Genomic DNA, 56,089 nt, shown 5'->3' on the forward strand with positions numbered 1-56,089 from the left:
AATCTCGTATAATCTTGATCTTTTCTTCTACACCTAACTTTTGCTTCCTTGGCATGACAATGCTCCCTCCATGATTGACAGTGTTTTATTTCACTGTCTCTCATAGAGGGAGCATATCAGATATCGTGTCCGCCCCTTTTCCCACATTACGGATGATATTTTTTCCAATAGAACACCAGCGACATGATCCCCGGTATGCCGATGTACAGCAACACGGCGCCAGCAGATGCCTTTCCAATGCTCTCAACGTCCGGAAATGTCCAGACCGCCGCCAAATATAGCAGCGTAATGGGCAACGCAATCACACCGATGATTTTATGGGCCAGATTCCACGTCTCCTCATCGCTCACTGTCCAGGGCAGACGCAGCCCAGTATGCTTCTGATAGGGCAACCGGGGCGATAGCGCACCAAAAAAGAGCAGCAAACAGGCCACAATACCCACTGCCAGCCAGCTCTCCTGTCGCTCGGTCAGCGTGAATACCCCCGCCTGTATGAAACCGCAACTCACCACCAACACCACCAAAAGAGCAGCGTCGAAAATGGTCACCACTTTCAATGCCTTCATCTGGGAGGCGGAAACAGTACTTTGCGAAAACAAAGAAAGATTCCGGTATAAAATCAGCAACGCTACACCCATGCAAACGCCCACCAAGAGCAACGACACCACAGCATTGCGTACCAGAATCATGACCATTAGGGCAGCAAAGGATGCAGCCAGGATTTGGCCCCTCTTTTTCCCCGCCAGTTCATTTTTTTGCAGCTGTTGGTTGCGCTGGGCCAACTCTTCATTGACACGGGCCAGTTCCTCCGCCAAATCCACATACTCCTCCTCCGGTGCAATGTCCAGCAAGGTACTTACCGGCACACCCAGCACCTTGGAAATCCCAATGAGAACCTCAGCGTCCGGTACTGAGACATTGTTTTCCCATTTAGATAAGGTCTGACGGACCACGTGGAGCATGGAAGCCAGTTGTTCTTGGGTGTACCCCTTCTCTTTCCGGTATTTTTTGATGTTATCGCCTAACATAGCAGCATCACCTTCCTTGCCCAAATTGTAGAAAATCCAACCCAACAAGTAAAGCAACGGCTTTTAACATGGGGGATTTGGCGGCATGAAGAAGAAAGGCACGCCTTTTTGCGTGCCCTTCCTCTTTCCTTGTATGTTAATCCCGGTGCAGCACCACAGTTTTTCCACCATGGGTTCTGGACTCCTCTGCGGCCAAAGCCATCAAGTGGCTATCCACCGAAGCAGCAATATCCGTCAAGGCCTCCCCCGTCTGGCCGGAGAACAGTGCAAAGGCTGCCTGCATCAGGCCACCATCTCCGCCACCGTGGCCACCGTTTGCTTTCACGCTGCGGCAGTCGATGTGTTCCACCGGCTTGCCAAAGGGACGATACACGATCTCGCGGCGGAGCATGTCCGCCTCGATCTCGCCCAAAGTGCCCATTAGGCGGATGGTGCGGCGATTTTCCCGAGTAAAGGCCGTCATAGTAAAGGTAGCTGTGACGTCGTTTTCAAACTCCATGGCCACCACCTGGTGATCCACCACATCGTTGTCACAGTGGTAGACACACCGGCCGTAGGGGCCTGTTTTCAACGCCTGGTAAATCCCCTCTTCCGTGGCGGTACCGTTGCACAGAACCGTCACCGGCCAATCGTGGGCATCCTTGCGAAAACCTGTGGTCTCGTGGTCCAGGTAAATGTACTCTGCGTCATAGGGACAGTTATCTTTATGGGGGCATCCATCCAAGCAGCGCAAAGGGGCTCCCTTCGGGGCGTTTTCCGGCTTAAATTCACTCAAATGTCCAAAGCTGGACAAGGCACGACAAGGAGCGTCGGCCAGCCAGCGCAAAATGTCCATGTCATGGCAGCTCTTGGCCAAAATCATGGGGCTGGTCTCCTCGCTGCTGCGCCAATTTCCACGCACAAAGCTGTGGGCCTGGTGCCAATAAGCCACATGCTCCACCGCATCGATGGTCTGGAGCTTTCCGATGGCCCCGTCGGTGAGCATCTGCTTCAAGGTGCTGTAAAAGGGCGTATACCGCAGCACATGGCACACCACCACATGGCGTCCGGTTTCCACCGCCTTGTCCCGCAGGGCAATGCACTCATCCCAGTTGGGTGAAATGGGCTTTTCCAAGATCAGGTCGTATCCCAACTCCAGCGCCTGCAACGCCTGGGGTACGTGGTCCCGGTCTTGGGTGGAAATAATCAAGACATCGGCCAGCTTGCCAGCCTGGAACAGTTTCTCTGCACTGTCAAACACCCGCTCGGGTGCCACCCCAAAGGTTTCCACCGCCGCCTGTCGCCGCTCAGGCAGCAAATCCGCCACGGCAACCAACTTCATTTGATCCGGACAAGTCTGCGCATAGGCGGAATAGGCCTCCATCCCTCGGTTGCCAAATCCGCACACTGCAAATGTCATGGGTTGTTTCATGTATATCCCCCTTGCGCTGATGGTATCCATACCAAGATTTTCATCCATACAGTTTAGCACGCTACCGTCCGTGGGTCAATACGACGGTCCGCACATAAAAACTCCCCGGTTGCAACGCAACCGGGGAGTTCGCAAAATCACTTGTTGGTCAGCACGTCGATCATTTCAGGCACAACCTGGAACAGGTCGCCGCAGATGCCGTAGTCGGCCACCTCAAAAATGGGGGCAGAGCTGTTGGAGTTGACGGCGATGATGCACTCGGAGTCCTCCATGCCAGCCTTGTGCTGGATGGCACCGGAGATACCCAGAGCAATGTACAGACTAGGACGCACGGTCTTGCCGGTCTGTCCCACCTGCTGGTCGGCTCCCACCCAGCCAGCGTCCACAGCGGCACGGGAAGCGCCAACCACACCGCCCAGGGCATCGGCCATCTTCTGAGCCAGATCCAGGCCCACCTGGGGGTCCTTGCTGATGCCGTAGCCCACGGCCACGATCACCTCAGCGCCGATGAGGTCCACAGTGTCCTTGGCCTCCTTGACCACTTCCAGTACCTTGGTGCGCAGATCGCTGTCGCACAGAGACACGGGATACAGCTCGGTCTTGCAAGCATCGGCCTTGGCCTGGTCAAACTCAGCGCACTTCATCACGCCGGGACGCACGGTGGACATCTGGGGACGGAAGCGGGGGCAGATGATGGTGGCCATCAGGTGGCCGCAAAAGGCGGGACGGGTCATCTTCAGGCCCTTGTCCTCCATGTCCCACTTCATGCCGTCCACGTCCAAGGTGGAGGTGGACTTGAGGAACTCCTTGTACTTAGCGGTATCCACCACCAGGCTGGTGCAGTCGGCAGTCAGGCCGGTGTGCAGACGGGCGGCACAGCGGGGACCCAGGTCACGGCCAATGTTGGTGGCGCCGATGAGGAAGATCTCGGGCTTCTTGTCCATGACGATGTCACAGATGACCTTGGTGTAGGCATCGGTGGTGTAATCCTTCAAAGCGGGGTCCTGGCAGACGTACACGCGGTCGGCACCGTAGCCGCCCAGCTGGGGCACCAGGCCCTCCACGTTGTCGCCCAGCAGCACGCCGCACAGCTCCACGCCCAGATCGTCGGCCAGCTTGCGGCCCTCAGAGAGCAGCTCAAAGTCGGTGGGCATCAGCTCGCCACCGCGCTGCTCACAGAACACCCACACACCATGGAAGGCGCTGGGATCGGTATTGACAAAAGTAGACATAGTTTCGCTCTCCTTCCTTAAATGATGTGCTTCTCTTCCAGGGTGGCAAACAGCTTCTCCACGGTCTCACGGCCGCTGCCCTCCAGCATCACGCCGGCACCCTTGATGGGGGGAGAGAAAGACTTGTACACGTTGGTGGGAGAGCCCTTCAGACCGATGGTGTCCAGCTCGATGAGAGGCTCGTCCTTCAGGGTGTTGAAATCATACACCTGATAGGGCTTCTGATCGCACTCCAGGATGCCCTTGACGGTCATGTAGCGGGGCTGGTTGAGCTCCTTGATGCAGGTCACCAAGCAGGGAGTCTGGGTCTGAACGGTCATGTAGCCGTCCTCCAGCATGCGCTTGGCGGTGACAGTGGTACCCTCCAGCTTCAGGTCAGCCACATAGGAGATCTGGGGGATGTCCAGCTTCTCAGCAATCTGGGGACCCACCTGAGCGGTGTCGCCGTCGATGGCCTGACGGCCACAGAAGATGATGTCGTCCTGCTCCAGACCCAGGTGGTGGATAGCACCGGCCAGGATCTGAGAAGTGGCGAAGGTATCGGAACCGCCGAACTCACGGCCGGAGACCAGGATGGCCTCGTCGCAGCCCATGGCCAGCAGTTCACGCAGCATGGCAGCGGCGGGGGGAGGACCCATGGACACCAGAACCACCTTGGCGTCGGGATTCTGATCCTTCAGGGCCAGAGCGGCCTCCACAGCGTTCAGGTCATCGGGGTTGGTGATGGCAGCCATGGAAGCTCGGTCCATGGTGCCGTCGGCCTTCACGGCCACCTTGCCGGAGGTATCCGGCACTTGCTTGACACAGACAATAAACTTCATGGGTTTCTCCTCCTTACTTCAACAGGTTGCCGGAAATCACCATCTGCTGCACCTGAGAGGTACCCTCGTAGATGGTGGTGATACGGGCATCGCGGTAGAACCGCTCCACCTTGTACTCCTTGATGTAGCCGTAACCGCCGTGGATCTGCACCGCCTTGTAGGCCACACGGTTGCACATCTCACCGGCAAACAGCTTGGACATGGCGCACAGCTTGGAAGCCTCGGGGTCACCGGCATCCTTACGTACGGCGGTGGAGTACACCAGCTGACGGGCAGCCTCAATCTCAGTGGCCATGTCGGCGATCATGAAGCTGATGCCCTGGAAGGAAGCGATGGGCTTGCCAAACTGCTTGCGCTCCTTGGCGTACTTGATGGCCTCATCCAGACAGCCCTGGGCAATGCCCACGGCTTGAGCAGCCATGCCCAGACGGCCGCCGTCCAGAGTCTTCATGGCGGTGGCGAAGCCCTTGTGCAAGGGGCCCAGCAGGTCGCTCTTGTGCACTCGCACGTTCTCCAAAATCAGATCGCTGGTGGGATAGCCCTTAATGCCCATCTTGGCCTCGGGCTTGCCGCAGGACACGCCGGGCAGCTTCATGTCCACGATGAACATGGAAATGCCACGGGAACCACGCTGGGTGGGATCGGTCTTGGCGTACACCACGGCGTAGTCGGCCATGGGAGCGCCGGAAATGAAGGTCTTACGGCCATTGAGCACAAAGTAGTCCCCATCGGCCACAGCAGTGGTGAGGGTACCACCGGCATCGGTGCCAGCGCCGGGCTCGGTCAGAGCGAAGACCAGGATCTTCTCTCCCTTGGCCACAGGCTCGACGTACTTGCGCTTCTGCTCCTCAGTGCCGCAGAACAGCAGAGGGCCAGCGCCCAGAGAGTTGGACGTATTGGCATAGATGGAGAGCACAGGAGACACCCGTGCAAACTCCTCGATCATCAGGGCATAGGCCAGGGAGTCACCACCCTGTCCGCCGTACTCCACGGGAATCTTGACACCCATGAAGCCATACTTGGCCATCAGCTTGTGGATGTCCCAGTCAAACTCCCCCGTCTCTTCCAGGCGATCCAACAGTTCATCCGTGAACTCGGTCTGCGCAAACTGCCGATACAGCTTCCGCATCATTTGATGCTTCTCCGAAAGAATCATTGCATTTCCTCCTCAATCATCTTAATCTGCACGGTTACATATGGTTTTTCATGATTTGACGCTGGTCATGTTCCGTTGCAATGCACAATATATTAGATAACCTGTCTTACCAGTTTGTACATTGTATATAACGTGTTTTTGTTCTTTATACACACGTTAGAATATACATAACAGAATATAAATGTACATAACAACGAATGTGCTTGTTAATTGTGTCACAAGGAGGAGAAAATTGCAAGAGCCTTCGCCCATGTTTTTGCAAGATTTTTCACTTTCGTATATTATGCAAAATACAAGCTCTAAACCCATGTCATTTTTGATCTTTCTTGTTCATCCTGCACAAGCTGACATACACCCTCCCCTACCGATTCATGCCATAAAAAAACCGTTCATCCTCTCCGGATGAACGGTTTTTTCTCAGGGAATAAATTGTTCAAAGATGGACAGACACCCATGCTGTTCCACCTGATGCATAGATTCTTCATTGCGGATCGTCCAGCTCACTTCCTGCCCTCGCCACAGCTTGGTAGCCAACCACAGGGAAAGCCTCCCTCGATCTTTCCAATGGTACGCCACAAAGTCCGGGCAAGTGACCAGGTTGGTCCACACATTGGTCATCACCGCTGCGGCCAACCAGGGCAATCCACTGCGGTCTTTTAGAAAATTCTGGCTCAGCTGTCCTCGGCAAATCTCCGGACGGTGGCGTTTGAGCCACATCAGGGCCTTGGGATGGAAGGATTCGATGCAGTACTTGACCTGATACCGATCCAGCATGCCACAGGTGGCCTGGGCCAACTGATCGGCATTGCCCTCCACTTTCAGCTCCACGATCAGCGGGCCTTTCCCTTCAAAGATAGGAAGCACTTCCTCCAGAAGGGGGATTTTCTCCTCTGTGCCCTCCAGGCGGTATCCCGAAAGCTGCTGAGCCGTCAGCGAAGACGCCTTCACATCCACGCCAGCAGTACGCAACAGGGAATCGTCATGAATGACCACCAACTTTCCGTCCGCTGTCAGATGTACATCCAATTCCGCCCCATACCCCTGCTCTGCCGCCCGACGGAAAGCCGCCAGGGAGTTCTCGGGAATCCCGTTTTTCTTATCATGCAGCCCCCGGTGGGCGTAACGATAACGGCGCAGTTCCTCCCAAGCCGGGTGCCCGTGGCGGCAGCGCACTGCCACAATCCACAGCAGCACCACAGCCGCCACCACGCCCAATAAAATCCAACCGATCATCTCTTAATCCATCTCCTCAAAGGCATCCAGGCCCTTCTTGGCCTCTACTTTTGTATCGCCATGGTGTACCCCCAGCATGGTCACAAAGGACAGGGCCACAAACAAGGCCGCATAGGGGAACAGCACCCGGTAGTCGATCACTCGCATCAGCGTACCCGCCAAAATTGGGGTGACCACCTGGGCCGCCATGGAAAAGGTGTAATAGTATCCGGTAAATTTGCCCACATCGCTGCCCCGGCACATCTCCACCACCATGGGCAGGGAGTTAACATTGATGGCCGCCCAGGCAAGGCCCACCAGAGCGAACACCACATACATGATGGGCTGAATGGAAGAGTACACAGTGGTGAGTACAAAGCCCATCATAAAGCATGCGGCCAGCAGCACCACGCCGCACAGAATGGTCTTCTTTCGTCCAATGCGGCTGGCCACCATACCAATGGGAATGTAGGAGACAATGGCACCCGCTGTGGCCACCAGCAGACAGGTGGACGCGCCACCCAGGCCCTCCCCCATCACCTCAGCCACGTACTTGGTAAACCATGTGGTCACACCATTGTAGCCAATGAACCACAGGGCAATGGAGGTAAGCAAAAAGCCCAGGCTGCGCTTGACGGGGGCAGGCAGCACTTCATGGCCCGCTCCATCGTCCTCGGCCAGGTTCCACTCCGGGTGTTCCCGCTCCAACTCCTGGTTTTTCCGGGCCAACTCCGGCTCTCGGGTGGTGACAAAGAGCACCACCACCGACACCAGCATGATGAGGGAGACCACCAGGAACAGGGGCTGGTAGTTGATGTGCTCCAGCCCTTCCGTCTTGGACGTGGGGTACAGCACCGCCGCCACCGCCAAATACAATACACCGCCCACAGCACCCATCAGATTGATGATGGCGTTGCCCTTGCTGCGCAGAGGCTTGGGGGTCACGTCTGGCATCAGCGCCACCGCGGGAGAGCGGTAGGTGCCCATGGATACCAGCAGCAGCCCCAAAACGATGACAAAGCTGGCCAGCTCAAACACCGACGGAGAAGCCGCATACCCGTTGTCCAACATGGGCAGCAGGTTCATCAAAATCACCGCTCCGGCGGTGCCGCCCAAAATAAAGGGCATCCGTCGCCCCAGCTTGGTGTTGGTGCGGTCGGACAACGCGCCAAACAGAGGAAGCAAAAACAGAGCCAGAATGTTGTCTGCCGCCATAATAGCGCCAGCCAGGGATTCATTGAGGTGGAAGGTGCCCGTCAAAATCAGGGTCATCACATTGTCGTACATCTGCCAGAAAGCACAGATGGACAAAAACGCCAATCCCACTAAGATGGTACGCTTATAATTGAGTTTCATTCGTCCACTCCTCTCTCCATTTCCCGCAACATCTCTCCAATTCCGTCCATCATCCGGGTGGGCTGCACCGGGCTATCTTCCAGGTCTGCCCGGGTTCCCTCCCCTGAAAGAACAAACACCGTGTCGATGCCCGCTGCTACTCCGCTGGCAATGTCGGTATACAGCCGGTCACCCACCATCACCGTCTCCTCCGGTGCGGCTCCCACCCACTCCATGGCCAGACGGGCCATGGCAGGCTGGGGCTTGCCAATCACCTGGGGTCTGCGCCCCGTGGCCCGGAACAGCATTTCGCACACGCTGCCGCAGTCGGGTACCGAGCCATACCAAGTGGGACACACCCAGTCGGGATTGGTGGCCAAATAGTCCACCCCTCGCCCCAGCAAAATACAGGCGTCCTCCAACTTCTGAAAGGTCAGTTCCGTATCAAAAGCTATGAGCAGGCAGTCCACTTCATCCTCCAGATGGTCCGTCACCGGAATGCCCGCACCACGCAGCTGGGTGCGGAAACTCTCCGTGCCAAAGGCGTAGCACAGATGATAGGGCTCCCGACCTTTCAGCTCCTGAATGAGGGCGGTGGTGGAGGTGAGAAAATCCTCTTCCTCCGCTTCCACTCCCATCCCCCGCAGCTTGTCCACATAGGCCTGGGTGGAACGGGAGGAGTTGTTGGTCAAAAACAGATACCGTCCCCCCTGCGCCCGAATTTGACGCAAAAATGGAAGCGTATCCGGAAACAAGGACTGATCCAGATAGATGGTCCCATCCATATCCAGCAAAAACAGTTTTTTCTCTCTCAAATTTCCCACACACATACCTCCGTCTCCAGTCTCCCCTCCATTATACCGAAGCGGACAAGAAAATCTACCCCTGTGGGGCGGTAGCGAAAAATTTTATGGTTTCTTTACCTCTGCCTATTGACAACAATCCTTGTCATTGTTATGATGTACGTGACAAATATACTTGTCATAACGCAAAGAATCCTTGTCAAGGAGGGGTGCTTATGCCGCTGCAAAACCGCCTGAAAGAGTTTCGGGCCGCTCAGGGTCTCAACCAGCAAGAGCTGGGCACTCTGGTGGGAACCTCCCGGCAGACCATCAGCCTCATCGAACGGGGAGATTATAATCCTTCCGTCACCCTGGCCCTTCGCATCGCCCAGGTCTTCCACCGCCCGGTGGAAGAAGTCTTCTATCTCGTTGAGGAGGAGTTACCATGAAAGAAGCCAAGAAAAAATCTCCCGCTCGTATTTACCTCACCTTTGCAGCCGTTCTTATCCTCTGCGCTCTCGCGGGAGGTATCTTCGGTTACACCACCGCATCCAACGAACTTTCCATACATAATCTCAGTCAACGGATCAACCAACTGCTGGCTTCCTTGGGTCCCTGGTGGTTTGCCCCCAGTTTTTTGCTGCTGGCTGCAGCCACTTGGTGTTACCTGCGAGGCAGACGGCTGCTCCCCCAAGCTATGGAGGACGACGATATATTTCCTCAGGCCAATCTGACGTTGGGGTGGGCCGTGTTTCTATCCAATCTGGCCATGGTTTTCACATTGATCGCCATGGCGCTGAGTTATACCTCGTCCTGGGGCATCGGCTGCTCCATCGTGCTTTTGGTGATACAACTGGTGTGGATTAAGGCCATACAAGCCCGGACTATTTCCGCCACCAAGCAACTGCTCCCGGAAAAACGAGGTAACATCTTTGACTTCAAATTCCAGCACGACTGGTACCAGAGTTGTGATGAGGCAGAGCGGCAGCAAATCGGTCAATGCAGCTACCAAACGTTCAAAGTAATGACCCTGATTTTCCCCATTGTCATGGCTGTTCTGGCTGTTCTGTCCACCATTGACCTCATCGCCCCCACATATAGCCTGTTGGTGGGAGGGCTCTGGCTGGTACAGCAGTTTGTGTACAACTACACATCCCTTCAAATGGACAAAGCCAGAAAATAAGTTTCCATCCATGAACATACAAGGAGATGGTTTTATGAAAAAGCCCCCCAAAGATTCCGCCCTGTTTCTCTATGGAATTTTTGCTGTAATCTGGGCTATCAATGCTGACGCAACCGACAGACCAATTCTACTCAAAAACAGGAAGGTGAATCGTGATGACATTGGAACTACGCAACATTGAAAAGAGCTTTGGAGCCAAGCAAGTGCTCCAGGGCATCACCCTCACCGCCGAGGGCGGTCAAGCTTTCGGACTGCTGGGCCGCAACGGCGCAGGCAAAACCACCACCATCCGCATCCTTATGGATGTGTTCCCCCCCAACAGCGGGGAAATTCTCCTGGATGGTAAGCCCATCGACTACCGTAAGGTATCCCTGGGCTATCTCCCCGAGGAGCGAGGCCTGTACCCTAAAAAGCCCATCGGGCAACAGCTGGTATATTTTGCTCAGCTCAAAGGGATGACACGTCGGGATGCCACCACAGCGGTCCGCCGCTGGTTGGAGCGTCTGGGTATGGAGGAGCACGAAACCAAGCGGCTGGACACCCTGTCCAAGGGCAACCAGCAGAAAATCCAGCTCATCACCGCCCTGGCCCACAACCCGGATATCATCGTCCTGGATGAGCCCTTCTCCGGCTTGGATCCGGTGAACGCAGGACTTTTGAAAGACGTGGTGAAAGAGCAGATTCAGAAGGGTAAAATCGTCCTCTTCTCCTCTCATCAGATGAACTACATTGAGGAGTTCTGCCAGAACATTGCCATCCTCAACCAGGGCAAAATCGCCATTTCCGGCAACTTGGAGCAAATCAAGCGCAGCTATCCTCGGGATCGCCTCACCATCCACAGCCCCCAATACCGGGAGATCCTCTCCCAACTGGGGACTCGCTGCAAGTTGGTTCAGCCTGGAGAGCTTCTGCTCCACTTGGACAGCCCCGACCAAAAGCAAGCGGTCATGGAAAACCTGGTGTCCCACTACGACATTGACCGGGTGCAGGTCTACGAGCCGTCCCTCAACGATATCTTCGTGGAGTACGCCGGGGACCACGTGTGAAGGGAGAGAAGATCATGAAACAATTTCGAACCATTCTCAGCTTTGAGCTGAAAAATTACTTCAAAAACAAGATTTTTGTGGGCACCACCGTGTTTATTGTGGCGGTGTTGGCCGTCGTGATGTTTCTACCCAATTTGATCGGCTTTTTCGGTTCCTTGGGCGGCAACGAGGAGGGCAGCGAAGAAAAGTCGGTGATTTTGATTTCCGCCCCCTCCCAGAAGATGGGAGAGGGCATCGTCCAGGCCTTTGCCGCCGCCTTCCCCGACGACACCATCACCCAAACCCAGGAGAGTGTAGAGCAAATCAAAGCCCAGGTCTCCAGCCAAGAGGCCAAATGCGCCTTTGTCTTTGACTCCCTGACCTCCTACACCTACTACATGTACAACCGCTCCCTCTACGATCAGACGACTCAGATGGCCAATCAAGTCTTGGTGGGGCTGGCACAGGTGGAGGCCATGGCCCAACAGGGATTGACCATGGAACAGGCCAGCGAGATCCTCTCCCTCCAAATTGACGTCCATGAGGAGCTTTTGGGGGTGGATCAGGCCCAAAACTATTGGTACACCTACATCATGATTATGGCCCTATACATGGTCATCATGCTCTATGGGCAGATGGTAGCCTCCCACGTGGCCACGGAAAAGAGCTCCCGGGCCATGGAACTGCTCATCACCAGCGCCACCCCGGTAAACATGATGTTCGGCAAGGTGCTGGCCTCCTGCATCGCCGGGTTTGTACAGCTGGCGGTGATTTTCGGCTCCGCTCTGCTGTTTTATCAGCTCAACCAGGACACCTGGGATGGAAATACCATGATGACCTCCCTGTTTGATATGCCCCTCTCCCTGCTGGTGTATATGCTGGTGTTCTTTGTGCTGGGCTTCCTTCTCTACGCCTTCCTCTACGGCGCCATCGGTTCCACCGCCACCAAGCTGGAGGACATCAACACCTCGGTGATGCCTCTGACCATGCTCTTTGTGGTGGCCTTCTGTGTGGTCATGTTCGGTCTGGCCAGCGGCTCGGTGGACAACGTGGCCATGCTGGTGTGTTCTTTCATTCCCTTCACCTCCCCCATCGCCATGTTTGCCCGCATCGCCATGTCCACGGTACCGGCGTACCAGATCGCCTTGTCCATCGGCCTGTTGGCGGTGTCCGTGGTGGGCATCGGAGTGCTGTCGGCCAAAATCTACCGGGTGGGCGTGCTGCTCTACGGTACCCCGCCCAAGCTGGGCGCCATCCTCAAGGCAGTTTGGCAAGCCTAACTTTTCCCAGTCCAGACGCTTTTTCGTTGCCAAATTCTCGAGGAAAAGGTATACTGTAACTACCGATTTCTACCCACCCATATGACGAAACAAGGAGCAATGAGGTATGGAAAAAGCAAAAGTATATTACACCGATTTCCGCACCAAGCTGGGCGAGGGTCTCCCCACCAAATTGAAGCGTCTCATCCGCGCCGCAGGAATTGGTGACATGGACATGGAAAACAAGTTTGTGGCCATTAAGATGCACTTTGGCGAGCTGGGTAATCTGGGCTTCCTCCGCCCCAACTACGCCAAGGCCGTGGCCGATGTGGTGAAAGAACTGGGCGGCAAGCCCTTCCTCACTGACTGCAACACCCTCTATGTGGGCAGCCGGAAAAACGCCCTGGAGCACCTGTACTGCGCCTGGGAAAACGGCTTTACCCCCATGACTGTGGGCTGCCCCATTCTCATTGGTGACGGCCTGAAGGGTACCGACGACGTGGAGGTCCCCGTCAACGGCGAGTATGTCCAGAACGCCAAAATCGGCCGAGCCATTATGGATGCCGACGTATTTATCTCCCTGAACCACTTCAAGGGTCACGAAATGGCGGGCTTTGGCGGCGCCATCAAGAACATCGGCATGGGCTGCGGCTCCCGGGCCGGTAAGAAAGAGCAGCACCACAATGGTCAGCCCTCCGTCCACCAGGATAAATGTGTGGGCTGCAAGTCCTGCATGAAGGAGTGCGCCAACCAAGGTCTGGCCTTTGATGAGACCACCCGGAAGATGCACATTGTCAAAGAAAACTGCGTAGGCTGTGGCCGCTGCATCGGCGCCTGCAACTTCGACGCCATCGACTTCTCCAGCTGGGCCGCTGTGAAGGACCTGAACTGCCGCATGGCCGAGTACGCCAAGGCGGTGGTGGATGGCCGTCCCAACTTCCACATCTCCCTCATCGTGGACGTCAGCCCCAACTGCGACTGCCACGCCGAAAACGACGCCCCCATCCTCCCCAACATCGGCATGTTCGCCTCCTTCGATCCCCTGGCTCTGGATCAGGCCTGTGTGGATGCTTGCCTGGCCTGCGACCCCCTGCCCAACAGCCAACTCAGCGACAACATGGCCAAGCCGGACTTCTGCGACCACCACGATCACTTCGAAAACAGCACCCCGGATTCGGAATATAAGACCTGTCTGGAGCACGCTGAGAAGATCGGCATCGGTACCCGCAGCTATGAGCTGGTGTTTCTGAAGTAACCTTGAAAAAGGACCTGCCTTCCCAAAGGCAGGTCCTTTTTTGCATATTGCACAGGTTTTCTCTTTCATGTTATGCTCGTTATTTCTTGCATAATATAAATTATATATTGACCAGCCGTGTGTTCCGCTGTATAATAAAAATACAAGGATTCACGTGGTTATTTAAAAACATTGGGGAGATTCACTCCCCAATGTTTTTAAATAACGAAATAACATGATATGAGAGAAGGAGAATGGGAAGTAATATGGATGTCAAGAAGTTTTGTTTCCGAGTGCTGTTCTATGTGTTGGGCCTGTTTGTCATGGCCATCGGAGTCACCTTTGCCGCCAACTCCAATTTGGGTATGTCCCCGGTGAACTCTATCCCTGCCGTGCTCAGCGCCATCACCAACATTGAAATGGGCAACTGCGTCATCATCATCTTCTCCTTGTTCATTGTGGCACAAATCGTCATACTGCGTCGGGAATTCCGCCTGATCAACCTGACCCAGCTGATTTTCTCCACCATCTTCGGCTTCTTCGTGGATTTCACTGACGCTCTCTTCCAGGGCTTTTGCCTACCCACCATCGCCGGACGCGCGGTGATGATGCTCTTCAGCCTGGTCTTTATCGCCATCGGCGTGTCCGCCTATGTGGCCACCGACCTCATCAATATGCCCATGGAGGGCATGACCCTGGCCATCACCCAAAAGGTGAAAACCAAGACCTTCCGCCAGGTCAAAGTGGTGGTGGATACCACCACCGTCCTGATCGCTTTGGTGCTCTCCCTGATCTTCATGGGCACCATCCAGACCAACCTGGGCATCACCGGTTACCCCACCAGTCTGGTGTTTGTGGGTACCATTGTCAGCGCCGTGGGCGTGGGCACCGTCATGGGCCCCGTGCAGAAGGTGGTCCTCCCCCCCATTCGCAAGATTTGCTTTGGCGACGCAGCCAAAACCACTTCCAAGTAAATACTCTTTCCACAGGCCGTGCAGAGATCTTGAATCTCCTGCACGGCTTTTTTAATTACCCTTGACATAGCGTCTCTAATCAGTTAGACTATACATGGACTCTATTAGAGTAGAGAGGATGTGATACCATGGAGACACCCAAGGTTTTTGAAAGCGAGTATCGCTTTTGCCTGATCTTGTGGGAAAACGAGCCCATTCGCAGCGGCGAACTGGTAAAGCTGTGTAGCCAACAACTGGGCTGGAAGCCCACCACCACCTACACCGTCATCAAGCGCCTGTCCCAACGCGGGGTGGTGAAAAACGAGAACAGCGTGGTGACCACTCTGGTCAGCAAGGAGGAGGTTCAAGCCGCTCAAATTGACGAGCTGGTGGAACGCACCTTTGAGGGCTCTCTCCCCGCCTTCATTGCCGCCTTTACCAAACATCAGAAGCTCAATCAGAGGGAGATTGACGAGGTACAAGAGATGATCGACCGCTTCCGAAAGGAGGGGTGACTGTGTCCAAACTCTTCCTAATCTGCCTGCACACCAGTTTGTCTGCCGGGTGGCTGGTGCTGCTGGTGGTATGTCTGCGTCTCATCCTTCACAAGGCCCCCAAATGGACCCTCCTGCTGCTGTGGGCGGTGGTGGCACTGCGTCTGATGATCCCCGCCCCCTTGGAATTGCCTTTCTCCCTACCTGCAACCTCCACACCAGGTACTGCAGCCATGGAGGATTGGCTGGATGACTATGTGGGTGATGTGGAGATCATCCATGACGACTCGGAACTTTATGACGCCGCCGTGTCCGCCGGACGCACTCCCATTCACGCCGGAGAAGATGGGTATTATGTGGTCACCGCTCCCGATCAGCGCAGTGAACCCGCCACGGTGGAAAACACAGTGGTGCCGGTACTGGCTATGGTCTGGGCGTGTGGCGTGGTACTCTTGGCGGGATATGCCGGCATCAGCGACTGGCGGCTTCGCCGCAAAATGGCCACTTCCGTGGTGTTGCGGGATAACATTCGCCAAAGCGACCAGATTTCCACCCCCTTTGTACTGGGGCTGGTGCGGCCCACCATCTATCTCCCTTTCCACATGGATGTGTCCACCTTGCCCCATGTGCTGGCCCACGAACAGACCCACATCCGGCGAGGTGACCCCTGGTGGAAAGCCTTGGGATTCCTTTTGTTATGCGTGTACTGGTTCCAACCTCTGCTGTGGGTAGCCTACGCTCACCTGTGCCGGGATTTGGAGCTGGCCTGTGACGAGGCGGTGATCCGCTCCATGGCTCCCGCCCAGCGTGCAGACTACTCCCAGGCTCTGCTCACATGCAGTGTGTCCAACCGGTTTCCCTTTGCCGACCCCCTGGCCTTTGGCGAGGTGGGGGTGAAAGACCGGGTGCAGCACGTGCTCTCTTACCAAAAGCCAACCTTCTGGTTTGTGCTGGTGTCTCTGGTGGCCTGCGCTGGGTTGGCGGTGGGATTTCTCACCACGTCCCAGGCTCCCACCTCCCTAAGCGGCCAGCCCCCAGAGGAGCTATCCAACCTCTATGTGGGAGATGCCCCCCGTGTGTCTGCCCTGGTGCAGACGTTGCCTTACCCCAAAGAGTATTCCTACCACTCCATTGCCCTGCAAACCGCCCAGGAGCCCTATGGGATGACGGTGTACTTGCAGCAGACAGAAAGCTCTCAGGAAAACCTTCAGTCCTGTGCTGAGACGGCCTTTGACCGCATTTCCAATTTGGGCACCCTCACCTTCTTGGTCCAGGATGCCCAGGGCACACAGACCCGCCTGGTGTGCTATCAACGAGAGAACACCCAGCTGACAAAGGAACTCACCGACCAGCAGCTGCTCCTGACCTTTTCCCAGGGCATCGAGGAGAGCGGTTACACCATCACTGACTGGGTCTTTGCCTCCGATGGAGCCTATGACCTGGACGGGGTGGTGGAGTACACAGATGGCAATGAGCTTCCTTGAAAGTTGGCCTTCATCCGGGACGGAGTGGTCTACCCTGTATCGAAAGATTTTGAGGAAGGCTATGAGGTAGCCCACAACAGCCGCTTGGAGTATCTGGGCCACGGCACCGTTCAAAACGACTTTGAAAACACCACGCTTCAAAACCGGTATCAATCCTCCATGTCCTTCTCTTATGGAGAGGAACCCTACGGCGTACTCTTCCAATCCGACGACCAGGAAGTTCCCATGTCGTAGATGAAACATTCCATCGAACCCCATCGAACAATAAAAAATATCCCATCTTCCCCTGCTGCATGAAAGCCACCTGCTTGGAAATACTGAATACAGTATCTTCCAAACGAGGTGGCTTTTGTGCAAGGTAAGGTGGACTTATGCGGCGTGAACACGTCGAAACTCAAGGTGCTGAAAAGCGAAGAAAGCATCGCCCTGTTGAAACGAGCCCGACAGGGAGACCAGGCGGCCCGGGAGGAGCTGATTGCCGGAAACCTACGTCTGGTGCTATCGGTGATTCAAAAGTTTTCCGGCCGTGGAGAACACATGGACGACCTGTTCCAGGTGGGGTGCATCGGTCTCATCAAGGCCATCGACAACTTCAACGTGGACTTGGACGTGAAGTTTTCCACCTATGGAGTACCCATGATTATTGGTGAGATCCGACGATTTCTCCGGGACAACAGCACCATCCGGGTCTCTCGATCCCTGCGGGACACCGCCTACAAGGTATTGCAGGCCAAAGAGGCTTTTCAAAACGAGCATCAGCGGGAACCTACCCTGGACGAGTTGGCCAAGGTGCTGGATTTGCGTCGGGAGGACATCGTCACCGCCATGGATGCGGTGATGGACCCCATTTCCCTGTTTGAACCGGTGTATTCCGATTCCGGCGATGCTGTGTGCGTCATGGACCAGGTGCGGGACGGGAAAAACACCGACGAGGCGTGGTTAGATCACATCGCCCTCAGTGACGCCATTTCCAAGCTGGGCCAGCGGGAGCAGGAGATTTTGGAACTGCGGTTTTTCCAGGGCAAAACCCAGATGGAAGTATCCGCTGAAATCGGCATCTCCCAAGCCCAGGTATCCCGTCTGGAAAAACATGCTCTCAAGCAAATCCGAAAGGAATTTTAACGACACACGCCGTGGGGTTTTCCTGCGGCGTGTATTCTTACATCATCTTCAAAATTTCTTGTTTCAAGCGCCCAATAATGCGTTTTTCCAATCTGGAAATATAGGACTGGGAGATTCCCAGCAACGAAGCCACCTCCTTCTGGGTCCGCTCTGCCTTGCCGTCGAGACCAAAGCGCATGGTGATGATAGACCGCTCCCTGGGGTTTAATTTGCTCACAGCCTGGAACAGGAGGTCCCGCTCCACATCCTCCTCCATCGGCTTTTCGATGACGTCGCTGTCAGTACCCAGCACATCAGAGAGAAGCAGCTCGTTGCCGTCCCAGTCGGTATTCAGCGGCTCCTCCAGGGACACCTCCCCCTTGCGGTTGGCGTTTTTGCGCAGATACATGAGAATTTCATTTTCGATGCACCGGGAGGCATAGGTGGCCAGCTTGATATTTTTTCCTGGGTTGTAGGTCTCCACCGCCTTGATGAGACCAATGGTACCGATGGAAATTAAATCTTCGATTCCTACCCCGCTGTTTTCGAATCGGCGGGCAATGTATACCACCAGACGGAGGTTGTGCTCAATGAGCTTGGAGCGAATGGACGCCTGGGGTCCCTCCTTCTCCCACTGTTGCAACAACTCCCGCTCCTCCTCTTTGGACAGAGGGGCGGGCAGTGTGTCACTGCCCCCGATGTAAAAGATGCTCCCCGGCAGGTGAAGCCCCAGTCGGGAGAGAAATCTGCACAGCTTGATGTACCACAGTCCTCGCATGTTTACACTCCTCCAAACAGACCTTGATAGGTGCCCCCGTCGTTGACCGGGGTGGGCGACAGGGCCAACAGCAGCTTGCCCATGTCCCGTCCATCCACCCGCACCCCCTGGGTGGGATACGCCAGCAGCATCCCGGTATCCACCCCCACCGCTCGATAGGGTACCAGACGCACCCCGTGGATACCTTGATCGTGGCACAGTCGAGCACAGGCCACGGGCTGTGCCACATCCGCACCCTGGGGGAGAAGCCAGGCAAAATCTCGCCAGTACGCCACCACCACCGGGCGGTTGGTCACGGGGTCTGACAGGGTCAGCCCGGTGTCGTGGAGGGCGGTCATGGACACCACTCGCTGGGGAAAGGTCAGCTCCATATGTACCAGTTCTGACCCCGTGTGGGCCCCCAGCCGCCGCAGCAGCAAAGAAAACACAAAATAACACGCCAGAAAGACCACCAGCAACAGTCTCAGGTCCATCTGCGTGTATAATACCCCGGATTGCAGGGTCAGGGAGGTGTTCCCCAGCCATTCAAAGCCCAGCACGGCCCCAGCCAGTCCCGCGGAGGCGGCAAAAAATAGGCCCAGCACCCGCCACAGCCGCATTTCGCCCCCATAGGCGCACACCACCATCAATACCGCCACCGCCAGCTTACAGGGCAACAGAGACAACCACCCCATACCGGGGAGAAAGAGCACCACCGCGTACACAGCCCCCAGAGCCGCTCCCAGAGCAATGCGCCACCGGCGCAGACCCGCTCCCGCCAGCCGTCCCGCTCCCAACAGCAACAGGTGGTTGGCGATGAAGTTGAGCAGCCACAACAAGTCCACATACACCACGGTCACCGGCATCTCCCCCTTTGTCTGACGCCCTATGATTATAGCCCCATCCTCCCTTCAAAAAAGGTCAAAGGGTGGAGTTCCTACGTCGCCTTGACCAAGATGTCCCCTTCATCGTTTTGGTTGTTTTTACAAATTATAGTTGACGCTCCCCTAAAAAAATATATAATGTAAGTGAAAGAAAGTGATTGAAATGCGAAAAACACACCTTCTATTTTTCTCTCCCTGACCGCTCATGCCGCACAATTGAATGGAACTTGATGCAAGTAAGTACCGTCGAATTGGTGTTTGGCAGCATGTACTCAAATGAAAGGAGGTTTTGACGCATGCTACGAAAATGGATGGTATGCCTGGTATCCCTTTGTATTCTGGCCGCCGCACTCCCCATTCACGCCCCCGCTGCAGCCACCTCACCTCCGTCAGACTTTTCCCAAGTCTGCCCCAATCCATCCCAACTGGAGCAGGAGATTCTCTCCCAGCTCACCGTCGCCTATGAGAACACGTTGCCTACCCTTTCCGCTCCGGAGAGCGAGAAAGATGCAATCCCCACGTCCGTAGACTTTTCCACCGCCATCCCCGTCTACATTGATACCGAGTTGGAGAACCTGTCTTTGGTGCAGCAAGTCGATATCCAAGCTCATCTGGAGCAATGCGTCTCCGTCTGGGTCATTCCCATGCAGGTGGGCTCTCTGTACGCCACGGTAACACTGGCCAAAGGTCTGCCACTCAATCCAGAAACCGCGCATCTCATGACCCCTGAGGAGCAGGCTTCTGTTCAGGAAAAAGAAGGCGCATGGACCGTGAGTGAAGTGGCCATGTACACCGATTTCACCCCATATTCCACCCAAATCTCCCAACTGGAACAGGCGGGAATCACCACGGAAGATGCGGTTTTAGTGGGCGGACTGCCTGGCATTCGTATGCCTATGCTTCTGCTGTTTGAAAACGACATCGCCTCCTACTGGTATCCCATGGGGGACTATGGGCCTTCCGTGGCGGAAGTTACCGACACCTCTGTCCGTGAGGCCATGTCCCAAGACGAAACTCTGCACCCCTTCTATAACTATGAAGCGGTCCTTGCCTACGCCAAGACCAATCAAACCTCTACCCAGACGGACAGCTCGGGTATGCCCAACGGCTCCACCAGCCAGGGCCCCACGCTGGTGGATTTTGCCCCCCTCTTGGTGGCAGGGGCGTTCCTCATCCTTGTCCTTTTGGTAGCTTTGTGGGTGTTCCGACGTGGGAACAAATAATTCACAAAACATGAACATGCCCGTGAGCCTGGGTGATTCCCACGCTCACGGGCATGTTTCTTATTCAAAGTTCTTTCAGGGCGGAAAGCAGGGTGTCCATCTCTTCATCGGTGCCAATGGAGATGCGCAGCCAGTTTTCAATGGCAGGGTTGGACCACCACCGCACCAGCACGCCCCGCTCCCGCAGGCCGTCCAGCAACGCCTTGGCAGGCTTGTCCGGGTGGGAGACAAAAAGGAAGTTGGCCTGGGAGGGAAGCACTGTATACCCCATCTCCTTCAGCCGCTGAACGGTATGCGCCCGGGTGGCCACTACCTTCTGGCAGGTTTGGGCGAAGTATTCCTCGTCCTGGATGGCGGCCTGAGCCCCCGCCTGGGCCAGCCGGTCCACCGGGTAGGAGTTGATGGAGTCCCGGACACAGCACAGGCCCTGGATCAGGTTCTCGTTTCCCATAGCCCAGCCCACCCGCAGTCCGGCCAGGGCTCGGGATTTGGAGGCAGTCTGAATGACCAGCAGGTTGGGATAGCGGTCTATGAGCCCCACAGAGCTCTCCCCACCGAAGTCCACATAGGCCTCGTCCACAATGACCACCACATTGGGGTTGGCCTGCAGCAGCTTCTCCACCACGTCCCGGGACACCCCCATGCCGGTGGGGGCGTTGGGATTGCACAGCACCACACCGCCGTTTTTCCCCATCAGCTCCTCCACAGGGGTGGAGAAGTCGGGGTGCATGGGTACTTGGCGGCAAGTGAGACCGAAGTAATTGGTATATACGGGATAGAAGCTGTAGGTAATCTGGGGAAAGACGATCTCTCTATCCGGATCAAAAAAGGCCTGGAAGGCAAAAGCCAGCACCTCGTCCGAGCCGTTCCCACAAAAGACCTGGTTGGGGTGAAGTCCCTCCCGCTGGGCAATGGCACGCCGCAGCTCCAGGCACCCCGGGTCCGGATAGAGGCGCAGCGACTCCCCGGCTGCCTGGGCAATGGCCTCCACAGCCTTGGGTGAAGGCGGATAGGGGCACTCATTGGTGTTGAGTTTCACAAAAGTGCGGCCTTTGGGCTGCTCTCCCGGCACATAGGGTACCGCATCCACAATGCGGCGGCTCCAAAACTCTTTCATCCCTGATTCTCCCCCTCTCGCTTCACCCGCTTGATGGCCTTTTCCGCCTTGGCCCGGGGAATCATCATCTCCCGCTGACAGCCCAGGCAGCGCAGCTTAAAGTCCATTCCCACCCGCAGCACCTTCCAGTCCCTGCAGCCGCAGGGGTGCTGTTTTTTCATCTCCAACACGTCGCCGACGTGGATATCCATGGGCATGGAATGCCCCTCCTCTCATTGGTGTTTGATCTTGTCCCAATAGGCCTTGGCCGTCTGCTCGGTTTTGTTGGGGCCGTACTCGTAGTACACCCGCCCCACCAGGGCGTCGGGCAGATATTGCTGCTGGACCCAGTGGTTTGGGAAATCGTGGGGGTAGAGATACCCCTGCTCTCGCTCAAACCCGGTGCCGTCGGCGTGGACGTTTTGCAGGTGGCGGGGAAAGTCCCCGGTTTTGCCCGCCCGAATATCCGCCATGGCGGCATTGATGGCGTCATGGCCCGAGTTGGACTTGGGGGACGTGGCCATGAGAATGGCCGCATCCGCCAGGGCCAGCCGGGCCTCGGGCATCCCCAACATGGTGGCGGCATCCACACAGGCTTTCACAATGGGAATCACCTGGGGATAGGCCAACCCAACATCCTCACAGGCAATGACCATCAGACGCCGGCAGGCGGACAGCAAGTCTCCCGCCTCCAACAGTCGGGCCAGATAGTGCACCGCCGCGTCTGGATCGGAGCCGCGGATAGACTTTTGCAGGGCGGACAGAATATCGTAATGCTGGTCCCCGTCCCGGTCATAACGCATGGAGGAGCGCTGGGCCACCAGCTTGGCATCCGCCATGGTGATGGTGCGCACACCGTTGGGGGTAGCAGCGGCGTTCATGAGCACCTCCACTCCGTTGAGGGCCTTGCGCACGTCTCCCCCACTGGCCTGGGCCAGGTACCCCTTCACACCGTCTTCAAACCGGCTCTCACCCCCCAGTTCCTCATCCATGAGCTTCACCGCCCGTTCCACAGCCGGGAGCAAATCCTCTGCGGTCAGGGCCTTGAACTCAAAGACGGTGGACCGGGACAAGATGGCGTTGAAGATGGTGAAATAGGGGTTCTCCGTGGTGGAGGCAATGAGGGTAATTTTCCCCGTTTCCATATAGTCCAACAGGGTCTGCTGCTGTTTTTTATTGAAGTACTGGATCTCATCCAGGTAGAGCAGCACCCCGTTGGGGGCCAGCAGGGTCCCCACCTGATCCATCACATCCCGCACATCGGCCAAAGAGGCGGTGGTGGCATTGAGCCGCCGCAGGGTGCGCCCAGACCGCTTGGCGATGATATCCGCCACGGTGGTTTTACCTGTCCCCGAGGGACCGTAAAAGACCATATTGGGGATATTGCCGCTGTCCACAATGCGGCGCAGCAGGCCATTCTCCCCCAAGATGTGCCGCTGTCCCACCACATGCTCCAGGGTCTGGGGACGAATTCGGTCTGCCAAGGGCTGATACATGCCCTGTACACCTCTCTTTCCTGGGAAATTCTCTTGTGACATTTTAGCACACAAAAGCGATTCCCGCAAGGGAGAGGATGGAGGTTAGTGGCAGCGTACCATTTGTCGGATTAGTCCCGCCACCGTGTGTACCTGCTGGGTGGTGTTGAACACGGAGAAACTCAGCCGCACCGTCCCGGTGTCCAGGGTCCCGGCAGTCTGGTGGGCCAGAGGAGCGCAGTGGAGCCCTGCCCGAACTCCCACGCCGTGGCAGGCCAGCCAGCTGCCTACCTCCTCGCAGTCCATCCCCTCCACGGTGATGGAGCACACCCCACTCTGGGCTTCATTGCCCCGGAAGACCCGCACTCCCTCGATTTCCTCCAAAGCGTCCATCATACGGCTACACAGGCAGTGCTCATAGGCCCCGATGCGAGCAATCCCTTTTTGACGGACAAAGCGCAGGCCAGCCAGCAGCCCCGCCGCTCCCGCCACGTTCTGGGTCCCCGCCTCCAGCCGGTCGGGGAGCACCTGGGGCATGGCCTGGTTTTTGGACTCGCTGCCGGTGCCGCCATACAGCAAGGGGGCGGGCAGCTCCTCCCCGCACAACAGAAGCCCTGTGCCCTGGGGTCCGTACAGCCCCTTGTGTCCTGGCATGGCCACGTAGGCCGCCCCCCATCCGGATAAGCTCACAGGCAAGCCCCCTGCGGATTGAGAGGCATCCACCAGCAGGGGCACTCCCTTCTCCCGGCATAGCTGGGCCAACTCCTCGATGGGCAGGATAAAGCCAAAGACGTTGGAGACGTGGGTGCAGATAACTACATCCACCCCCCGCTCCAACTCCCGCCGGAACGCCTCCAGCATCCCCGCCTGGTCAAACACCGGGGCCTGGGCCACCCGGAGGGTGATGTCTTTCCGGGCGCACAGGGGCCGTGTGACGGCGTTGTGCTCGTAGCCAGAGATAAGCACCGTGTCCCCCGGGCGCACCAGGGCGTGGATGGCCAGGTTGATTGCATGGGTGGCATTATAGGTGAGCACCACCCGGTCGGGGCTGGGCACGTCAAATAACTGGGCAGCGGTGTCCCGCAGTTCAAAGAGGGTATCGGCGGCCCGCATTCCCGCCCGGTGCCCGCCTCGGCCTGGGCTGGCCATATGGGTCATGGCCCAGGCGGTGGCTCGCGCCACCGTTGGGGGCTTCTCCATGGTGGTGGCGGCGCTATCCAGGTAGATCATACTTCCACCTCCTCATACTCCCCGTGCTCCAGCTGCTGATAGACCCCCCGAGGGTTGAGATGTTCCCCCCGCAGCAGCTGCAAGGCCCGCTCCAGCCATCGGCTGGACACTTTCACACAGTAGGCGCACCCCGCCTGGGCGATGAGCCTAGGGGCTCGCACCAGATAGGCGGAGATCCCCGCCCGCTCCAACAGCCGCACCCCGCGCTGGGCATAGGTCAGGGAGCGGCATACGATCAAGTAATATACCATAGGGTATCATTTCCCTTCCCGCTGGGTTTGGGTCCGCTCCCATAAAAAAAGATACGGACGCTCTTGCACATCCTATGCACAAGAGCGTCCGCAAGTGTCAGCGGTTCAAAAGCGCTACGGCGTGGGCGGCCATCCCCTCCCCACTGCCGGTGAAGCCCAGGCCCTCTTCCGTGGTGGCCTTGACGTTGATGCAGTCCTCTTCCACACCCAGCACCTGGGCGATGTTGCGCCGCATCTGAGGAATGTGGGGTGCCAGTTTGGGCCGCTGGGCCAGGATGGTGGCATCCACGTTGCCCACGGTGTACCCTTTCTCCTCCAGCATATCCCGTACCCGGGCCAAAAGGAGCATGCTGTCAATGCCCTCATAGGCGGGGTCGTTGTCCGGGAAGGCGTGGCCAATGTCCCACAGGCCAGCGGCCCCCAACAGAGCATCCATCACCGCATGAACCAGCACGTCGGCGTCCGAGTGGCCCAACAGGCCCATCTCCCAGGGGATGTCCACACCCCCCAAAATCAGCTTACGCCCGGCTACCAGGCGATGTACATCGTATCCATGTCCCACACGCATCATTGATTCCATCCCTCCAAAATCACCCGAGCCACCGCCAGATCCGCCGGGGTGGTCAACTTGATGTTATTCCGGTCCCCTTCCACCAGGGACACCGGCATACCCAGCCGCTCCACCGCCGAACAGTCGTCGGTGAGCGGGGCGTTGTCCAGCAGCGCCTTGGCCAGAGCCCCCCGGATCAGGTCGGCGTCAAATACCTGGGGGGTCTGCACCGCAAAGAGGGTAGCCCGGTCCGGGGTGTGGTCCACCACACCGTTGTGAGCCACCTTGACGGTGTCCTGCACGGGAATGGCGGGAGCAGCTGCGCCCGCCTGGGCGGCCTGATCCACCACCCGCTCCATCACTTGAGAGCTCACAAAGGGGCGGGCTCCGTCGTGGATGCCAATGAGTTTGGCATCCTGGGGCACCTCCATGGTACCCAGTCGGGCAGATTCCACTCGAGTGGCTCCCCCACGCACCACGGTTTTCACCTTACTAAGGCCCAATTCCCGGCACAGATTGGCCACCGCGCCCACTAGGTCCTCCCGGGTGACCACCACCACCTGATCCACCCGAGAGCTGCCCTCCATAGCCAGCAGGGTGTGGGCCAGCACCGGCTGACCCTCCAGCTCCAAAAACATTTTATCCTGTCCCATGCGCTGGGATGACCCCGCCGCTACCACCACCATGGTGCAGGTGGGCTCTTGGGGCTTTCGTTTCCGTCCAAACAATGACATAGTTTTTCCTCCAGGGTGAAAAAAGGAGCCGGTCGGCTCCTTTTTTTGATTATTGGTGCAGAACCTTGTTGACCCGCTCCTCTACAGCCTCATAGGGCATGCTCTGGGCCAACACCAGCTCGGAAATGAGAATTTGCTTGGCCGAGTGGAGCATTTTCCGCTCCCCGGTGGACAGACCCTTTTGGGTCTCCCGCATCATCAGGCCCTTAACCACTTTGGCCACTTCCAGCAGATCCCCACTTTTGATGCGCAGCATATTCTCCCGATACCGACGGTTCCAATTTTGGGTCATGTCCACTTGGATGTCTTCCATTGCCGTCAGAATGTGGGTGGCCTCCTGGCCAGACACCACGGGGCGGACGCCAATCTCATCGCTGTGCTCTGTGGGAATCATGACCATCATGCTTCCGGCAGACAGCTTGAGCAAATAGTAGTCCTGGACTTTGCCCGCAACTTTTTTGCGGACGATGGAGTCAATGACTCCCGCCCCGTGCATAGGATGTACCACCTTATCACCAATCTGATACACGATTCCACCTCCCAAATATGTATAAACTCACAAAGTTAGTATACCCCTTTTTCCTTTGCAATGCAAGTGGGCGTGGAATTTTTCCATGTCGTTTACCCGGAATTGACAAAAGGCGATGTTGCCGCCTTTTGGTGCAACATCGCCTTTTCTTATTTTACGTAATTGCGCAGCACGCCGATGTGGGAGATTTCCACCTCCACCACATCGCCCGTCTGCATGGGCCCGATGCCCGCAGGCGTTCCCGTGGCCACCACGTCACCGGGCTCCAGGGTCATGGAGGCGGTGACAAACTCCACCAGCTCCGGGATGGGAGTGATGAAATCCCGGGTGTTTCCCTGCTGCACCACTTCCCCGTTGATGCGGGTGGTCACATCCAGCTCGGTGGGGTCAATCCCATCCACCACCCAGGGGCCCACGGGGCAGAAACCGTCCATGGACTTGCCTCGCGTCCACTGTCCGTCGTGCTTTTGCACGTCCCGGGCGGTGACGTCATTGAGGCAGGTGTAGCCCAGCACGTACTCCTGCCAATCTGCAGCGGAAATCTTGGTGGCGCGGCGGCGGATCACCACCCCCAGCTCCCCTTCATAGTCCAGACGCTGGACAAAGGCCGGGGGCGAAATCTCCCCTTCCGGGTGGTTGAGGGCGTTGAGCCCTTTCATAAAGAGGACGGGAAATCCCGGGGGCTCTGCCCCCATTTCCCGGGCGTGCTCGGCGTAGTTTTTGCCGATGCACACCACCTTGGTGGGGGTACAGGGGGCCAGCAGCTGGCACTCTGACAGAGGGAGGCTGCCCCCATCGTACTCCACCCCCTCATAGGGGGCCTGGGCGAGGGTTTTCACCTGCTCCCCTTCCACCACGCCCCATTGGGGGCCATGCTGGCCTTGGAAACGCACGTACTTCATACCTCAGCCCTCCATATGGTTGAAAATCAGCTCCAACAGCTCCTGCTTGCCCTCTCCCTTCTCCGCAGAGAAAGGAATCACCGGCACCTCATCGGGCAGCTCCAGGGTGTCACGCACCCGCTGAAGGTTGGGGGCAATTTCGCTCTTTTTCAGCTTGTCCAGCTTGTTTGCCACCACCACATAGGGCTTATCGGTGGTGAGGAAGAAGTCGCTCATCACCTTGTCGTCTGCCGTGGGCTTGTGGCGGGAGTCCACAATGAGAATGCCCAGGGTCATCAGAGAGGTATCGGCAAACCAGCCCTCAATGAGCTTGGCCCACCGAGCCCGCTCGGCCATGGACACCTTGGCGTAGCCATAGCCGGGCAAGTCTACCAAATAGAGCTGCTTGTCAATGAGAAAGTAGTTGATGTGGGTGGTCTTTCCGGGAGCAGAACCCACCCGGGCAAAGTTCTTACGGTTGAGCAGACGGTTGATCACCGAGGACTTGCCCACGTTGGACCGTCCGGCAAACACCACCTGGGGCAGGGTATCCCGGGGAAAGTCGGCGGGCTTAGCCGCCGAGCGGACAAACTCCGCCTGGTTCAAATTCACCTTCATATCTCACACCTCACTGGCACAAATTCACCGCCACACCAGGGCTCTTGCCCGGGTCAGGGGTGATGATGGTCTGACAGGTCTGGTCGGCAGCGCACTCCCCCACCAGGGCATAGGCCAACACCTGGTCGGCGCTGGTCACCGGGAGGAACTTCAAGCTCTCCCGCACCAGGGGGTCGATCTCCTCCAGGTCCTTCACATTGTCCTGGGGCAGAATCACGGTGGACATGCCGTTGCGCAGAGCGGCCATGGTCTTTTCCTTCAATCCGCCGATGGCCAGCACACGGCCCCGCAGGGTCACCTCTCCAGTCATGGCCACATCTCCCCGCACCGGCACTCCGGTGAGGGCGGACACCATAGCGGTGGTGATGGCGATACCAGCGGAGGGTCCGTCCTTGGGCACGGCACCCTCGGGGAAGTGGACGTGAATGTCCTTATCCTTGTAGAAGCTGCCCTCCAGCCCCAGCTGCTTGGCACGGCTGCGAATGAAGGACAGAGCGGTGCGGGCGGACTCCTTCATCACGTCGCCCAGGTTACCGGTGAGCTCCACCTTTCCGGTACCATCCACCACGTTAACCTCCACCTCCAGGATCTCGCCGCCCACAGAGGTCCAGGCCAGGCCGTTGACCACGCCCACCTGGGGCTGACCGGCGGTCTTGTCCTTGGCGTAGCGGCGCACGCCCAGATACTCCTGCAGGTTGCCGGGATTGATAGGCACGGACTTCACCTCTTCCCGCACCAGCTTCATGGCGGCTTTCCGGCACAGCTGGTCCAGCAGCCGCTCCAGGCGGCGCACGCCGGACTCCCGGGTATAACCGGAGATGATCTGGCGCAGGGCCTCGTCGGTGAGCTTCACCTGGCTGCGGGTGAGTCCGTGGGCTTTCAGCTCCTTGGGCCACAGGTGGCGTTTGGCAATTTGCAGCTTCTCCTCGTCGGTATAGCTGCCGATTTCAATGATCTCCATACGGTCCAGCAGGGGCCGAGGGATGGTGTCAGTGGTATTGGCGGTGGCAATGAACAGCACATCGGACAGGTCAAAGGGCATTTCCAGGTAGTGATCCCGGAAGGTGGCGTTCTGGTGCACGTCCAGCACCTCCAGCAGTGCAGCGCTGGGGTCGCCCCGGTGGTCGCTGCCCACCTTGTCCAGCTCGTCCAGGACCAGCACCGGGTTGACGCTTCCCGCCTGACGGATGCCGGCAATGATGCGCCCAGGCATAGCCCCCACATAGGTTTTGCGGTGGCCTCGAATCTCAGCCTCGTCGTGGACGCCGCCCAGAGAAATACGGGCCAGCTTCCGGTTCATGGCCTTTGCCACGCTCATGGCAATGGAGGTCTTACCCACACCGGGAGGGCCTACCAGGCAGAGTACCTGGCCCTTGATGTCCGGGGACAGCTGCTTGACCGCCACAAACTCCAGAATGCGCTCCTTCACCTTCTCCAGACCGTAGTGGTCGGTCTCCAGAACCTTGGACACCGTGGCCACGTTGGCCCGCTCTTTGGTTTTTACCATCCAGGGCAGCTCCAGGCAGGTGTCCAGGTAGCCCCGGAGCACCGAGGCCTCGGCAGAGCCATAGGGCTGCTTTTCCAGATGTTTGATCTCTTTGTTCAGCTTCTCCCGCACTTCGTCGGGAAGTTTAGCCTCCCGCACGCGCTGGCGGTACTCGGCGATCTCATCCCCGTCATCCCGGTCGCCCAGCTCCCGCTGGATGACCTTCAACTGCTCTCGCATGTAGTAGTCCCGCTGGTTTTCTGCCATCTGCTCCTGGACTTTTCCCTCCAGTTCGCTTTCCACCTGGCGAATTTCCACCTCCCGGGCCAAGATCCGGGCCAGCTTCTCCAGGCGGCGGGTGGGCCGCAGCTCCTCCAGAATCACCTGCTTGTCCTCAAAGCGCAGAGGCATATTCTGGGCGGCATAGTCGGCTATGTAGGCGGGATCATCGCTGGCCAACAGACGCAGGTACACCTCCGGGGACACTCGGTCGGACAGCTGGGTGTATCGCTCCACCATGGAATAGATCTGGCGAATAAGGGCCTCGGTGCGAGGGGTGTTCTCCTTGGCCCCGGGCACTTCCTCCAAAAGCTCCAGCTCTGCGGTGAGGTAGGGCTCGGTGGTGAGCAGCCGCAGCATTCTCCCTCTGGTTTTGCCCTCCACCATCACCCGCACATTGTTCTCCGGCAGGCGAAGAATCTGCTTGACGGTGGCCACGGTACCCACGGTGTACAGATGCTCCTGGGTGGGCTCCTCCACCGCCAGTTCCTTCTGGGTCACCAGGAAAATCTCCCGGCTGCCCGCCATGGCCTGCTCCAAGGCCCGGATGGAAATCTCCCGGCCCACGTCAAAGTGGAGCAACAAATTGGGAAACACGGTGATGGCCCGCAACGCCAGGGCTGGCATGGCCACAATCTCGTGTTCGTTCTTGGTCGTCATATTGGATTCCTCCTTTCCTTCCCCTCTCGCAGAAGGGATGGTTGATGGTCAAAAAGGGGCGAGCCTGCGCCCGCCCCTTTTGTATTTATGTCAAGATGCGTTGCCCTTGCCTTTGGCCTGGCTGCTCATCTCTCGCAGGGCGGCAGCGCCCAGGCGGGGACGGGCCGGACGGCCCTCCTCCCGCACCACCAGAGGCTGCTCCTCCCCACGGATGGCCGCAGGGGTGATGCTCACCTTGGCAATGGTGTCATCCGAAGGCACATCGTACATCACCGGAGTCATCACTTCCTCCAGCACCGCACGCAGGCCACGGGCGCCGATCTTCCGCTCCACAGCCTTCTTGGCCGCAGCCTCCAGAGCCTCGGGAGTGAACTCCAACTCCACGTTGTCGTACTCCAGCAGCTTCTGGTACTGCTTGACCAGGGCGTTTTTGGGCTCAGTGAGAATCTGCACCAGCTGCTTCTCGTCCAGAGCCTTCAGGCCGGTAATCACCGGCAGACGGCCCACCAGCTCGGGGATGATGCCGAACTTCAGCAGGTCGTGGGGCTGCACATAGCGGAAGATATCCTCCTGCTCCCGCTCGGCGGCGGTACGCACCTGGGCGCCAAAGCCGATGGTCTTCTGCTCCATGCGCTGCTCGATGATCTTCTCCAGACCATCAAAGGCGCCGCCGCAGATGAACAGGATGTTCTTGGTGTCAATCTGCAAAAACTCCTGGTGGGGATGCTTCCGGCCTCCCTGGGGCGGGACGTTGGCCACGGTCCCCTCCAGAATCTTCAGCAGAGCCTGCTGCACGCCCTCGCCGGACACATCTCGGGTGATGGAGGTATTCTCGCTCTTGCGGGCGATCTTATCAATCTCATCCACATAGATGATGCCACGCTGGGCCAGTTCAATATCGTAATCTGCCGCCTGCACCAAGCGCAGCAGAATGTTTTCCACGTCGTCGCCCACATAACCGGCCTCGGTGAGGGTGGTGGCATCGGCAATGGCAAAGGGCACCTTCAGCACCCGGGCCAAAGTCTGGGCAAAGAGGGTCTTGCCGCAGCCGGTGGGGCCCACCAGAAGGATGTTGCTCTTTTGCAGCTCCACCGAGTCCCCGCCGCCAAAGTAAATCCGCTTATAGTGGTTGTATACCGCCACGGACAGAGCGATCTTCGCCTGCTCCTGGCCAATGATATACTCGTCCAGAACCTCACGAATCTCCCGGGGGGTGGGGATCACGTCGGGCATTTCCAGACTGTCCAGTTCCGGCTCCTGCTCCTCGCCCAGAATGCTCAGGCACAGGTGGACACACTCGTTGCAAATGTATGCCCCAGGTCCGGCAATGATACGCTCCACCTGCTCCTGATGCTTGCCACAAAAGGAACAGCGAACGGTTTTATACTCATCTCGAGCCATAAATGGAATACCTTCCTTTCGGAAACGTGCTAAAGAGCGAAGACATGTCCTGTCTCCGCCCTTTGCACCATCAACGATTATAAATGACCTTGTCAATCAGGCCATAGGCCGCTGCTTCTTCGGCGGTCATGAAATTGTCGCGCTCACAGTCAGCGGTGACCTGCTCCACGTTCTTGCCGCAGTTGTCGGCCAGAATCTGGTTCATCCGCTTTTTGATGATTTCCAGACGCTTGAGGTGGATGGCCATATCCGTGATCTGGCCCTGGGTGCCGGCGGAGGGCTGATGAATCATGATCTCAGCGTTGGGCAAAGCCAGACGCTTGCCCTTGGTACCGGCAGAGAGCAAAAACGCACCCATGGAGGCGGCCATACCCACGCAGATGGTGGACACGTCACACTTGATATACTGCATGGTGTCATAGATGGCCATGCCGTCGGTGACCGAGCCGCCGGGGCTGTTGATGTAGAACTGAATGTCCTTATCGGGGTCCTGGGCCTCCAGGTACAAAAGCTGGGCCACCACCAGTGCGGACGTGGTGGCATTCACCTCTTCGCCCAGAAAAATGATGCGGTCGTTGAGCAGGCGGGAGAAAATGTCGTAAGAACGCTCTCCACGGCTGGTCTGCTCCACAACATAGGGAACTAAACTCATGGAAACCTCTCCTTTGTCACTGGAAATCAGTTCCAGTATACCCAATGGCAAGGGAGGAATATTCCTCCCTTGCCATAAAAATCTTTACTCAGCCTGAGCCTCGGTCTCAGCCTCTTCCTTCTTCTTGGCGGGCTTCTTGGCGGAGGACTTCACCAGCTCCAGAGCCTTCTTGGAGGCCAGGTCCTGCTTCATGTCGTCCACGTTGGTGACCTCACGGACCTGCTCCTCGGTGACGTTGAACTGCTCAGCCAGGCGCTTGACCTCGGCGTCCAGCTCCTCCTGGGAAACCTCGATGCCCTCAGCCTTAGCCACGGCATCCAGCACCAGAGCGGTGCGCACAGCGCGGTCAGCGGCGGTCTTAGCCTGGGCGCGCACGTCGTCCATGGACAGACCCATGTACTTCAGGTAGTCCTGGAAGTTCAGGCCGCTCTGCTGCATACGCATAGCCTGCTCCTCCACCATCTTGTCGGCGCGGTACTCCACCATGGCCTCGGGCACGTCGCACACCAGGTTCTCCAGCAGAGCGTCGATGACAGCAGCCTCGTACTCACGCTCGGCCTGCTCCTGACGGCGAGCCTTCAGCTTCTCCTTCAGGTCCTTCTTGAACTCGTCCAGAGTGTCGAACTCGGACACGTCCTTGGCGAACTCGTCGTCCAGGGTGGGCTCCTGACGCTCCTTGACCTCGTTGACCTTCACCTTGAAGACCACGGCGGCGCCAGCCAGATCGGCGGTGTAGTTCTCGGGGAAGGTGATGTCCAGGTCCTTCTCCTCACCGGCCTTCATGCCGATGACCTGCTCCTCAAAGCCGGGAACAAAGCTACCGGAGCCCAGCTCCAGGGGATAGTTCTCGCCCTTGCCACCCTCGAAAGCCACGCCGTCCTTGAAGCCCTCGAAGTCGATGACAGCCACGTCACCCTTCTTGGCCTTGCGCTCCACGCTCACCAGACGGGAAGCGCGGTCAATGAAGGGCTTCATCTCAGCCTTAACGTCAGCAGCGGTGACCTTCACCTCGGGCTTGGCAACCACCAGGCCCTTGTACTCCTTCACGGAAGCCTCGGGCTGCACGGTGACCAGAGCCTTGAAGGTGAAGCCGTCCTTGCTGATCTCCACGATCTCCAGCTTGGGGTAGGCCACGGGCACAATGCCAGCCTCCTTCAGAGCGGCATCATAGGCAGCGGGATAAGCCTCCTCCACAGCGTCCTCAAAGAACACCTGCTCGCCGTACATCTTCTCCACCATCTTGCGGGGAGCCTTGCCCTTGCGGAAGCCGGGGATCATGATGTTCTTCTTCTGCTTGTTGTACACCTTGTTGATGGCGGCGTCAAACTCAGCAGCGCTGACCTCGATGACCAGCTCAATGGCGCTGTTTTCTTTTTTCTCGTTGCTCTTGATGTTCATGTATACGTTCCTCCAACTTAGCCCAGCCATAGGCTATGGGCTTTCTTTCTGATAAATCCAATCCATTCTATCAGATGCGATGGAATATTTCCACCCTTTTTTTTGCTAATCCAAAATTTTTTTCGGGCGGAAACCGATGTAGTCGGCTGCCACCAGCTGGTAAGCCACGCTTCCCTGCACTCCTTCCACCGCCAAACGGTGGCTGGGGCCGTGGAGATGGCCATAGCAGCACACCTTTACCTGGTACTGCTCCAGCAGCTGCAAAATCTCCGGACACTGGTATCCCTTGTACAAGGGCGGATAGTGGAGAAAGCAGTACTTTTCCGCCTCTCCCGCCGCTTTCAGCGAGGTTTCCAGGCGCATGACCTCCCGGCGAAACACCTTCCCCGAGGGGGCATTGGCCTGCTCCTCATAAAACCAGCCCCGGGTGCCGCACAGGGCCACATCCCCGTAAAAGGCACAGTTGTTGTGGAGAATGTGCAGACGATCCAGGCCGTTTTCCCGGAAAAAGGTGTTCATTTTCGAGGCTGTGTTCCACCAGTAGTCGTGGTTGCCCTTCAAAATCCACTTCTCCCCCGGCAGGCGGGAGTTGAGAAACTCCAGGTCCTTTTTCGCCTCCTCCAGGCTCATGCCCCAGGACAAATCTCCGCACAGCACCACCGTGTCGTCGTCGGACACCTGGGAGAACCCCTGCTCCAGCTTGTCCACATATCCTTCCCAGCTGCCCCCGAACACTTCCATAGATTTGTTGGAGCCCAGGGACAGGTGGGTATCTCCAATGGCATACAGAGCCATTGCCTCACTCCTTACTTGTCAACATTAGCGCAGGTACTCCAGCACCTGGTCCAGCATCCCCTCTTTCTCGGTCACCGTGTCAAAGCGCACCTGCTTGTCCTTGAGGCTGGCCAGGGGCTTGGGTACCTCCACCCCGGTGAGCCTCGACAGCTGGTCCAGAATCTCGGTGCCGGGGGCAAATTCGTGCTCACCCAGGGCCTCCAGCACGCTGGAGCAGAACTTGAAGGGGCTGGCGGTGGACACCACCACCGTCACGGTCTCGTCCCCGGTCTCCTTGCGGTACTCCTCCAACACATGGAAGGCCACAGCGGTGTGGGGATCAATGAGGTAGTTGTGCTCCTTCCACACCTTGGCAATGGTCTCCTTGGTCTGAGCATCGTCACAGTATCCGGCGGCAAATGCCTGCTGGAGCTTAGTCTTGATAGCGGGGCTCACCTCGTAGCGTCCCTCCTGAGCCAGCTGCTCCATGTAGGAGGCCACCTGCTGGTCATCCCGGCCGGAGAGCTCAAAGAGCAGCCGCTCCAGATTGCTGGAGATGAGGATGTCCATGGAGGGAGACAGGGTGTTGTGGAAGGGGCGGTTGCGGTCGTACACACCGGTGCGGATGAAGTCGGTGAGCACGTTGTTCTCGTTGGATGCACAGATGAGGGTCTTAATGGGCACACCCATCATTCTGGCATAGTAGGCGGCGAGAATGTTGCCGAAATTTCCCGTGGGAACGCAGACATTGATCTCCTGGCCCTGCTCAATGGCCCCCTGCTTGCGCAAATCGCAGTAGGCGGAAATGTAGTAGATGATCTGAGGCAGAACACGGCCCCAGTTGATGGAGTTGGCCGAAGACAGGAAGTAGCCACGCTCGGCCAGCTGCTGGGCCAGCTCCTCATTGGAGAACAGCTTTTTGACCCCAGTCTGGGCATCGTCAAAGTTGCCCACCACGGCGCACACGCCCACATTGCTGCCCTCCTGGGTCACCATTTGCAGCTGCTGGATGTCAGACACGCCGTCCTTGGGGTAGAAGACCAGAATTTTGGTCTTGCTCACATCCTTAAAGCCTTCCAAAGCGGCCTTGCCGGTGTCGCCAGAGGTGGCCACCAGGATGCACACCGTCTTTTTCTCGTCGTTTTTCACCAGAGAAGCGGAGAACAGATGGGGCAGCATCTGCAGCGCCATGTCCTTAAAAGCGCAGGTGGGGCCGTGCCAGAGCTCCATGCAGTGGGTGTTCTCATCCACAGCCCGCACCGGGGCCACATCCAGGTGGGAGAACTTCCCGCCGCCGTAGGCGGCCCGGGCATAGGCGGTGAGCTCAGAACTGGAGAAGCCCTCCAGGAATCCAGCCAGCACGTACACAGCCCGCTGCTGGTAGGACATGTCCTTCAAACTCTCCAGGGCATTCCCCGCCAGACGAGGCATCACCTGGGGGGTCATCAGACCGCCGTCGGGGGCCAATCCCTTGGAAATGGCCTGAGCTGCGGTCATACGCAAATGGTTGTCTCTTGTGCTCAGATAATTCATGATTGTCTCACTACCCCCATTAGATTATTGTAAAACAGGTCGTGTAAAAACCCTTCTTGATATCCACAGCGGAGGAAATATTCATACAAATCCTCCAGGCGGGTGATGTGGGCCAGAGGGGCAATCAGCTCCGCTCCATCCCAGTCGCCACCCAAAGCCACGCATTTGGCCCCGCCCAGATCCAGCATGTGATCCAGGTGACGCCGCACATCATCCAGCCCTTCCTTTCCTCCCACAAAATTCCGGTAGAAGTTCAGGCCAATGACACCTTGGTGTTTTATTATGGCAGTAATCTGCTCATCCGTCAAGTTTCTTGTGTGCTCCCACACCGCCCGGGCGTTGGAGTGGCTGGCCAAAACAGGTCCCTCCTGCACCTCCATCACATCCCAGAATCCCGCCTCCGACAGGTGGGATACATCCACCAGCATGCCCAGCTCTCCCATGCGAGAGACAAAGACCCGGCCCAAAGCCGTCAGACCCTGGCTGGGGTTGTCACAGTGGGAGCCGCTGAGGGCATTTTCGTGGTTCCAGGTCAGGTTCACCGCGCACACCCCTTCCCGGTGGGCCCACTCCAGCCCCTTAAGGCTGCACCCCAGCAGTTCCGCCCCCTCCACCGAGAGAAAGGCGGCGCATTTGCCAGCCTCATTGGCCTCCCGAGCCTGGAGGGCGGTGGTGCAATGGGTCACCATATGGGAGTAACACTCCATTTGCCGCCGGAAGTAGCCCAGCTGACACTTACAGGTGGCCTCCAGGCACTCCCCGCCCACGTAGCCCTTGGCCGACCACAGAGCAAAAATCTGGGCATAGCCCCCAAAGGTGTCCAGAGCGGAGGACAACTCCAGCGCGCCGGTGTTGTAGGGCAACTCCTCCCCCATGGACCAGCAGCGGTATATCGTGTCACAGTGTCCATCCATCACTATCAACCGATTCATTCCCACTCACCTCTAAAAAGCATTTTCCAGATAGTTTATGTGGGGATGTCTTGTCCCAGTCCCCTGGGGCGCGTAAATCTCCGCCACGTCAAACCGGGGCTGGAGCTTGGTGGGATGCGCTTGCAGGTAGAGCAGGGCCGCAGAGCGCAGTTTTTGCTGCTTGGAGTAGGTCACCGCCTCCCGGGCGGCCATCAAATCCCCATTGCGCCGCAGCTTTACCTCCACAAAGGCCAGGTACCGACCCTTGGAGGCCACCAGATCCAGCTCTCCCATGCGACAGCGGTAATTCATGTCCAGAACCTCATACCCACGCTGGCGCAAGTAGTTGGCCACCTGGGTCTCTCCCCACTTGCCCAGCAGTCGGGCCTCTCCCCCGCCCCTCACAGCTTTTTCAAGAAGCTGCGGCGGTGGATGGGACAGGGGCCGTACTGGCGCAACAGCTCATAGTGGAGCTTGGTGGGATATCCCTTGTGCTTTTCAAAGGCGTACTGAGGATAGGCCTTGGCCATCTCCTCCATGTACCGGTCTCGGCTGACCTTGGCCAGAATGGAAGCCGCCGCGATGGAAGCGGAATGGGCATCCCCCTTCACCACCAGCTGGTGGGGCGTGGTGATTGCACAGCAGCTGCCGTGGTCCCGGTTGCCATCCACCAGCACCATCTGGGGGGCTGGGTTCAACTGATCAATGGCCCGCTGCATGGCCAGCATGCGGCTGTTGAGAATGTCCAGCTGGTCAATCTCCTCCGGCTCCACCCAAGCCACACTCCAGCTCACCGCCTGCTCTCGAATGAGGTCAAAGAGCAGGTCCCGCCGCCGAGGGGTCACTTTCTTAGAGTCGTTGAGGTAGGGTAGCTCCGCCCCTTGGGGGAGAATCACCGCCGCAGCGTACACCCGCCCAGCCAAGGGACCTGCCCCAGCCTCGTCCACGCCAGCCAGAACTTCCACCTGGCTCTGGACTCGAACCTGTGCATCCCACTGGTACAGGTCCACCGGTTCCACATCCTTATTCATGGACATCCTCCGGCCGCTCCATGGTAAACCGGCCCAGCTTGCCGCCCCGGAACTCGTCCAGCAGCACCCGGGACATGCGCTGGGTATCCACCTCGCCGCCGGAAATGAGCATACCGCGCTTGCGGGCGGCCATCTCCAGCAGCTCCCAGCCTGCCTTTCCCTCCATGTCTTTGAGCTTGTACCGCTCCTCCAACACCCCGGGGTAGTGGGCGCTGAGTAGTTCCATCAAGCCACAGGCCAGCTCCTCGCTGTCCAAAATCTCGTCTCGCACAGCGCCTATAAAGGCCAAGTGCATGCCAGTGGTCTCGTCCTCAAATTTGGGCCACAAAATGCCGGGGGTGTCCAACAGGTCCAGCCCCTGATCGATGTTCACCCACTGCTTGCCTCGGGTGACACCGGGCCGGTCCCCCGCCTTGGCGGATTTCCGCCGGGCCACCTTATTGATAAAGGTAGACTTGCCCACGTTGGGCACGCCCACCACCATCACACGCACCGGGCGGCCCACCTGGCCCTTGGCCTTCCAGGCCTCGATCTTCTCCCGCAGGGCCTGCTTGACCACGTTGGAAAACTGGTTGACCCCCTTGCCGGTCTTGGCGTCCGTCTCCAGCACGGCGTAGCCCTTCTGGCGAAACCAGGCCATCCACTGGGCGGTCACCGCCGGGTCAGCCTGGTCGGCCCGGTTGAAGATGATCATCCGGGGCCGGTCCCCCACCATGGAGTCAATGTCTGGATTTCGGCTGGAAATGGGAATGCGGGCGTCTACCACCTCCGCCACCATGTCCACAAACTTCACATCCTCTTCCATCTGCCGGCGGGTCTTGGTCATATGGCCGGGATACCATTGGATGTTCATATACCTCCCCTTTCTCCGGAAGCGGTGCTCCCGGCGTTGCTATGTTGATTTGATTTATTATACTAAATTCTTTTTCCCAGGAAAAGAGGGAAAGACAAAAAAGGAGCGGATTTTTCCGCTCCTTTTTTCGTGCAATTTATGGAATTACAGATCTTCCTTGACCTTAGCAGCCTTACCCACGCGGTTACGCAGATAGTACAGCTTGGCGCGGCGCACCTTACCACGACGGACGGTCTCCACCTTCTCGATGGTGGGAGCGTGCAGGGGGAACACCTTCTCCACGCCAACGCCGTAGGAAACACGACGCACGGTGAAGGTCTCCTCGATGCCACCGTGCTTCTTAGCGATGACGGTGCCCTCGAAAACCTGGATACGCTCACGGTTGCCTTCCTTAACACGGATGTGCACGCGGACGGTGTCACCCACGTTGGCCACGGGAGCCTCTTCCTTCAGATACTTCTGGCTAAATTGCTTCAGCAGTTCCATTGATATTTCCTCCTCATATTCAGGCGTTCGTGCATCATTTTAAGTATGTGCAGAGGACCACCCTTTTTCAGACCGAGTTATTTTACCATACCCACCAGAAGAAAGCAACCCTTTATTTCTTTGTTTTTTCTTTTTTCTCCCGCCACCAGCCCAAGGTCTGTTTTCGTACAATGCCCCAGAAGAGCCATGCAGAGGTGAGCAGCAACGTGAGATTGGCGTACTCCCCCACGAGAATGGCACCCAGCCCCAATAGGCCACCCACCAGACACGCAGAGGCCACCAAGCCCCACCGCTCTGCCCGCTGAGGCCCCAGCAGAGGGCAGAGATAGTTATGGAGCACTCGGGCCCCATCCAGTGGAAAGATAGGCAGCAAATTAAACGCACCCAACCCGACACTCAACGCCGCCAGAACGGGGATACGCAGCCCCCACGCCACTCCGCTGAGCAAGGCGTTGGCCACCGGCCCGGCCAGCGCCACCACCGTATCCTCTCCATAAGATAAGGTTCTGGGATAGCACAGCACCATTTCCGCGCCCACCGCCGTGAGCTGCACCGTCTCCAGCTGTCCGCCGTACCACTTGGCCGCCAACCAATGCCCCACCTCATGGACCAAACAGGCCAGAAGTCCCCAGGGCAGCAGCCCGGTCCCCTCATCCAAATAGTACAACACCCCCAGCACCAGCCAGAAGCCCGGGCTCACCTTCCACTTGACCTCAGGATGGGTCCACATAGTAGGCAGGATCCAGGCGAATGTCATCTTTCTCTACAGTAAAATGGAGGTGGGGCCCGGTGGCCATTCCCGTCTCCCCTACCAGGGCCACCGTCTGGCCACACTTCACCTCATCTCCCTTTTGTATGAGCAGCTTGCTGCAATGGGCATAAAAGGTGGTGACCCCGTTGTCGTGGATGAGCTGGAAATACAGTCCGAAGTCATCACTCTGGCCAATGTACTCCACCACCCCGTCGGCAAAGGCCTTGATCTCGGTGCCCTCGTCGGCGGCAATGTCCAGGGCCAGATGGAACTCATGTTTCTGGGTAATGGGGTTGGTGCGATAGCCAAAGGTGGAGCTCACCGGCCCCATCACGGGACACACGGTCTGGGTCAGGCCCAGTTCGTAGTGCTCATAACTGACATTAGAGGGCAGCTCTACCCCGTCGGGGCTGTACTCCTGGGCCACTGCCGTCACCACCTCTGGGGTGGGCTGCGGCGTGGGCGCGGGCGTTGGCTCAGGGGTGGGGGCTGGCGTAGGGGCAGCTGTAGGTTCCGGTGTGGCCTGCACCTGCTGAGTCTCGGTGCTCTGAGCCACCCCCTGGGTGGATGGATAGGGCTGATCCACATTTTTTTGCTGGCCCAGCAGCGTCACCTGTTGAGGGGTGTCCACAGTCTCTTCCTGGGCGCTCTCCTCCCCCATCCATTGTGCCAGCCACTCCTGCCCGGACATGGTCCCCTGGACCCAGGCCGTAGCCTGCTGCACCAGCCCACCCACGTCCATGTCTGCCTCTAACAGCTGTCCCACCAGCTGGGCTTGACCGGGGAATACCCCTCGACCGATGAACACCAATAAAAACAGCACCCCGCTGACCACCAGCTGAATGCCCCAGCGGGTGGCTCCCCCCTGGGGCTTGGTCTGCTTTCCTGGCGCTCTCCGCTTGGGCGCTGTGCGCCGTCTCACCCCTGCATCCATACCCTTCCCCCTTGTCCAAATCGTCATACTGCACCCTATGCACGGGTAGGCTCCGGTATTCCCAGGATTTTTTGGATAAATTGTGAACTTTTCTTTTGAGCGTTGACAGCTGAAAATCAGACGAGTATAATCCCTTATGTTTCATAATTATGTAACCTAACCTTTTGGTTGGGCTTTGGATGGGAGGTACTGCTTTGCAAACAAAGGAACACCGCCGCGCCTTGGAGCTGCTGCGGGAGATGGATCGCCTGCGCCGGGCATGGAAGCTGGCAATCCCCAACACCGGCATCAACAAGTCGGAGTTCTTCACCTTATATACCCTTCGTCACCCGGAAGGCCACAACCGTCTGTCCTGTCCCTCGGGTGACCCCGCGCCCATGACCTTGTCCACTCTGGCCAAGACCATGAAGCAGAGCTTGCCGGCCGTGAGCCAGCGCATCACCAAACTGGAAGAGCTGGGCTATGTGTGCCGGGTGCCCGACGACCACGACCGCCGCACGGTGTGGATTCACCTCACCGAATCTGGGGCTGCTCTGCTCCACACCACTGGGGAGGAGATGTTGGGCAAGCTGGAGCACGTGCTCCAGCGGCTGGATGCCCAAGAAGGTGTGGATGCCCAACTGCTCACCCAGGCCTTCCGCAGTCTGGCCACAGCCGTGGAAGCGGAATTTTCCACGGACACATCCTTGTAATCAGGAGGGAATTGGATTTTATGCTGAAACTAAAACGATATCTAAAGCCCTATGTACGCCTGTTGCTGGTAGGCATTGTCCTGCTCTTCGGCCAGGCCATGTTGGAGCTGTCCCTGCCCAACTATATGAGCGACATCGTCAATGTGGGGTTGCAGCAAGGAGGCATTACCTCCTCTGCCCCTCAGGTCATCTCCAAAGACACCTTGACCATGCTGGAGATGTTCATGTCCTCCGAGGATCAGGCTCTGGTGGAGCAAGCCTATGTGCCTTTGGCGGACCACCCCCAGTCCGAGAGCCTGTCCCAAACCTTCCCCGAGGCCACTGGCGAGGATTGGGCCCTCAGTACCCAGGACGAGACCGACGTGGACGGAGCCTTTGGACGGGCCAGCTATGCCTTAACCTGGCTGATGACCCAATCCGATGGAGTTCAGGGCTCTGAACAGGACTTCCAGGCCCTGGGCCAGCTGCTCAGCCAGCCCCAGGGTCAACAGCTGGTGGCTCAGGCCATTGACATTGCCGCCCAAACCCCCGACACCATGCTGGAGCAGACCGGCGTGATGCTGGTCAAGCAGCTCTATCAGCAGCTGGGCGCGGATACCGATGCCATCCAGACCCGCTACATCCTCACCACAGGCGCCCGCATGGCGGTGCTGGCTGTATTGCTCACCGCCTGTGCCATTGCCGCCGGCTACTGCATGGCCCGGATGGGTGCAGGTGTGGCCCGGGACCTGCGCCGGGATGTGTTCACCAAAGTGACCTACTTCAACAACGATGAGATGGATCAGTTCTCCGGGGCCAGTCTCATCACCCGATGCACCAACGACATCACCCAGGTGCAAAACTTCCTGAGTATGGGCTTCCGCCTGCTGTGCTTCGCCCCCATCATGGGCATTGGCGGCCTGATCATGGGCCTGTCCACCTGTCTCAATCTGGCCTGGGTTCTGGCCCTGGCCCTGATTGTCATGCTGGGCCTGCTGATGATCCTCTTTGCCGTGGCCATGCCCCGGTTTAAGAAGATGCAATCCCTGGTGGACCGGCTCAACCTGGTCAGCCGGGAGGAAATCGGGGGTCTGATGGTGGTACGCGCCTTCTCCAACCAGTCCTTCATGCAGAACCGGTTTGAAAAGGCCAACAGAGACCTGACCTCCAACACCCTGTTTGTCAACCGTGCCATGGCCACCATGCTCCCCGCCATGACCCTGGTGATGAACGGCCTGTCCCTGCTCATCGTGTGGTTCGGCGGCAAGGAGATCGCCGCCAGCAACCTGCAGGTGGGCGATATGATGGCCTTCATTCAGTATGCCATGCACGTGATCATGAGCTTTCTCTTCATCAGCATGATGTTCATCATGGTGCCCCGCGCCTCGGTGTCCGCGGAGCGTATCCAGGAAGTGCTGGAGACGGAAAACCAGGTTCAGGACCCGGAGCACCCCGTCCATCTGGCCCAGCCCGTGCAGGGCGTGGTGGAGTTCCACGACGTGTCCTTCCGCTACCCTGGCGCCGATGCCGACGTACTGGAACATGTGAGCTTTGTGGCCCGTCCCGGACAGACCACCGCTTTCATTGGCTCCACCGGTTCGGGCAAGTCCACCCTCATCAACCTCATCCCCCGCTTCCACGACGTGTCTGAGGGCAGCATCACCTTGGATGGGGTAGACATCCGCACCCTGCCCCAGAAAGAGCTGCGAGATGCCATTGGCTACGTGCCTCAGAAGGGCATCTTGCTCCGGGGCACGGTGGAGAGCAACCTGAAATACGGAAACCCCGATGCCTCCCAGGAGCTGGTGGACCAGAGCGCTCAAATCGCCCAGGCCACCGAGTTTATCTCCCACCTGGAACAGGGTATGCAGACCCCCATCAGCCAGGGCGGTACCAACGTCTCCGGCGGCCAGCGGCAGCGACTGTCCATTGCCCGGGCACTGGCCAAGCAGGCTCCAGTGTATATCTTTGATGACACCTTCTCCGCGCTGGACTTTAAAACCGACGCGCAGCTGCGCGCGGCCTTGAAGGAATACACCACCCAGGCCACCGTGCTCATCGTGGCTCAGCGCGTGTCCACCATTCTGGACGCTGACCAGATTCTGGTGCTGGATCAGGGCAAAGTGGTGGGTCAGGGCACCCACAAGGAACTGATGAAGAGCTGCCCCACCTATCAGGAAATTGCCCACAGTCAGCTTTCAAAGGAGGAATTGTAATCATGGCAGGACCCATGCGACACGGCCCTATGGGCCACGGCCCCGCTGGTATGCACGGCGGGGACAAGGCAGCGGATTTCTCCGGCACCATGAAGAAATTGCTCAAATATATGAACCGCTACCTCCCCGTTCTCATCCTCTCCCTGGTGTGCGCAGTAGCCGGCACCGCCTTCTCCATTCTCGGCCCTAAAATTCTGGGTAACGCCACCACCAAGCTCTTTGAGGGCCTGATGGCCATGATTGCCGGTACCGGTGGCATCGACTTCGACGCTCTGGCCCAGATTCTTCTCTTCTTGGGCGGCCTGTACCTGTTCAGCGCTCTGCTGACCTATGTACAGGGCTGGCTCATGGCAGGCATCGCCACCAAAGTCAGCTACACCATGCGCACCGATATCAGCCGGAAGATCGACCGTCTGCCCATGTCCTACTTTGACAAGGTCTCCCACGGCGAGGTGCTCAGCCGTATCACCAACGACGTGGATTCCGTCACCCAGACCTTAAACCAGAGCCTGTCCCAGGTGGTCACTCAGGTGACCCTGCTGCTGGGTGTACTCATTATGATGCTCTCCATCAGTCCCTGGATGACCCTCATTGCCCTTTGCATCCTGCCCGTGTGTCTGTTCATCGTCATGAACGTCATCCGCCGCAGTCAGAAGTTCTTCCGCAGCCAGCAGGAATATCTGGGCCACGTCAACGGCCATGTGGAGGAGATGTTCGGCGCTCACGTGGTGGTTACCGCCTTCAACGGTCAAGAAGACTCCATCCGCACCTTCCACGAGATGAACGACAAGCTGTACCACAGCGCTTGGAAGAGCCAGTTCCTCAGCGGCATGATGATGCCTTTGATGAACTTTGCCAGCAACTTGGGTTATGTGGCCATCTGTGTGCTGGGCGGATTTTTGGCCCTGAACCAGGCCATCACTGTGGGTGATATCCAGGCCTTCATCCAGTATGTGCGCCAGTTCACCCAGCCCATCAACCAGCTGGCCAACATCTCCAACCAGCTCCAGCTCACCGCTGCCGCCGCCGAGCGGGTGTTTCTCTTCCTGGATGAGCCGGAGGAGAGTCCCGACCCTTCCCCCGCTGTGGACCCCGAGTCCGTCGACGGCTCGGTGCAGTTTGCCCACGTGAACTTTGGCTATGTCCCCGATAAGACCATCATCCACGATTTCTCCGCCACCATCCAGCCCGGTACCAAGGTGGCCATCGTAGGCCCCACCGGCGCAGGCAAGACCACCATCGTCAAGCTGCTGATGCGGTTTTACGATGTGAACGAGGGTGCTGTGCTGCTCAGTGGCTATGATGTGCGCCAGTTTGCCCGAGGCGAGATGCGCGATGCCTTTGGCATGGTGCTCCAGGACACCTGGCTGTACAACGACACCATCCGGGAGAACATCCGCTTCGGCCGTCTGACTGCCACCGACGAGGAAGTGCTCCAGGCCGCCAAAGCGGCTCAGGTGGACCACTTTGTGCGCACCCTCCCCCACGGCTACGACACCGTGCTCAACGAGGACGCCAGCAACATCAGCCAGGGCCAGAAACAGCTGCTCACCATTGCCCGCACCATTCTCTCTGACCCCAAGATCCTCATTCTGGACGAGGCCACTTCCAGCGTGGATACCCGCACGGAAGTTGCCATCCAGCAGGCCATGGATCACCTCACCCAGGGTCGCACCAGCTTCATCATCGCCCACCGTCTGTCCACCATCCGCAACGCCGACGTCATTCTGGTGATGAAGGACGGCGACATTGTGGAGACAGGCACCCACCAGCAACTGCTGGATCAAAAGGGCTTCTACGCCAATTTGCACAACAGCCAGTTTGCCACCACGGCATAAGTAAAATGGGGATGCAGGTTTTGTGCCTGCATCCCCTGACTTTTAAGTGAAGAGTGAATAGGGAAAAAGAAAACCGGCCAAGGGCCGGCGGCGCTTTTGCGCCGTCCAAGTGTTTTCGCCCCAGGCGAAAACCTTGGCGCAGGCGGAATTCACTTCCGCCGAGCATTGAAATGAGCCTATGGCTCCCAAAACAAAAGCACCTGCTTTCGCAGGTGCTTTTGTTTTGGAGCGGGTGAGGGGAATCGAACCCCCGTGTTCAGCTTGGGAAGCTGACATTCTACCATTGAACTACACCCGCATATTCTTTTTTACCGGTGAAAGTGATTATAATACACCCCACAGGAAAAATCAAGAGTTTTTTCTCCCCACCCTTCTTCCCTCTTCCCCATATTTCCCCCAGTCCCTCAAGACTTTATATAAACTTTACAATTCCACCCCTTTACTTTTCCGGACTACCTTGGTACAATACACAACAGAAACCAAGAAAAGAGGTGTGAACCCGTGAGAGACTTTTCCCGCATGCCCGATGTGGATGATATGATTTTCAATGACGATCAAACCGTTCCCAGCCAGCGCTGATTGGCCCGAACGTTTTCTTTCACATCTATAGAACTCACCCCAGGACCCCTGGAGTGAGTTTTTGTCGTTTTTTCCACACTCCAGAGAAAGAGGTTATTTATGATGTATTCCTTCTCCCAGCTGGCCTGGTTCTTCCTGATCTACTCGTTTTTGGGTTGGTGCGCCAGCGTGGCAGTCTGCGCCGTCAAAAAGCATTCTTTCGTCAATCCAGGCTTTTTAAATCTGCCCCTGAGCCCCATCTACGGCGTGGGTGCCGTCCTGGTCACCGTGGTCTTTCCCGAACTGGTCGACCAGCCCTTCTTCTTCATTTTAGGTTCCTGTGCCCTTTTCGCTGTGTTGGCTGTCACCACTGGTGTGGGGCTAGAGCGGCTGCTGCGCCGGAGATGGTGGGACTTCTCTCACCACCGCTTCCACTTCCACGGCTATGTCTCCCTGTCCATGCTGTTGGTGCTGGGCGTAGCCGCCTGGCTGGGTATGCGCTTTCTCAACCCGCTGCTGGCTCTGGTTCTGGGCGACCTGCCTGAGCTTCTCTCTCGCATTCTTCTGCTGGTACTCTATTCCCTGGTGGGGCTTGATCTAGCCCTCTCGCTGGGCATCACCGTGGAGATGGGCGTCCGCCTGCGCCGTCTCTCCCGCCTGTCCCAGGACTTTCAGGAGCTCTCCTCCCTGTTCGGACACGCCATCACCCAGCGCATCCAGGCCCGTATGCTCCACGCCTACCCCAATCTGGAACAGCCCTCTTCTGCCAAGCCTGTTGCCAAACCGGAGGTCTTTGCTCAAGGCTGTTCTCCCACCAAGCTCATTTGGCTGTTTGTCATTGCCGCCCTGCTGGGCGATATCATCGAAACTCTGTTCTGCCGGGCCACCATGGGAATTTGGATGAGTCGCAGCAGTCTTATCTACGGCCCCTTCAGCATTGTATGGGGCCTGGGGGCTGTGATGTTCACCGCCTTGCTCTACCGCTACCGGGACAAGAGCGATCGGTACTTATTCTTTGCCGGCACCATTTTGGGTGGCGCCTACGAATACTTTTGTAGCGTATTCACCGAACTGGTCTTTGGTACCGTGTTCTGGGACTACAGCCACATTCCCTTCAACCTGGCCGGACGTATCAACTTGCTGTACTGTTTCTTCTGGGGCATTGCTGCCGTGGGTTGGATGAAGCTGCTCTATCCCCACCTGTCCCGGCTCATTGAGCGCATTCCCATGAAGGCCGGCAAGCCCCTGACGGTGGTTCTGGTGGTGTTCATGGTGGCGAACATTCTTATTTCCGCTCTGGCTCTGGGGCGCTATCAACAGCGGCACACCGTCCCGGATAGCCCAACCAACGTCGTGAGCGAATTTTTAGACCTCCACTACCCGGATGAACGGATCGAACTGGTTTATCCCAACATGAAACAGGTGGCTGACTAAAACAAAAACGTCCGATGCAACTAGAGGCATCGGACGTTTTTCAATCTCAAGCGAATACATAAATCAAACCCCCGGACGCTTACGCATCCGGGGGTATATGACATCCAAACAGCATAGATTTCCAGTAGAACATGGCCCCACACGGTGGGGCGGCGCTTATGCGCCGTACAAGCGTTTTCGCCTATGGCGAAAACCTTGGCGCAGGCGGAATTGACTTCCGCCGAGCATTAAAATGAACCTGTGGTTACCAAAATAAAAGCACCTGCTTTCGCAGGTGCTTTTATTTTGGTACGGCTGGAGGGATTCGAACCCCCGACCTTTTGGTTCGTAGCCAAACACTCTATCCAGCTGAGCTACAGCCGCGTGTCGTTTCCTGGCGACTTGATTATAATAGCACAGCACTTAGAAGAATGCAAGAGTTTTTTCGCTTTTTTCAAAAATTTTTTCAACGGGTCTATTTACTCCTCCGAGATCATATAACTGAGGGTCAGGAGGCTATCGGCAAAGTGTACGTTCTCCACCTTCACATCAGGCATCTCCTGCTCCGGCAGCTCCACATTGGTGAAGTTCCAGATGCCGTCCACTCCCAGCTTGCTCAAACGGCGAGCGGTATCCACAGCCACCGAACCAGGGACGGTGAGCACCGCCACACTGACCCGGTGCTCCCGCACAAAGGTGTCCAGCCCGTCGATGTGGTACACGGGGACACCACCCAGCTTGGTGTCCACCAGCTGCGGGTCCACATCAAAGGCCGCCACCAGACGGAAGCCGTTGGCACGGAAGGGGAAATTCTCAATGAGGGCACGCCCCAGGTTACCAGCACCCAGAATCAGCACGGTGTGTCCTTTGTTCATACCCAGGATTTCCGCCACCTCGCCCCGCAGGCGCTCCACATTATAACCATATCCCTGCTGGCCGAACCCGCCAAAGCAGGACAGATCCTGGCGAATCTGAGAGGCAGTCAGTCCCATGGATTGGGCCAACGCCCCCGAGGAAATACGAATGGTTCCAGCCCGGTACAAATCATCCAGATGACGGTAGTACCGCGGCAAACGGCGAATTACCGCCGAAGAAATTTTATCTTTTTTCATAGCAACCCTCACACTTTGTCAAAATCTGACCAGCGATCGTTTCGTCAATCTTTTACCATATGCATAGTATTCTATCTCATTGTCATAAGTTTGTCAATTTCCTTATGGCATTTCTTGCAACATTTCTCATTCTCAAGGAGGTATTCCACATGGCTCAAACCGGTTCTCTCATTGTGCGGGTCTTTGCATCCCGCGCGCAGCTTCCCATACAGGGAGCCACGGTGCTGGTTGCCCAGCGAGATGATCAAGGACGGTATCAACTCTTGTCCGCTCTGATTACCGACGAGAGTGGCTTGGCAGGCCCCGTTTCTCTACCTGCCCCGGATGTGGCTCTCAGCCAGAACCCCGGTAGCCCTCTGCCCTTCTCCTCCTACTCCCTGGTGGTGGAGCACCCAGGCTATCAGGTGGCGATCTTCCAGGATCTGCAAATCTTCTCTGGGGTGGAGACCACCCAAAGCGTCCCCCTCATGCCCCTGTCCATTCCCGAATCGGATTCTCCCAGACAGCAGATCACCCAAGTTACCCCACAACCACTGTAAGGAGGCCGCTATGTCTGTATCCGTCATTCCATACATTCCCGAATTCATCACCGTGCACCTGGGCCAACCCAGTCAGCAGGCTGAAAATGTCACCGTCACCTTTCCCGACTACATCAAAAATGTGGCCTCCAGCGAGGTCTATCCCACCTGGAAGGAAGAAGCACTCAAAGCCAACATTCTGGCTCAAATCTCCTTTGCCCTCAACCGGGTGTACACGGAGTTCTACCCCAGCCGCGGCTATGACTTCGACATCACCAGCGAGACCCAAAACGACCAGAAGTTCATCAAGGGCCGGAGCACCTTTGAAAACATCGACCGACTGGTGGACGACATGTTCACCACCTACATCCGCCGGGTAGGCTTTGTGGAACCTCTGGCTGCTAAATTCTGCAACGGCACCACCTCTACCTGCGATGGGCTTTCCCAGTGGGGCAGCGAGGCGCTGGCCCAAGAGGGCGAGGACTATATGTCCATTTTGCGCCGCTACTATGGCAATGACATCGAGCTGGTCAACGACGCCCCCATTCGGGACGTCCCCAACTCCTACCCGGGTTATCCGCTGCGGCAGGGCACCACCGGGGAGGACGTGGTGGTGCTCCAAGCCATGCTCAACCGCATCGGCCAGAACTACCCCGCCATTCCCCGCTTAACCCAGGTGGATGGTATCTTCGGTCCCAAAACCGAGGAGGCGGTTCGGGTATTTCAATCCGTGTTTGGCCTCAGCGTGGACGGCATTGTGGGGCGGGCTACCTGGTATAAGCTGGTGTTCCTCTATGTGGCGGTAACCAAACTCTCCGAGCTGGTCAGCGAAGGACAGAGCTTCACCCAAGTGCAAGGCCCCTCCGGCATTCAAGTGCTGCGCCAAGGAGACCGAGGCCCGGCGGTTTCCGCCCTGCAATTCTTCCTCTCCCTCATTGGGCAGTATTCCTTCACTCTGCCCATGCTGGACATCGACGGCATTTTCGGCCCTAAAACCCGCCAGGCCGTAGAACAGGCCCAAAAAAACTTTGGCCTGCCGGTGACGGGCGTGGTGAACAATGCCACCTGGCTGAACATTTACGACGAGTACAAGGGGATTGCCACCACCTCCCTGGCCGATGCCAACCTTCCCCTCTCCCCCTCGGAGATTGAAAATCAGTTCCAAGCCGGGCAATTCCCCGGCTACTCTCTCACCTACGGCACCAACGATTAAGGAGGTAAGCGCAGATGGAATTGAACCTGACCGGCGCCCCGGTGCGTGACGTGCAACATATGCTCAACGTGATCTCCCTGACCCATCCAGCCCTTCCCCGGCTGGTGGAGGACGGGGTATTCGGGGAGCGCACCTTGGAGGCAGTGATGATTTTCCAGCGGGACTTCGGCCTGCCCGTCACGGGTGAAGTAGACTACGCCACCTGGTTGGCCCTGCGGGTACAGGCCGACCTCATCGCCCTGCGGGACGGTGCCCCTACTCCTCTGCAAATCATCTCCCCTCAGTTTGTCCCCACCCCCACTGGTTCCCCGGAGTGGGCTTTTGTACGCACCATTTTTTCCGCCCTCTCCTCCACCTTAAATAATTTTCAGCAAGATCCGGCTGCCGACACGGAGAATTTGAAGCTATTACAAGAACTGGCTCAGCTACCTGTCACGGGCACGTTGGACCGCCCCACCTGGAGTATTTTGGTGCGGCTCTACCACGCCCTGGTGGTGCGGAAGGCGCTGTCATCCCCTGCGTAATCCAACAGGTTTTCCTTGTAAGCGTCCGCCTTTTTCGGTATAATATAAGAGCAGTCCTGTGGACTGCTCCATCCCAAGAAAGGCAGGAACCAAACCATGGCCCGTTTTGGATTTATACACAGCAAATTGGATATCAAATTGCTCATCCTCTATATTCTGACCCGTGTGGCCGCCCCCATCGACTTTGCCACTCTCACGGATCTGGTGATGTGCGACGATGGGGTGGACTACTTCGTCTTTGCTGAAGCGGTTTCCGAGCTGCTGGACAGCGGACATCTGGTGCGAGAGGGCGACTTCTATGCCCCCACCGACAAAGGCCGCCGCAACTGCGCCGACGGTGAAAGCAGCCTCTCCCCCGTCATCCGCCAGCGTTGCGACCAGCGTCTGGCCCCCTTCAACGCCGCCCTCAAGCGGAAAGCCCAGGTGCGCAGCCAAGTAGACCCGTCCCCGGACGGAACCTTCTACACGGTGCGCCTGATGCTGGACGACGACCGAGACAATCTGTTCACCCTCTCTCTGCTCACCGCAACCCGGGAAGAGGGAGAGGATATTGCGCAGCGGTTCACCCAACACCCGGACCGCATCTACAATGGAGTTCTGGGGGTGCTGCTCACCGACCCGGATCAGAGAGGTGAAACTACTTGACCATTTTGGGATATCCCATCCAAGCCCTGGTGCTTTACTTCATCTTCTATTCCTTTTTGGGGTGGCTCATGGAGACTTGTTATTGTTCCATTCTCCAGCGCCGCCTGGTGGACCGCGGCTTTCTCTATGGCCCGGTGTGCCCCATTTATGGAGCCGGTGTGACCCTGATGATTCTCTTCTTCACCCCCTTAAAAAGCCACCTGCTCCTGTTCTATGTCACCGCCGTGGTGGTGATGACTTCCTGGGAGTACTTTGTGGCATGGGTGCTGGAGACCACCACCCACGTGCGCTACTGGGATTACTCCAACTACCGCTTCAACATCAAAGGTCGTGTGTGTCTGTGGGTCGCTCTGGTGTGGGGCGTGTTGTCCTATGTGGTGATTTTCTGGATTCACCCCCCGGTGGAGCGACTCTATGAGTCCATGGCCCCTTGGCTGGTAAACACCCTGTGTATCACATTGCTGATTCTACTGCTGGTGGACGCCGCGCTCACCATCCGGCATCTGGCCCTGGTGTCTCAGCTGGTTGTCAAACTGGCTGCTGCCCGGGACGAAGCCCAGGTGCAGTTCTCTCTGGGCAAGGCCGAGCTGGGCCAAATGCTGGAGTCCCAGTCCGCTTCCCTGCGTAGCAGTTACAGCCAGCAAATCGCCCGTTTGGAGCGTTACTCCCGCTCCTTCCGGCGCAAATATTCCAACATGCACCTCACCAGCCGGTATGCCAGCTTGTCCGAGGACTTGAAGGCCACTGCCGCTGCCGCCCGCAAGGAACTGATGAAAAAACGGGAAGCCCGAAAAAAGAAGTAAAAAAGATAGCCGCTGCTTGCGCAGCGGCTATCTTTTTTCTTATTCAAAGATCAGGGTTCCGAAATCCCCACGCCGGTGGTAGTCCGGCTTGTCGCATTCCAGCGGGGACCAGGCCAGATAGTGGGGGTGATCCGTCTCATCTCCACACTTGTAGAAGTTGGCGTGGCACTCTCCCTCCCAGGCAAAGCCGGGGAAGTAGCGGCCCACAAACTCTGCCGGAATGGAGAACTGAATGCCCCAGGCATCCTCGCTCTGCCAGCTCTGGGGGCAGAACAGCTCCTCCATCTTTTTCACGATCTGGCGCACTCGTGTGGGGCGAGCGCCGCCAAAGCCCAGATTCAGAGCCTTGAGGGGATTCCACTCAAAGTTGAAATACCGGGGGTCCTCCGCCACAGGGGCAAAGAAAAACTCCAGGCAGCTGTCGTTGCACACCTGGTCCAACGTTCCGGTAAGGGTGGCCCGGATATGGGTCTCCTCTGCGCCCAGGCGCACATACAGCTTCTCTCCGTCATGGCACAGCTGCGCCCAGGCCTTTACCCCTGCCGGCTCCAGCCAGCCAGTCTCCTTCAGGTCCACACGGAGAATATCATCCCAATGCTGGCCGTCACCACGGCACACACGATAGGTCTCTTTCATTGTTCGGTTCAACTCCCATTTCGGTATTCATTCGTCGAAAGCACCTTGCGCCTCCATGTAGTAGCAGATAATATCCACAAATTCACCGGTAGTGGGCTTGACCCGGATGGGAAATCCGGCCATCTCCCGCAACCGTTCCTGATCCCCTTTGTTCCACTGTTGGTCTCGAATCAGGCGTAGATTTCGTTCCACCGTAGAGGGAGTAGCTTGGTCAAAGTGGGCGGCCACCTCCGGGTAAAGCCCCTTGGTAATACGCCGCAGCAATTCCGGGTTGCGGTGCGCCAATTCCACCGCACACACCAGTTGACGCATGGACAGGGAATCCCCAAGCAGACCCATGGAGCGCAAAATTTCCCGAATGGCCCGTTGCTGATTCAATGTCATCCCACCTTCCAATTCTCTTTTTGCTCACTCCCATTTTACTATATTCTGGTGGAAAACAAAAGAAATTTCATTCTGATATTTCGACGTGATTCGACACACCCCTTTGTTTGACCAAAGCCACAATACGAGATGTTCCCAGCCGCGTGGCACCCAGCTCCAAAAACGCAGCTCCATCCTCCAGGGAAGCGATGCCTCCAGCCGCCTTTACCTGCACTTTATCTCCCACATGGGCACGCAGTAAGGCCACATCTTCTGGCGTAGCGCCCCCGTCGGCAAAACCTGTGGAGGTTTTGATGAAGTCCGCTCCGCTCTCTGTCACCAGCTCACACAACTTCACCTTCTCCTCCTGGGTCAGCTGGCAGGTCTCCACGATCACTTTGAGCACCTTGTCCCCACACGCCGCCTTGACCGCCTGGATTTCCTCCAGAATATCCTGCCAGCGGCCATCCTTCACCCAACCCAGATTCACCACCATGTCGATCTCACAGGCACCGTTTGCAATGGCATCCCGGGTTTCAAACACTTTCACAGCAGTGGTAGAGTAGCCGTTGGGAAATCCAATTACGGTACACACCGGGAGCTTATCCCCCAGGTACTTGGCTGCCTGCTCCACATGGCTGGGCGGAATACACACCGAGGCGCAGCCATAGGCCATCCCGTCGACGCACAGTTGGCGAATTTCTTCCCAAGTGGCGGTGGTGCGCAACAGGGTGTGGTCCACACAGGCCAATATGCGCGTTTCATCCATCTCTCTCACCTCCCTTATCGTTTTCTTTCCCCTCCATCATACCCTGCTGCCTGCCCCATTGCAAGAGGATTTCCCCCTGCACTTAACCATTAGTTGATTTTACTCAAGATTTCCTCCATTGCACTCAACCACTGTTTTCCATATAATACAACCACGAAGCGAATGGAGGAATCTTTATGAACCAACCTTTGAGCGCCACCATCACACGCCTGCGCAAAGAGCGAGGGTTGACCCAAGAGCAGCTGGGCCAGCTGGTGGGTGTATCCGCCCAGGCAGTGAGCAAATGGGAAAAGGGCGGAGCCCCGGACGTGGAACTACTCCCTGTGCTGGCAGACCGTCTGGGGGTGAGCATCGACACCCTGTTTGGCCGGGCAGACCCGTCCACTGCCGACATGAACACTCAATTTCAACATTGGCTATTGTCCACGCCTGTCAAACAGCGTTTCTCTGCCCTATTTGAACTGCTGGCAGTATCTTCGCCCTACCTGGGTAGCAACTTGATGGGCTCCGGCATCATCCCGTCCATTTCGGTGCAGTCCACATGCTATATTGACGAAATCATTCCTGACTCTCCTTCTCCCACCCCCACCTGGCTCCGTGCTTATGTCACCACAGAGGAAGGCTTGGCTCTCGGGGTGCTGGCCGAGGACTTCCCCCTCTTTTTTCTCATGCCAGAGCCTGTAAAAGGCTACCAGAGCAACCTTCCAGATCCAGAACGATGCCGGAAACTATTTGCCGCCTTGGCCCTCCCCGGCGCTTTGGAAATTCTCCTGTATCTCCACGGGCGAGAGGGAAGCTTCTACCACCCCTCTGCCATTGCCAAGCACACTAAACTGCCCTTGGATGATGTACTGGCAGCCCTCCCCAAAATGGCAGACTGCGAACTGCTGAAGAAGAGGGATTTGGAACTGGAGGACGGCCCCACCCAGGTCTACACCCTTCACAACAATTTTTCCTTCATTCCCTTCCTGTTCTTGGCCCGATGGGTCATGCAGCCAGAGGATGCCTATGTATTCGCCTGTGATACCCGTGATCGCCCCATTCTCACCCCGCCCCCAGAGAAAAAGGAGAACCAATCATGAAACAACAACCAGACTACAGCCTCTACACCCGGGCCATCTTCCGGGGCAACCGCCTGTCCTTTGCCGTGGCCCTGACCCTCATCAGCCTGGGTACCCTTTGGAATCTCATTGTCTCCTATCTGCTGGGACACATTCTGGATATCATGACCACCGGGAATTTGAAGCAGCTAGCCCACACCACCCTGTTCTGCTTGGGGTTATCCGCTGTGATCTTTCTCTCCCAGTTGGCCATGTACCGGGCCAAGAGCCGATTTATCCACCGGGGACTGGCCCAGTACAAAGATTTGGCTTTCTCCCGCTTGTCCCAAAAGAGTATCCGTGCCTTTGCCCTGGAGAACACCGGGCGGTATCTCTCCGCCCTCACCAACGACACCAACTCCATCGAGGAGAACTACCTCAATCGTTCCTTTCTTCTCATTTCCGATGTACTGCTGTTCTTGGGCTCTCTGGGCATGATGCTCTGGTACAGCTGGAAGCTGGCCCTGGCCGCCATCCTGTTGAGCCTGATCCCCATCGCTGTCACTCTGGCCACAGGCGGAAAGCTGGCAACCCGAGAAAAGAATGTCAGCCAGCAAAACGAGGGCTATGTGGCCATGCTCAAAGACCTCCTCAGCGGCTTTTCCGTCATCAAATGCTTCAAG

General features: G+C 57.5%; 59 protein-coding genes and 2 tRNA genes (1 of these 61 cut by a window edge). 22 read left to right on the forward strand and 39 right to left on the reverse strand.

What is annotated here, in order from left to right:
* Positions 1 to 146: 146 nt before the first annotated feature.
* From B5G37_RS04890 to B5G37_RS04925, 8 genes are all read right to left on the reverse strand, one after another.
* Positions 147 to 1,028, reverse strand: a complete 882-nt coding sequence (locus B5G37_RS04890; protein ID WP_087254782.1) for a helix-turn-helix domain-containing protein — start codon at positions 1,026 to 1,028, stop codon at positions 147 to 149.
* A 136-nt stretch (positions 1,029 to 1,164) separates the two neighbouring features.
* Positions 1,165 to 2,439, reverse strand: a complete 1,275-nt coding sequence (locus B5G37_RS04895; protein WP_087254785.1) for a Gfo/Idh/MocA family oxidoreductase — start codon at positions 2,437 to 2,439, stop codon at positions 1,165 to 1,167.
* A gap of 137 nt (positions 2,440 to 2,576) precedes the next feature.
* The gene (gene acrA, locus B5G37_RS04900) at positions 2,577 to 3,671 is read right to left on the reverse strand and encodes an acryloyl-CoA reductase electron transfer subunit beta (RefSeq protein ID WP_087254789.1); all 1,095 of its coding nucleotides are present in this window, start codon (positions 3,669 to 3,671) and stop codon (positions 2,577 to 2,579) included.
* A 17-nt stretch (positions 3,672 to 3,688) separates the two neighbouring features.
* Positions 3,689 to 4,492, reverse strand: a complete 804-nt coding sequence (acrB, locus tag B5G37_RS04905; protein ID WP_087254792.1) for an acryloyl-CoA reductase electron transfer subunit gamma — start codon at positions 4,490 to 4,492, stop codon at positions 3,689 to 3,691.
* 13 nt (positions 4,493 to 4,505) lie between these two features.
* Positions 4,506 to 5,648 carry an acyl-CoA dehydrogenase family protein gene (locus tag B5G37_RS04910; protein WP_087254795.1) on the reverse strand — a complete coding sequence of 381 codons (1,143 nt, stop codon included), beginning with the start codon at positions 5,646 to 5,648 and terminating at the stop codon, positions 4,506 to 4,508.
* A gap of 417 nt (positions 5,649 to 6,065) precedes the next feature.
* On the reverse strand, positions 6,066 to 6,881 hold the full coding sequence (locus B5G37_RS04915) for a glycerophosphodiester phosphodiesterase family protein (protein WP_087254799.1): 816 nt from the start codon (positions 6,879 to 6,881) through the stop codon (positions 6,066 to 6,068).
* Between the two features lie 3 nt (positions 6,882 to 6,884).
* Positions 6,885 to 8,216 (reverse strand): MFS transporter, encoded by a 1,332-nt coding sequence (locus B5G37_RS04920; protein ID WP_087254802.1) that lies wholly within the window; start codon positions 8,214 to 8,216, stop codon positions 6,885 to 6,887.
* Entirely contained in the window at positions 8,213 to 9,019 is an 807-nt protein-coding gene (locus B5G37_RS04925) for an HAD-IIA family hydrolase (RefSeq protein ID WP_158099349.1), read from the reverse strand. The genes B5G37_RS04920 and B5G37_RS04925 overlap by 4 nt, the downstream gene beginning before the upstream one ends.
* Positions 9,020 to 9,213: 194 nt before the next feature.
* On the opposite strand from B5G37_RS04925, the gene B5G37_RS04930 reads away from it, so the two are divergent.
* From B5G37_RS04930 to sigG, 10 genes are all read left to right on the forward strand, one after another.
* Positions 9,214 to 9,426 (forward strand): helix-turn-helix transcriptional regulator, encoded by a 213-nt coding sequence (locus B5G37_RS04930; protein WP_087254809.1) that lies wholly within the window; start codon positions 9,214 to 9,216, stop codon positions 9,424 to 9,426.
* Positions 9,423 to 10,160 (forward strand): DUF3169 family protein, encoded by a 738-nt coding sequence (locus B5G37_RS04935; RefSeq protein WP_087254816.1) that lies wholly within the window; start codon positions 9,423 to 9,425, stop codon positions 10,158 to 10,160. The genes B5G37_RS04930 and B5G37_RS04935 overlap by 4 nt, the downstream gene beginning before the upstream one ends.
* Positions 10,161 to 10,315: 155 nt before the next feature.
* Positions 10,316 to 11,206: an ATP-binding cassette domain-containing protein gene (locus B5G37_RS04940; RefSeq protein ID WP_087254819.1), complete on the forward strand. Its 891-nt coding sequence runs from the start codon at positions 10,316 to 10,318 to the stop codon at positions 11,204 to 11,206.
* Positions 11,207 to 11,220: 14 nt separating this feature from the next.
* Complete coding sequence (locus B5G37_RS04945; protein WP_087254821.1) at positions 11,221 to 12,465, forward strand: ABC transporter permease; 1,245 nt, start codon at positions 11,221 to 11,223, stop codon at positions 12,463 to 12,465.
* A 106-nt stretch (positions 12,466 to 12,571) separates the two neighbouring features.
* Positions 12,572 to 13,699 (forward strand): DUF362 domain-containing protein, encoded by a 1,128-nt coding sequence (locus tag B5G37_RS04950; protein ID WP_087254824.1) that lies wholly within the window; start codon positions 12,572 to 12,574, stop codon positions 13,697 to 13,699.
* A 245-nt stretch (positions 13,700 to 13,944) separates the two neighbouring features.
* Positions 13,945 to 14,652, forward strand: coding sequence for a hypothetical protein (locus B5G37_RS04955; RefSeq protein WP_087254827.1), 708 nt, complete (start codon positions 13,945 to 13,947; stop codon positions 14,650 to 14,652).
* A 128-nt stretch (positions 14,653 to 14,780) separates the two neighbouring features.
* Positions 14,781 to 15,146 (forward strand): BlaI/MecI/CopY family transcriptional regulator, encoded by a 366-nt coding sequence (locus B5G37_RS04960; protein ID WP_087254830.1) that lies wholly within the window; start codon positions 14,781 to 14,783, stop codon positions 15,144 to 15,146.
* A 2-nt stretch (positions 15,147 to 15,148) separates the two neighbouring features.
* Positions 15,149 to 16,609, forward strand: coding sequence for a M56 family metallopeptidase (locus tag B5G37_RS04965; protein WP_158099350.1), 1,461 nt, complete (start codon positions 15,149 to 15,151; stop codon positions 16,607 to 16,609).
* Between the two features lie 3 nt (positions 16,610 to 16,612).
* Positions 16,613 to 16,843, forward strand: coding sequence for a hypothetical protein (locus B5G37_RS04970; RefSeq protein WP_087254836.1), 231 nt, complete (start codon positions 16,613 to 16,615; stop codon positions 16,841 to 16,843).
* A gap of 117 nt (positions 16,844 to 16,960) precedes the next feature.
* The gene (gene sigG, locus B5G37_RS04975) at positions 16,961 to 17,731 is read left to right on the forward strand and encodes an RNA polymerase sporulation sigma factor SigG (protein ID WP_087254839.1); all 771 of its coding nucleotides are present in this window, start codon (positions 16,961 to 16,963) and stop codon (positions 17,729 to 17,731) included.
* Positions 17,732 to 17,768: 37 nt separating this feature from the next.
* Here the strand turns inward: sigG and sigE are convergent, their stop codons facing one another.
* Complete coding sequence (gene sigE, locus B5G37_RS04980) at positions 17,769 to 18,488, reverse strand: RNA polymerase sporulation sigma factor SigE (protein WP_087254842.1); 720 nt, start codon at positions 18,486 to 18,488, stop codon at positions 17,769 to 17,771.
* Positions 18,489 to 18,490: 2 nt separating this feature from the next.
* Entirely contained in the window at positions 18,491 to 19,333 is an 843-nt protein-coding gene (locus B5G37_RS04985) for a sigma-E processing peptidase SpoIIGA (protein WP_242962762.1), read from the reverse strand.
* Between the two features lie 314 nt (positions 19,334 to 19,647).
* On the opposite strand from B5G37_RS04985, the gene B5G37_RS04990 reads away from it, so the two are divergent.
* Positions 19,648 to 20,574, forward strand: coding sequence for a hypothetical protein (locus B5G37_RS04990; protein WP_087254848.1), 927 nt, complete (start codon positions 19,648 to 19,650; stop codon positions 20,572 to 20,574).
* 64 nt (positions 20,575 to 20,638) lie between these two features.
* Here B5G37_RS04990 and hisC read toward each other — a convergent pair whose 3' ends face one another.
* The 23 genes from hisC to B5G37_RS05105 all read right to left on the reverse strand — a co-directional run bounded on the left by hisC (position 20,639) and on the right by B5G37_RS05105 (position 41,087).
* Entirely contained in the window at positions 20,639 to 21,691 is a 1,053-nt protein-coding gene (hisC, locus tag B5G37_RS04995; RefSeq protein WP_087254851.1) for a histidinol-phosphate transaminase, read from the reverse strand.
* The gene (locus tag B5G37_RS05000) at positions 21,688 to 21,882 is read right to left on the reverse strand and encodes a DUF951 domain-containing protein (RefSeq protein WP_087255099.1); all 195 of its coding nucleotides are present in this window, start codon (positions 21,880 to 21,882) and stop codon (positions 21,688 to 21,690) included. Before B5G37_RS05000 ends, hisC begins: the two co-directional genes overlap by 4 nt.
* A gap of 21 nt (positions 21,883 to 21,903) precedes the next feature.
* Positions 21,904 to 23,166 (reverse strand): replication-associated recombination protein A, encoded by a 1,263-nt coding sequence (locus B5G37_RS05005; protein ID WP_087254854.1) that lies wholly within the window; start codon positions 23,164 to 23,166, stop codon positions 21,904 to 21,906.
* Between the two features lie 84 nt (positions 23,167 to 23,250).
* Positions 23,251 to 24,375, reverse strand: a complete 1,125-nt coding sequence (locus tag B5G37_RS05010) for an aminotransferase class V-fold PLP-dependent enzyme (RefSeq protein WP_087254856.1) — start codon at positions 24,373 to 24,375, stop codon at positions 23,251 to 23,253.
* The gene (locus B5G37_RS05015; protein ID WP_087254860.1) at positions 24,372 to 24,626 is read right to left on the reverse strand and encodes a DUF3343 domain-containing protein; all 255 of its coding nucleotides are present in this window, start codon (positions 24,624 to 24,626) and stop codon (positions 24,372 to 24,374) included. Before B5G37_RS05015 ends, B5G37_RS05010 begins: the two co-directional genes overlap by 4 nt.
* Positions 24,627 to 24,723: 97 nt before the next feature.
* A complete protein-coding gene (ispF, locus tag B5G37_RS05020) occupies positions 24,724 to 25,194 on the reverse strand; it encodes a 2-C-methyl-D-erythritol 2,4-cyclodiphosphate synthase (RefSeq protein ID WP_087255102.1) in 471 nt (156 codons plus the stop codon).
* Positions 25,194 to 25,910, reverse strand: coding sequence for a 2-C-methyl-D-erythritol 4-phosphate cytidylyltransferase (gene ispD / locus B5G37_RS05025; protein ID WP_087254864.1), 717 nt, complete (start codon positions 25,908 to 25,910; stop codon positions 25,194 to 25,196). Before ispD ends, ispF begins: the two co-directional genes overlap by 1 nt.
* Before the next feature lie 49 nt (positions 25,911 to 25,959).
* Positions 25,960 to 26,439, reverse strand: a complete 480-nt coding sequence (locus B5G37_RS05030) for a CarD family transcriptional regulator (protein ID WP_087254867.1) — start codon at positions 26,437 to 26,439, stop codon at positions 25,960 to 25,962.
* 149 nt (positions 26,440 to 26,588) lie between these two features.
* On the reverse strand, positions 26,589 to 27,341 hold the full coding sequence (locus B5G37_RS05035; RefSeq protein ID WP_087254869.1) for a fumarylacetoacetate hydrolase family protein: 753 nt from the start codon (positions 27,339 to 27,341) through the stop codon (positions 26,589 to 26,591).
* Positions 27,342 to 27,344: 3 nt separating this feature from the next.
* On the reverse strand, positions 27,345 to 27,938 hold the full coding sequence (yihA, locus tag B5G37_RS05040) for a ribosome biogenesis GTP-binding protein YihA/YsxC (RefSeq protein WP_087254872.1): 594 nt from the start codon (positions 27,936 to 27,938) through the stop codon (positions 27,345 to 27,347).
* Positions 27,939 to 27,948: 10 nt separating this feature from the next.
* Positions 27,949 to 30,363 carry an endopeptidase La gene (lon, locus tag B5G37_RS05045; RefSeq protein ID WP_204217859.1) on the reverse strand — a complete coding sequence of 805 codons (2,415 nt, stop codon included), beginning with the start codon at positions 30,361 to 30,363 and terminating at the stop codon, positions 27,949 to 27,951.
* A 90-nt stretch (positions 30,364 to 30,453) separates the two neighbouring features.
* On the reverse strand, positions 30,454 to 31,764 hold the full coding sequence (gene clpX / locus B5G37_RS05050) for an ATP-dependent Clp protease ATP-binding subunit ClpX (protein ID WP_087254874.1): 1,311 nt from the start codon (positions 31,762 to 31,764) through the stop codon (positions 30,454 to 30,456).
* A gap of 70 nt (positions 31,765 to 31,834) precedes the next feature.
* Complete coding sequence (locus tag B5G37_RS05055; RefSeq protein ID WP_087254877.1) at positions 31,835 to 32,416, reverse strand: ATP-dependent Clp protease proteolytic subunit; 582 nt, start codon at positions 32,414 to 32,416, stop codon at positions 31,835 to 31,837.
* Between the two features lie 84 nt (positions 32,417 to 32,500).
* Positions 32,501 to 33,814: a trigger factor gene (gene tig, locus B5G37_RS05060; RefSeq protein WP_158099351.1), complete on the reverse strand. Its 1,314-nt coding sequence runs from the start codon at positions 33,812 to 33,814 to the stop codon at positions 32,501 to 32,503.
* A gap of 105 nt (positions 33,815 to 33,919) precedes the next feature.
* On the reverse strand, positions 33,920 to 34,609 hold the full coding sequence (locus tag B5G37_RS05065) for a metallophosphoesterase (RefSeq protein ID WP_087254881.1): 690 nt from the start codon (positions 34,607 to 34,609) through the stop codon (positions 33,920 to 33,922).
* 24 nt (positions 34,610 to 34,633) lie between these two features.
* Complete coding sequence (gene thrC, locus B5G37_RS05070; protein WP_087254884.1) at positions 34,634 to 36,121, reverse strand: threonine synthase; 1,488 nt, start codon at positions 36,119 to 36,121, stop codon at positions 34,634 to 34,636.
* Positions 36,118 to 37,053: a membrane dipeptidase gene (locus B5G37_RS05075; RefSeq protein WP_087254887.1), complete on the reverse strand. Its 936-nt coding sequence runs from the start codon at positions 37,051 to 37,053 to the stop codon at positions 36,118 to 36,120. Before B5G37_RS05075 ends, thrC begins: the two co-directional genes overlap by 4 nt.
* Positions 37,054 to 37,065: 12 nt before the next feature.
* Positions 37,066 to 37,437, reverse strand: a complete 372-nt coding sequence (locus B5G37_RS05080) for a YraN family protein (RefSeq protein WP_087254890.1) — start codon at positions 37,435 to 37,437, stop codon at positions 37,066 to 37,068.
* Positions 37,434 to 38,063 (reverse strand): ribonuclease HII, encoded by a 630-nt coding sequence (locus B5G37_RS05085; RefSeq protein WP_087254893.1) that lies wholly within the window; start codon positions 38,061 to 38,063, stop codon positions 37,434 to 37,436. The genes B5G37_RS05080 and B5G37_RS05085 overlap by 4 nt, the downstream gene beginning before the upstream one ends.
* Positions 38,056 to 38,916, reverse strand: coding sequence for a ribosome biogenesis GTPase YlqF (gene ylqF, locus B5G37_RS05090; RefSeq protein WP_087254896.1), 861 nt, complete (start codon positions 38,914 to 38,916; stop codon positions 38,056 to 38,058). The genes B5G37_RS05085 and ylqF overlap by 8 nt, the downstream gene beginning before the upstream one ends.
* A 144-nt stretch (positions 38,917 to 39,060) precedes the next feature.
* Positions 39,061 to 39,402 (reverse strand): 50S ribosomal protein L19, encoded by a 342-nt coding sequence (gene rplS / locus B5G37_RS05095; RefSeq protein WP_087254899.1) that lies wholly within the window; start codon positions 39,400 to 39,402, stop codon positions 39,061 to 39,063.
* Between the two features lie 112 nt (positions 39,403 to 39,514).
* Positions 39,515 to 40,132: a site-2 protease family protein gene (locus B5G37_RS05100; protein WP_087254901.1), complete on the reverse strand. Its 618-nt coding sequence runs from the start codon at positions 40,130 to 40,132 to the stop codon at positions 39,515 to 39,517.
* Positions 40,116 to 41,087: a M23 family metallopeptidase gene (locus B5G37_RS05105; protein WP_143482872.1), complete on the reverse strand. Its 972-nt coding sequence runs from the start codon at positions 41,085 to 41,087 to the stop codon at positions 40,116 to 40,118. The genes B5G37_RS05100 and B5G37_RS05105 overlap by 17 nt, the downstream gene beginning before the upstream one ends.
* Before the next feature lie 194 nt (positions 41,088 to 41,281).
* Between B5G37_RS05105 and B5G37_RS05110 the strand changes: the two genes are divergently transcribed.
* From B5G37_RS05110 to B5G37_RS05120, 3 genes are read left to right on the forward strand one after another with little or no spacing between them, the layout of a single operon-like run.
* Entirely contained in the window at positions 41,282 to 41,779 is a 498-nt protein-coding gene (locus tag B5G37_RS05110) for a MarR family transcriptional regulator (RefSeq protein WP_158099352.1), read from the forward strand.
* Between the two features lie 20 nt (positions 41,780 to 41,799).
* Positions 41,800 to 43,974, forward strand: coding sequence for an ABC transporter ATP-binding protein (locus B5G37_RS05115; RefSeq protein WP_087254910.1), 2,175 nt, complete (start codon positions 41,800 to 41,802; stop codon positions 43,972 to 43,974).
* 2 nt (positions 43,975 to 43,976) lie between these two features.
* Positions 43,977 to 45,812 (forward strand): ABC transporter ATP-binding protein, encoded by a 1,836-nt coding sequence (locus B5G37_RS05120; protein ID WP_087254915.1) that lies wholly within the window; start codon positions 43,977 to 43,979, stop codon positions 45,810 to 45,812.
* 224 nt (positions 45,813 to 46,036) lie between these two features.
* Here B5G37_RS05120 and B5G37_RS05125 read toward each other — a convergent pair.
* Positions 46,037 to 46,110: transfer RNA gene (locus B5G37_RS05125), tRNA-Gly, on the reverse strand.
* A 380-nt stretch (positions 46,111 to 46,490) separates the two neighbouring features.
* Between B5G37_RS05125 and B5G37_RS05130 the strand changes: the two genes are divergently transcribed.
* Positions 46,491 to 47,804: a putative ABC transporter permease gene (locus B5G37_RS05130; RefSeq protein WP_087254918.1), complete on the forward strand. Its 1,314-nt coding sequence runs from the start codon at positions 46,491 to 46,493 to the stop codon at positions 47,802 to 47,804.
* A 286-nt stretch (positions 47,805 to 48,090) separates the two neighbouring features.
* On the opposite strand, the gene B5G37_RS05135 is transcribed toward B5G37_RS05130, so the two are convergent.
* Positions 48,091 to 48,167, reverse strand: a tRNA-Arg gene (locus tag B5G37_RS05135).
* Positions 48,168 to 48,262: 95 nt separating this feature from the next.
* Positions 48,263 to 48,895 (reverse strand): redox-sensing transcriptional repressor Rex, encoded by a 633-nt coding sequence (locus tag B5G37_RS05140; protein ID WP_087254920.1) that lies wholly within the window; start codon positions 48,893 to 48,895, stop codon positions 48,263 to 48,265.
* A gap of 149 nt (positions 48,896 to 49,044) precedes the next feature.
* On the opposite strand from B5G37_RS05140, the gene B5G37_RS05145 reads away from it, so the two are divergent.
* The 5 genes from B5G37_RS05145 to B5G37_RS05165 all read left to right on the forward strand — a co-directional run bounded on the left by B5G37_RS05145 (position 49,045) and on the right by B5G37_RS05165 (position 52,598).
* On the forward strand, positions 49,045 to 49,434 hold the full coding sequence (locus B5G37_RS05145) for a hypothetical protein (protein WP_087254923.1): 390 nt from the start codon (positions 49,045 to 49,047) through the stop codon (positions 49,432 to 49,434).
* A gap of 10 nt (positions 49,435 to 49,444) precedes the next feature.
* Positions 49,445 to 50,626: a peptidoglycan-binding protein gene (locus B5G37_RS05150; RefSeq protein WP_087254926.1), complete on the forward strand. Its 1,182-nt coding sequence runs from the start codon at positions 49,445 to 49,447 to the stop codon at positions 50,624 to 50,626.
* Between the two features lie 14 nt (positions 50,627 to 50,640).
* Positions 50,641 to 51,150 (forward strand): peptidoglycan-binding protein, encoded by a 510-nt coding sequence (locus B5G37_RS05155; protein WP_087254929.1) that lies wholly within the window; start codon positions 50,641 to 50,643, stop codon positions 51,148 to 51,150.
* Between the two features lie 96 nt (positions 51,151 to 51,246).
* Positions 51,247 to 51,795 carry a DUF4364 family protein gene (locus B5G37_RS05160; RefSeq protein WP_087254932.1) on the forward strand — a complete coding sequence of 183 codons (549 nt, stop codon included), beginning with the start codon at positions 51,247 to 51,249 and terminating at the stop codon, positions 51,793 to 51,795.
* Positions 51,792 to 52,598 (forward strand): putative ABC transporter permease, encoded by an 807-nt coding sequence (locus B5G37_RS05165; protein ID WP_087254935.1) that lies wholly within the window; start codon positions 51,792 to 51,794, stop codon positions 52,596 to 52,598. Before B5G37_RS05160 ends, B5G37_RS05165 begins: the two co-directional genes overlap by 4 nt.
* Before the next feature lie 39 nt (positions 52,599 to 52,637).
* On the opposite strand, the gene B5G37_RS05170 is transcribed toward B5G37_RS05165, so the two are convergent.
* The 3 genes from B5G37_RS05170 to deoC form a co-directional block, all read right to left on the reverse strand.
* Positions 52,638 to 53,234 (reverse strand): carbohydrate-binding family 9-like protein, encoded by a 597-nt coding sequence (locus tag B5G37_RS05170; protein WP_087254938.1) that lies wholly within the window; start codon positions 53,232 to 53,234, stop codon positions 52,638 to 52,640.
* Positions 53,235 to 53,261: 27 nt separating this feature from the next.
* Positions 53,262 to 53,612: a sporulation initiation factor Spo0A C-terminal domain-containing protein gene (locus B5G37_RS05175; RefSeq protein WP_204217861.1), complete on the reverse strand. Its 351-nt coding sequence runs from the start codon at positions 53,610 to 53,612 to the stop codon at positions 53,262 to 53,264.
* Between the two features lie 73 nt (positions 53,613 to 53,685).
* On the reverse strand, positions 53,686 to 54,366 hold the full coding sequence (gene deoC / locus B5G37_RS05180; protein ID WP_087254944.1) for a deoxyribose-phosphate aldolase: 681 nt from the start codon (positions 54,364 to 54,366) through the stop codon (positions 53,686 to 53,688).
* 176 nt (positions 54,367 to 54,542) lie between these two features.
* Between deoC and B5G37_RS05185 the strand changes: the two genes are divergently transcribed.
* Together B5G37_RS05185 and B5G37_RS05190 are read left to right on the forward strand one after the other, a co-directional pair.
* The gene (locus tag B5G37_RS05185) at positions 54,543 to 55,448 is read left to right on the forward strand and encodes a helix-turn-helix domain-containing protein (protein ID WP_087254946.1); all 906 of its coding nucleotides are present in this window, start codon (positions 54,543 to 54,545) and stop codon (positions 55,446 to 55,448) included.
* On the forward strand, positions 55,445 to 56,089 hold the start of the coding sequence (locus B5G37_RS05190; RefSeq protein WP_087254950.1) for an ABC transporter ATP-binding protein. It continues 1,071 nt past the right edge of the window; the window shows 645 of its 1,716 coding nt (coding positions 1-645); the start codon lies at positions 55,445 to 55,447; the stop codon falls past the right edge of the window. The genes B5G37_RS05185 and B5G37_RS05190 overlap by 4 nt, the downstream gene beginning before the upstream one ends.

It is taken from the genome of Pseudoflavonifractor sp. An85 (assembly GCF_002161235.1).
GTDB lineage: Bacteria > Bacillota > Clostridia > Oscillospirales > Oscillospiraceae > Enterenecus.

Excerpts from the sequence above, each read along its gene's own strand:
- B5G37_RS04940 (WP_087254819.1), top strand. The coding sequence starts at position 10,316 with ATGACATTGGAACTACGCAACATTGAAAAGAGCTTTGGAGCCAAGCAA.
- B5G37_RS05130 (WP_087254918.1), top strand. The coding sequence starts at position 46,491 with ATGATGTATTCCTTCTCCCAGCTGGCCTGGTTCTTCCTGATCTACTCG.
- B5G37_RS05150 (WP_087254926.1), top strand. The coding sequence starts at position 49,445 with ATGTCTGTATCCGTCATTCCATACATTCCCGAATTCATCACCGTGCAC.
- acrA (WP_087254789.1), bottom strand. The coding sequence starts at position 3,671 with ATGTCTACTTTTGTCAATACCGATCCCAGCGCCTTCCATGGTGTGTGG.
- B5G37_RS05035 (WP_087254869.1), bottom strand. The coding sequence starts at position 27,341 with ATGAAGTACGTGCGTTTCCAAGGCCAGCATGGCCCCCAATGGGGCGTG.
- B5G37_RS04990 (WP_087254848.1), top strand. The coding sequence starts at position 19,648 with ATGCTACGAAAATGGATGGTATGCCTGGTATCCCTTTGTATTCTGGCC.
- B5G37_RS04960 (WP_087254830.1), top strand. The coding sequence starts at position 14,781 with ATGGAGACACCCAAGGTTTTTGAAAGCGAGTATCGCTTTTGCCTGATC.
- clpX (WP_087254874.1), bottom strand. The coding sequence starts at position 31,764 with ATGGCTCGAGATGAGTATAAAACCGTTCGCTGTTCCTTTTGTGGCAAG.
- B5G37_RS04955 (WP_087254827.1), top strand. The coding sequence starts at position 13,945 with ATGGATGTCAAGAAGTTTTGTTTCCGAGTGCTGTTCTATGTGTTGGGC.
- B5G37_RS05185 (WP_087254946.1), top strand. The coding sequence starts at position 54,543 with ATGAACCAACCTTTGAGCGCCACCATCACACGCCTGCGCAAAGAGCGA.
- B5G37_RS04935 (WP_087254816.1), top strand. The coding sequence starts at position 9,423 with ATGAAAGAAGCCAAGAAAAAATCTCCCGCTCGTATTTACCTCACCTTT.
- B5G37_RS04890 (WP_087254782.1), bottom strand. The coding sequence starts at position 1,028 with ATGTTAGGCGATAACATCAAAAAATACCGGAAAGAGAAGGGGTACACC.
- B5G37_RS05005 (WP_087254854.1), bottom strand. The coding sequence starts at position 23,166 with ATGTATCAGCCCTTGGCAGACCGAATTCGTCCCCAGACCCTGGAGCAT.
- deoC (WP_087254944.1), bottom strand. The coding sequence starts at position 54,366 with ATGGATGAAACGCGCATATTGGCCTGTGTGGACCACACCCTGTTGCGC.
- ispD (WP_087254864.1), bottom strand. The coding sequence starts at position 25,910 with ATGTCATTGTTTGGACGGAAACGAAAGCCCCAAGAGCCCACCTGCACC.
- B5G37_RS04950 (WP_087254824.1), top strand. The coding sequence starts at position 12,572 with ATGGAAAAAGCAAAAGTATATTACACCGATTTCCGCACCAAGCTGGGC.
- tig (WP_158099351.1), bottom strand. The coding sequence starts at position 33,814 with ATGAACATCAAGAGCAACGAGAAAAAAGAAAACAGCGCCATTGAGCTG.
- B5G37_RS05120 (WP_087254915.1), top strand. The coding sequence starts at position 43,977 with ATGGCAGGACCCATGCGACACGGCCCTATGGGCCACGGCCCCGCTGGT.
- rplS (WP_087254899.1), bottom strand. The coding sequence starts at position 39,402 with ATGGAACTGCTGAAGCAATTTAGCCAGAAGTATCTGAAGGAAGAGGCT.
- yihA (WP_087254872.1), bottom strand. The coding sequence starts at position 27,938 with ATGAAGGTGAATTTGAACCAGGCGGAGTTTGTCCGCTCGGCGGCTAAG.
- B5G37_RS05000 (WP_087255099.1), bottom strand. The coding sequence starts at position 21,882 with ATGGATATCCACGTCGGCGACGTGTTGGAGATGAAAAAACAGCACCCC.
- acrB (WP_087254792.1), bottom strand. The coding sequence starts at position 4,492 with ATGAAGTTTATTGTCTGTGTCAAGCAAGTGCCGGATACCTCCGGCAAG.
- B5G37_RS04930 (WP_087254809.1), top strand. The coding sequence starts at position 9,214 with ATGCCGCTGCAAAACCGCCTGAAAGAGTTTCGGGCCGCTCAGGGTCTC.
- thrC (WP_087254884.1), bottom strand. The coding sequence starts at position 36,121 with ATGAATTATCTGAGCACAAGAGACAACCATTTGCGTATGACCGCAGCT.
- B5G37_RS05170 (WP_087254938.1), bottom strand. The coding sequence starts at position 53,234 with ATGAAAGAGACCTATCGTGTGTGCCGTGGTGACGGCCAGCATTGGGAT.
- hisC (WP_087254851.1), bottom strand. The coding sequence starts at position 21,691 with ATGAAAGAGTTTTGGAGCCGCCGCATTGTGGATGCGGTACCCTATGTG.
- sigE (WP_087254842.1), bottom strand. The coding sequence starts at position 18,488 with ATGCGAGGACTGTGGTACATCAAGCTGTGCAGATTTCTCTCCCGACTG.
- B5G37_RS04985 (WP_242962762.1), bottom strand. The coding sequence starts at position 19,333 with ATGCCGGTGACCGTGGTGTATGTGGACTTGTTGTGGCTGCTCAACTTC.
- B5G37_RS05010 (WP_087254856.1), bottom strand. The coding sequence starts at position 24,375 with ATGATCTACCTGGATAGCGCCGCCACCACCATGGAGAAGCCCCCAACG.
- B5G37_RS05160 (WP_087254932.1), top strand. The coding sequence starts at position 51,247 with ATGGCCCGTTTTGGATTTATACACAGCAAATTGGATATCAAATTGCTC.
- B5G37_RS04895 (WP_087254785.1), bottom strand. The coding sequence starts at position 2,439 with ATGAAACAACCCATGACATTTGCAGTGTGCGGATTTGGCAACCGAGGG.
- B5G37_RS05065 (WP_087254881.1), bottom strand. The coding sequence starts at position 34,609 with ATGGCTCTGTATGCCATTGGAGATACCCACCTGTCCCTGGGCTCCAAC.
- B5G37_RS04910 (WP_087254795.1), bottom strand. The coding sequence starts at position 5,648 with ATGATTCTTTCGGAGAAGCATCAAATGATGCGGAAGCTGTATCGGCAG.
- ylqF (WP_087254896.1), bottom strand. The coding sequence starts at position 38,916 with ATGAACATCCAATGGTATCCCGGCCATATGACCAAGACCCGCCGGCAG.
- ispF (WP_087255102.1), bottom strand. The coding sequence starts at position 25,194 with ATGCGTGTGGGACATGGATACGATGTACATCGCCTGGTAGCCGGGCGT.
- B5G37_RS04945 (WP_087254821.1), top strand. The coding sequence starts at position 11,221 with ATGAAACAATTTCGAACCATTCTCAGCTTTGAGCTGAAAAATTACTTC.
- B5G37_RS04920 (WP_087254802.1), bottom strand. The coding sequence starts at position 8,216 with ATGAAACTCAATTATAAGCGTACCATCTTAGTGGGATTGGCGTTTTTG.
- B5G37_RS04915 (WP_087254799.1), bottom strand. The coding sequence starts at position 6,881 with ATGATCGGTTGGATTTTATTGGGCGTGGTGGCGGCTGTGGTGCTGCTG.
- B5G37_RS05055 (WP_087254877.1), bottom strand. The coding sequence starts at position 32,416 with ATGAGTTTAGTTCCCTATGTTGTGGAGCAGACCAGCCGTGGAGAGCGT.
- lon (WP_204217859.1), bottom strand. The coding sequence starts at position 30,363 with ATGACGACCAAGAACGAACACGAGATTGTGGCCATGCCAGCCCTGGCG.
- B5G37_RS05115 (WP_087254910.1), top strand. The coding sequence starts at position 41,800 with ATGCTGAAACTAAAACGATATCTAAAGCCCTATGTACGCCTGTTGCTG.
- B5G37_RS05105 (WP_143482872.1), bottom strand. The coding sequence starts at position 41,087 with ATGGATGCAGGGGTGAGACGGCGCACAGCGCCCAAGCGGAGAGCGCCA.
- B5G37_RS05100 (WP_087254901.1), bottom strand. The coding sequence starts at position 40,132 with ATGTGGACCCATCCTGAGGTCAAGTGGAAGGTGAGCCCGGGCTTCTGG.
- B5G37_RS05145 (WP_087254923.1), top strand. The coding sequence starts at position 49,045 with ATGGCTCAAACCGGTTCTCTCATTGTGCGGGTCTTTGCATCCCGCGCG.
- B5G37_RS05015 (WP_087254860.1), bottom strand. The coding sequence starts at position 24,626 with ATGGTATATTACTTGATCGTATGCCGCTCCCTGACCTATGCCCAGCGC.
- B5G37_RS05085 (WP_087254893.1), bottom strand. The coding sequence starts at position 38,063 with ATGAATAAGGATGTGGAACCGGTGGACCTGTACCAGTGGGATGCACAG.
- B5G37_RS05140 (WP_087254920.1), bottom strand. The coding sequence starts at position 48,895 with ATGAAAAAAGATAAAATTTCTTCGGCGGTAATTCGCCGTTTGCCGCGG.
- B5G37_RS05075 (WP_087254887.1), bottom strand. The coding sequence starts at position 37,053 with ATGAATCGGTTGATAGTGATGGATGGACACTGTGACACGATATACCGC.
- B5G37_RS05155 (WP_087254929.1), top strand. The coding sequence starts at position 50,641 with ATGGAATTGAACCTGACCGGCGCCCCGGTGCGTGACGTGCAACATATG.